The 57671-nt window shown below is 63.9% G+C and carries 50 protein-coding genes and 2 tRNA genes (2 of these 52 running past the window's edge); 19 read left to right on the top strand and 33 right to left on the bottom strand.

Translation table 11 applies throughout. The features are described 5' to 3' along the window. A protein-coding gene (iolB, locus tag BMW76_RS17555; protein WP_090867217.1) for a 5-deoxy-glucuronate isomerase crosses the window boundary here: on the top strand, positions 1 to 691 show its 3' portion. Its footprint begins 116 nt before the window's first position; 691 of the gene's 807 nt are visible here — the last part of the coding sequence; the start codon falls outside the window, past its left edge; its stop codon occupies positions 689 to 691. Between the two features lie 648 nt (positions 692 to 1339). Here the strand turns inward: iolB and BMW76_RS17550 are convergent. The 8 genes from BMW76_RS17550 to BMW76_RS17515 all read right to left on the bottom strand — a co-directional run bounded on the left by BMW76_RS17550 (position 1340) and on the right by BMW76_RS17515 (position 9439). Continuing rightward, the gene (locus tag BMW76_RS17550; RefSeq protein ID WP_090867215.1) at positions 1340 to 2053 is read right to left on the bottom strand and encodes an ABC transporter ATP-binding protein; all 714 of its coding nucleotides are present in this window, start codon (positions 2051 to 2053) and stop codon (positions 1340 to 1342) included. After that, positions 2050 to 2811 (bottom strand): ABC transporter ATP-binding protein, encoded by a 762-nt coding sequence (locus BMW76_RS17545; protein WP_090867214.1) that lies wholly within the window; start codon positions 2809 to 2811, stop codon positions 2050 to 2052. The genes BMW76_RS17550 and BMW76_RS17545 overlap by 4 nt, the downstream gene beginning before the upstream one ends. After that, on the bottom strand, positions 2808 to 4058 hold the full coding sequence (locus tag BMW76_RS17540; RefSeq protein ID WP_090867213.1) for a branched-chain amino acid ABC transporter permease: 1251 nt from the start codon (positions 4056 to 4058) through the stop codon (positions 2808 to 2810). Before BMW76_RS17540 ends, BMW76_RS17545 begins: the two co-directional genes overlap by 4 nt. Next, complete coding sequence (locus BMW76_RS17535; RefSeq protein ID WP_090867211.1) at positions 4051 to 5010, bottom strand: branched-chain amino acid ABC transporter permease; 960 nt, start codon at positions 5008 to 5010, stop codon at positions 4051 to 4053. Before BMW76_RS17535 ends, BMW76_RS17540 begins: the two co-directional genes overlap by 8 nt. A gap of 3 nt (positions 5011 to 5013) precedes the next feature. Beyond that, positions 5014 to 5484, bottom strand: a complete 471-nt coding sequence (locus BMW76_RS17530) for an acyl-CoA thioesterase (RefSeq protein ID WP_090867209.1) — start codon at positions 5482 to 5484, stop codon at positions 5014 to 5016. Positions 5485 to 5514: 30 nt separating this feature from the next. Next, entirely contained in the window at positions 5515 to 6663 is a 1149-nt protein-coding gene (locus BMW76_RS17525; protein ID WP_090867206.1) for an iron-containing alcohol dehydrogenase, read from the bottom strand. Positions 6664 to 6871: 208 nt separating this feature from the next. Beyond that, positions 6872 to 7903, bottom strand: coding sequence for a threonine aldolase family protein (locus tag BMW76_RS17520; RefSeq protein ID WP_090867204.1), 1032 nt, complete (start codon positions 7901 to 7903; stop codon positions 6872 to 6874). Positions 7904 to 8101: 198 nt separating this feature from the next. Continuing rightward, positions 8102 to 9439, bottom strand: a complete 1338-nt coding sequence (locus BMW76_RS17515; protein WP_090867201.1) for a YbfB/YjiJ family MFS transporter — start codon at positions 9437 to 9439, stop codon at positions 8102 to 8104. Between the two features lie 141 nt (positions 9440 to 9580). On the opposite strand from BMW76_RS17515, the gene BMW76_RS17510 reads away from it, so the two are divergent. After that, the gene (locus BMW76_RS17510) at positions 9581 to 10492 is read left to right on the top strand and encodes a LysR family transcriptional regulator (protein ID WP_090867199.1); all 912 of its coding nucleotides are present in this window, start codon (positions 9581 to 9583) and stop codon (positions 10490 to 10492) included. Positions 10493 to 10593: 101 nt separating this feature from the next. On the opposite strand, the gene alaS is transcribed toward BMW76_RS17510, so the two are convergent. Next, on the bottom strand, positions 10594 to 13230 hold the full coding sequence (gene alaS / locus BMW76_RS17505) for an alanine--tRNA ligase (protein ID WP_090867197.1): 2637 nt from the start codon (positions 13228 to 13230) through the stop codon (positions 10594 to 10596). A 319-nt stretch (positions 13231 to 13549) separates the two neighbouring features. On the opposite strand from alaS, the gene BMW76_RS17500 reads away from it, so the two are divergent. Then, positions 13550 to 14770, top strand: coding sequence for a CaiB/BaiF CoA transferase family protein (locus tag BMW76_RS17500; protein WP_090867195.1), 1221 nt, complete (start codon positions 13550 to 13552; stop codon positions 14768 to 14770). A 142-nt stretch (positions 14771 to 14912) separates the two neighbouring features. On the opposite strand, the gene BMW76_RS17495 is transcribed toward BMW76_RS17500, so the two are convergent. Beyond that, positions 14913 to 15464, bottom strand: a complete 552-nt coding sequence (locus BMW76_RS17495) for an RBBP9/YdeN family alpha/beta hydrolase (RefSeq protein WP_090867193.1) — start codon at positions 15462 to 15464, stop codon at positions 14913 to 14915. Positions 15465 to 15522: 58 nt separating this feature from the next. Next, a complete protein-coding gene (gene ggt, locus BMW76_RS17490) occupies positions 15523 to 17388 on the bottom strand; it encodes a gamma-glutamyltransferase (RefSeq protein ID WP_090867192.1) in 1866 nt (621 codons plus the stop codon). A 471-nt stretch (positions 17389 to 17859) separates the two neighbouring features. Here ggt and BMW76_RS17485 point away from each other — a divergent pair, with 471 nt between their 5' ends. Both BMW76_RS17485 and BMW76_RS17480 read left to right on the top strand, forming a co-directional pair. Continuing rightward, on the top strand, positions 17860 to 19581 hold the full coding sequence (locus tag BMW76_RS17485) for a glutamine--tRNA ligase/YqeY domain fusion protein (protein WP_090867190.1): 1722 nt from the start codon (positions 17860 to 17862) through the stop codon (positions 19579 to 19581). A gap of 167 nt (positions 19582 to 19748) precedes the next feature. Then, positions 19749 to 20663, top strand: a complete 915-nt coding sequence (locus tag BMW76_RS17480; protein WP_090867188.1) for a transporter substrate-binding domain-containing protein — start codon at positions 19749 to 19751, stop codon at positions 20661 to 20663. A 52-nt stretch (positions 20664 to 20715) separates the two neighbouring features. On the opposite strand, the gene BMW76_RS17475 is transcribed toward BMW76_RS17480, so the two are convergent. Further along, positions 20716 to 21174, bottom strand: a complete 459-nt coding sequence (locus tag BMW76_RS17475; protein ID WP_090867186.1) for an NUDIX hydrolase — start codon at positions 21172 to 21174, stop codon at positions 20716 to 20718. Next, positions 21171 to 21560, bottom strand: coding sequence for an RT0821/Lpp0805 family surface protein (locus tag BMW76_RS17470; protein WP_090867184.1), 390 nt, complete (start codon positions 21558 to 21560; stop codon positions 21171 to 21173). Before BMW76_RS17470 ends, BMW76_RS17475 begins: the two co-directional genes overlap by 4 nt. A 316-nt stretch (positions 21561 to 21876) precedes the next feature. Here BMW76_RS17470 and BMW76_RS17465 point away from each other — a divergent pair, with 316 nt between their 5' ends. Next, on the top strand, positions 21877 to 22107 hold the full coding sequence (locus BMW76_RS17465; RefSeq protein ID WP_090867182.1) for a hypothetical protein: 231 nt from the start codon (positions 21877 to 21879) through the stop codon (positions 22105 to 22107). Here the strand turns inward: BMW76_RS17465 and BMW76_RS17460 are convergent. Further along, a complete protein-coding gene (locus BMW76_RS17460; protein WP_090867314.1) occupies positions 22086 to 23435 on the bottom strand; it encodes a cytochrome-c peroxidase in 1350 nt (449 codons plus the stop codon). The two genes, BMW76_RS17465 and BMW76_RS17460, sit on opposite strands and share 22 nt — an antisense overlap. Positions 23436 to 23744: 309 nt before the next feature. Between BMW76_RS17460 and BMW76_RS17455 the strand changes: the two genes are divergently transcribed. After that, complete coding sequence (locus BMW76_RS17455; RefSeq protein WP_090867179.1) at positions 23745 to 25322, top strand: acid phosphatase; 1578 nt, start codon at positions 23745 to 23747, stop codon at positions 25320 to 25322. Between the two features lie 213 nt (positions 25323 to 25535). Here BMW76_RS17455 and BMW76_RS17450 read toward each other — a convergent pair. Beyond that, positions 25536 to 25610, bottom strand: a tRNA-Arg gene (locus tag BMW76_RS17450). Positions 25611 to 25840: 230 nt separating this feature from the next. Continuing rightward, positions 25841 to 26671 (bottom strand): undecaprenyl-diphosphate phosphatase, encoded by an 831-nt coding sequence (locus tag BMW76_RS17445; RefSeq protein ID WP_090867177.1) that lies wholly within the window; start codon positions 26669 to 26671, stop codon positions 25841 to 25843. A gap of 569 nt (positions 26672 to 27240) precedes the next feature. On the opposite strand from BMW76_RS17445, the gene BMW76_RS17440 reads away from it, so the two are divergent. The 5 genes from BMW76_RS17440 (at position 27241) to BMW76_RS17420 (ending at position 32052) form a co-directional block, all read left to right on the top strand. Then, entirely contained in the window at positions 27241 to 28158 is a 918-nt protein-coding gene (locus BMW76_RS17440; RefSeq protein WP_090867175.1) for an aldose epimerase family protein, read from the top strand. A gap of 139 nt (positions 28159 to 28297) precedes the next feature. Continuing rightward, positions 28298 to 29023 carry a peptidoglycan DD-metalloendopeptidase family protein gene (locus BMW76_RS17435; RefSeq protein WP_177200412.1) on the top strand — a complete coding sequence of 242 codons (726 nt, stop codon included), beginning with the start codon at positions 28298 to 28300 and terminating at the stop codon, positions 29021 to 29023. 250 nt (positions 29024 to 29273) lie between these two features. Continuing rightward, a complete protein-coding gene (locus BMW76_RS17430) occupies positions 29274 to 29603 on the top strand; it encodes a hypothetical protein (RefSeq protein WP_090867171.1) in 330 nt (109 codons plus the stop codon). A 746-nt stretch (positions 29604 to 30349) separates the two neighbouring features. Then, entirely contained in the window at positions 30350 to 30658 is a 309-nt protein-coding gene (locus tag BMW76_RS17425; protein ID WP_090867169.1) for a DUF2288 domain-containing protein, read from the top strand. After that, positions 30655 to 32052, top strand: a complete 1398-nt coding sequence (locus BMW76_RS17420) for an MATE family efflux transporter (RefSeq protein WP_090867166.1) — start codon at positions 30655 to 30657, stop codon at positions 32050 to 32052. The genes BMW76_RS17425 and BMW76_RS17420 overlap by 4 nt, the downstream gene beginning before the upstream one ends. Positions 32053 to 32106: 54 nt before the next feature. Here BMW76_RS17420 and BMW76_RS41165 read toward each other — a convergent pair whose 3' ends face one another. After that, positions 32107 to 32280, bottom strand: coding sequence for a hypothetical protein (locus BMW76_RS41165; protein ID WP_177200411.1), 174 nt, complete (start codon positions 32278 to 32280; stop codon positions 32107 to 32109). Between the two features lie 154 nt (positions 32281 to 32434). Here BMW76_RS41165 and BMW76_RS41160 point away from each other — a divergent pair, with 154 nt between their 5' ends. From BMW76_RS41160 to BMW76_RS17400, 5 genes are all read left to right on the top strand, one after another. Beyond that, positions 32435 to 32608 (top strand): hypothetical protein, encoded by a 174-nt coding sequence (locus BMW76_RS41160; RefSeq protein WP_162849234.1) that lies wholly within the window; start codon positions 32435 to 32437, stop codon positions 32606 to 32608. A gap of 332 nt (positions 32609 to 32940) precedes the next feature. Continuing rightward, positions 32941 to 33099 (top strand): DUF3309 family protein, encoded by a 159-nt coding sequence (locus BMW76_RS17415; RefSeq protein WP_090867164.1) that lies wholly within the window; start codon positions 32941 to 32943, stop codon positions 33097 to 33099. Between the two features lie 124 nt (positions 33100 to 33223). After that, positions 33224 to 33300: transfer RNA gene (locus BMW76_RS17410), tRNA-Pro, on the top strand. A gap of 242 nt (positions 33301 to 33542) precedes the next feature. Further along, positions 33543 to 34001 carry a SixA phosphatase family protein gene (locus tag BMW76_RS17405; RefSeq protein WP_090867162.1) on the top strand — a complete coding sequence of 153 codons (459 nt, stop codon included), beginning with the start codon at positions 33543 to 33545 and terminating at the stop codon, positions 33999 to 34001. A 164-nt stretch (positions 34002 to 34165) separates the two neighbouring features. After that, a complete protein-coding gene (locus BMW76_RS17400) occupies positions 34166 to 34981 on the top strand; it encodes a GNAT family N-acetyltransferase (protein ID WP_090867160.1) in 816 nt (271 codons plus the stop codon). 193 nt (positions 34982 to 35174) lie between these two features. On the opposite strand, the gene ppx is transcribed toward BMW76_RS17400, so the two are convergent. Next, complete coding sequence (ppx, locus tag BMW76_RS17395) at positions 35175 to 36764, bottom strand: exopolyphosphatase (RefSeq protein ID WP_245763259.1); 1590 nt, start codon at positions 36762 to 36764, stop codon at positions 35175 to 35177. 198 nt (positions 36765 to 36962) lie between these two features. On the opposite strand from ppx, the gene ppk1 reads away from it, so the two are divergent. Next, positions 36963 to 39026, top strand: coding sequence for a polyphosphate kinase 1 (gene ppk1 / locus BMW76_RS17390; RefSeq protein ID WP_090867156.1), 2064 nt, complete (start codon positions 36963 to 36965; stop codon positions 39024 to 39026). 102 nt (positions 39027 to 39128) lie between these two features. Here the strand turns inward: ppk1 and phoR are convergent, their stop codons facing one another. The 11 genes from phoR to BMW76_RS17330 all read right to left on the bottom strand — a co-directional run bounded on the left by phoR (position 39129) and on the right by BMW76_RS17330 (position 51430). Next, a complete protein-coding gene (gene phoR, locus BMW76_RS17385) occupies positions 39129 to 40442 on the bottom strand; it encodes a phosphate regulon sensor histidine kinase PhoR (protein WP_090867154.1) in 1314 nt (437 codons plus the stop codon). A gap of 102 nt (positions 40443 to 40544) precedes the next feature. Further along, positions 40545 to 41246: a phosphate regulon transcriptional regulator PhoB gene (gene phoB / locus BMW76_RS17380; RefSeq protein ID WP_007748110.1), complete on the bottom strand. Its 702-nt coding sequence runs from the start codon at positions 41244 to 41246 to the stop codon at positions 40545 to 40547. 72 nt (positions 41247 to 41318) lie between these two features. Beyond that, complete coding sequence (phoU, locus tag BMW76_RS17375) at positions 41319 to 42023, bottom strand: phosphate signaling complex protein PhoU (protein ID WP_090867152.1); 705 nt, start codon at positions 42021 to 42023, stop codon at positions 41319 to 41321. A 29-nt stretch (positions 42024 to 42052) separates the two neighbouring features. Further along, positions 42053 to 42901 (bottom strand): phosphate ABC transporter ATP-binding protein PstB, encoded by an 849-nt coding sequence (pstB, locus tag BMW76_RS17370; protein ID WP_087733601.1) that lies wholly within the window; start codon positions 42899 to 42901, stop codon positions 42053 to 42055. 15 nt (positions 42902 to 42916) lie between these two features. Continuing rightward, positions 42917 to 43813: a phosphate ABC transporter permease PstA gene (pstA, locus tag BMW76_RS17365; protein ID WP_090867150.1), complete on the bottom strand. Its 897-nt coding sequence runs from the start codon at positions 43811 to 43813 to the stop codon at positions 42917 to 42919. Next, positions 43810 to 44808: a phosphate ABC transporter permease PstC gene (pstC, locus tag BMW76_RS17360; protein ID WP_090867148.1), complete on the bottom strand. Its 999-nt coding sequence runs from the start codon at positions 44806 to 44808 to the stop codon at positions 43810 to 43812. Before pstC ends, pstA begins: the two co-directional genes overlap by 4 nt. 149 nt (positions 44809 to 44957) lie before the next feature. Then, on the bottom strand, positions 44958 to 45989 hold the full coding sequence (gene pstS, locus BMW76_RS17355) for a phosphate ABC transporter substrate-binding protein PstS (protein ID WP_090867312.1): 1032 nt from the start codon (positions 45987 to 45989) through the stop codon (positions 44958 to 44960). A 308-nt stretch (positions 45990 to 46297) separates the two neighbouring features. Beyond that, positions 46298 to 47656: a phosphoglucosamine mutase gene (gene glmM, locus BMW76_RS17345; protein WP_090867147.1), complete on the bottom strand. Its 1359-nt coding sequence runs from the start codon at positions 47654 to 47656 to the stop codon at positions 46298 to 46300. A gap of 29 nt (positions 47657 to 47685) precedes the next feature. Further along, positions 47686 to 48570 carry a dihydropteroate synthase gene (folP, locus tag BMW76_RS17340; protein ID WP_090867145.1) on the bottom strand — a complete coding sequence of 295 codons (885 nt, stop codon included), beginning with the start codon at positions 48568 to 48570 and terminating at the stop codon, positions 47686 to 47688. 121 nt (positions 48571 to 48691) lie between these two features. Continuing rightward, positions 48692 to 50581 carry an ATP-dependent zinc metalloprotease FtsH gene (gene ftsH, locus BMW76_RS17335; protein ID WP_090867143.1) on the bottom strand — a complete coding sequence of 630 codons (1890 nt, stop codon included), beginning with the start codon at positions 50579 to 50581 and terminating at the stop codon, positions 48692 to 48694. A gap of 186 nt (positions 50582 to 50767) precedes the next feature. Continuing rightward, positions 50768 to 51430: an RlmE family RNA methyltransferase gene (locus tag BMW76_RS17330; protein WP_090867141.1), complete on the bottom strand. Its 663-nt coding sequence runs from the start codon at positions 51428 to 51430 to the stop codon at positions 50768 to 50770. A 260-nt stretch (positions 51431 to 51690) separates the two neighbouring features. On the opposite strand from BMW76_RS17330, the gene BMW76_RS17325 reads away from it, so the two are divergent. Continuing rightward, the gene (locus BMW76_RS17325; protein WP_090867139.1) at positions 51691 to 52227 is read left to right on the top strand and encodes a YhbY family RNA-binding protein; all 537 of its coding nucleotides are present in this window, start codon (positions 51691 to 51693) and stop codon (positions 52225 to 52227) included. A gap of 158 nt (positions 52228 to 52385) precedes the next feature. Here the strand turns inward: BMW76_RS17325 and BMW76_RS17320 are convergent, their stop codons facing one another. The 4 genes from BMW76_RS17320 to carA form a co-directional block, all read right to left on the bottom strand. Beyond that, entirely contained in the window at positions 52386 to 52892 is a 507-nt protein-coding gene (locus BMW76_RS17320) for a DUF4149 domain-containing protein (RefSeq protein ID WP_090867310.1), read from the bottom strand. Positions 52893 to 52911: 19 nt separating this feature from the next. Continuing rightward, complete coding sequence (gene greA / locus BMW76_RS17315; protein ID WP_090867137.1) at positions 52912 to 53388, bottom strand: transcription elongation factor GreA; 477 nt, start codon at positions 53386 to 53388, stop codon at positions 52912 to 52914. A 153-nt stretch (positions 53389 to 53541) separates the two neighbouring features. Then, entirely contained in the window at positions 53542 to 56796 is a 3255-nt protein-coding gene (gene carB / locus BMW76_RS17310; RefSeq protein WP_090867135.1) for a carbamoyl-phosphate synthase large subunit, read from the bottom strand. 163 nt (positions 56797 to 56959) lie between these two features. Continuing rightward, on the bottom strand, positions 56960 to 57671 hold the 3' portion of the coding sequence (carA, locus tag BMW76_RS17305) for a glutamine-hydrolyzing carbamoyl-phosphate synthase small subunit (protein WP_090867133.1). Its footprint extends 443 nt past the window's final position; 712 of the gene's 1155 nt are visible here — the last part of the coding sequence; the start codon falls outside the window, past its right edge — the gene reads right to left on this strand; the stop codon is at positions 56960 to 56962.

Genomic DNA, 57671 nt, shown 5'->3' with positions numbered 1-57671 from the left:
CGTGCACGTGCTCGAAGCGTCGCGCGAAGTGTGCATCGTCGTGATGGCGGGCGCCGTCGATGTCGAAACGGATGCGCAGACATGGACGGGGCTTGGCTCGCGCGATAGCGTGTTCGAAGACAGCGCACCCGTCGCCGTCTATCTGCCGCCCAACACGCGCGCGACGATACGCGCGAACCGGCATGCCGAAGTCGGCGTCGCCAGCGCGCCCGCGAAGGGCGACTACCCTGCGCGCCTGATCGAGCCTTCGCAGATGAAGCGCTCGGTGCGCGGCAAGGGCGCGAATACGCGCTACGTGTGCGACATTCTTCCGCAGACAGAGCCAGCGGAGTCGCTGCTCATCGTCGAAGTGCGCACACCGGGAGGCCACTCGTCGAGCTATCCGCCGCACAAGCACGACACCGACAACATACCGACGGAAAGCTCGCTCGAAGAGACGTACTATCATCGGCTCAATCCGCCGCAAGGATTTGCGTTTCAGCGCGTGTATACGGACGAGCGCGATATCGACGAATCGCTCGCCGTCGAGGATCACGATGTCGTAATGGTGCCGCGCGGCTATCATCCCGTCGTGGTGCCGTATGGGTACGACTCGTACTATCTGAATGTGATGGCGGGACCGACGCGCACGTGGCACTTCAAGAACGATCCGAAGCATGAGTGGATCGTGGAGAGGGATTCGAAGGGGTGATGGTTTTGGTGTTTTTAGCGTGCCGCTGGCATCCGCGATGCGGTTTTTGTCTGCGACGGCTATTGTCTTGGTCTTTGTGGCGTGCCGCTGGCATCCGCGTATGCGCCTCGCGGCGCTAGCGTTGGCCTTGTGCGGGGCGGCAGCACCTACTCTTCTTTGCCGCGGCAAAGAAGAGTAGGCAGAAGAAAGCCGCTCACACCGCCAGTGCTCCGTATTACCCCCGGGCTCTCTACGCCCCCATCCTTCGCGCAGCTGTGTGCTGGCTTGTGTTCGTTGCCAACGCACTCCCTAAGCGCCTCACCCGCTTCACGCACATATGGCACGGCTAAGGGTATCGAACGCCTCAGCGCCGCATGTCGGTAGTGAATCAGGTTGCTGCGTCGTACAGGACACCACCCGCATTTGTAGCCGCATCGCGTAGAAGGTGTCCTGTGCGGCGCGAGGCGCGCATCTATCATCGATCACGTCTTCTCGTTCGGCGATGCGCCTTTGACGATCGACTTTGTCCGCGCGCTGCCGACAAGATCTCTGAAGGACGCTCGCCAAACGCGAGCGCGTGTGATCAACGCAATAGATCGGCCGCACGGCGTCGCATAAGGTCCTTTTGCGCAGCCATGATCGTTTGAGTCAAACAGGAAAAGTACGCGCTCAGCCCACGCCCAGCCATTCGTGCATCACATCGGGGCGATGGCGAAACAGATCGAGCGGCCCGTCGAACACAATTTCGCCATGCCCCATCACGGCGACGCGGCTCGCGAGCCGGTCGGCGATTACGAGCCGCTGCTCGATCAGCAACATCGCGACGCCGCGCTCGCGCAACAGCTTCAATGCGGCCGCAAGCTGCTCGACGACCTGGCCCGCGAGCCCTTCCGTCGGCTCGTCGATCACAACGAGATCGGGATCGCCAAGCAATGCGCGCGCAACCGACAGCATCTGCTGCTCGCCGCCCGACAGCGCGCCCGCCTTCGTCCGCGCACGTTCGCGCAACGCGGGAAACAGCGCAAAGGCATCGTCGAGCGTGACGCGCGGCGCGCGCCGCATGCCGCGCGGCTTCAGGCCGAGTTGCAGATTCTCGCGCACGGAGAGCGTCGGAAACACGTCGCGTTGCTCGGGCACGTAGCCGATGCCGAGCCGCGCGATTTCGAACGCGCGCCGTCCCGTGAGCGATCGGCCCGCGAACTCGATTACGCCCCGCGTGCGCACGAAGCCCATGATCGCCTTCGCGAGCGTCGAGCGGCCCGAGCCGTTGCGGCCCGCGAGCGCGACGGCCTCGCCCGCTTCGATATGCAGGTTCACGCCGTGCAGCACCTGACTCGCGCCATACCACGCGCACAGATCGCGCATCGCCAGCAACGCGGTCATCGCGCGTCTCCTGGCAGCGCGTGGCCGAGGTACGCGGCCTGCACGGCGGGATCGGCGCGGATCGCATCCGGCGTACCCGTCGCGATCACCTGCCCTTGCACGAGCACGCTGACGCGATCCGCGAGTCCGAACACGACGTCCATGTCATGCTCGACCATCAGCAGCGTGCGGCCCGCCGTCGCCACACGGATCAGTTCGACCGCGCGCGCTGCCTCCGCGCGGTTCATGCCCGCCGTCGGTTCGTCGAGCAGCAACGTGTGTGCGCCGCTCGCGAGCGCAAGCCCGAGATCGAGCGCGCGCTGCTCCGCGTAGCTCAGCGTGCCCGCGATCACGTCGCGCCGCGCGCCAAGCCCGACGGCATCGAGCACTTCTTCGGCGTGTGCATCGGCGGCGCGCGTGACGGTGAAGCGCTGCCACCAGCGCGCGCGGTCGCGATTCGCGATCTGCGCGGCGCAGCGCAGATTGTCGAACACGCTGAGCTTCGCGAAGAAACTCGTCGTCTGGAAACTGCGCGCGAGGCCGCGCCGGCAAATCGCTGCGGGCGCGAGACGCGTGATGTCGGCGCCGTAGAGTTCGATGCGCCCCGCGCTCGGCCGCTTTGCGCCCGCGATCAGATTGAAGAGCGTCGATTTGCCCGCGCCGTTCGGCCCGATCAGCGCATGACGTTCGTGCGGTTCGATCGACAGATCGACGCCGCGCAAAATACGAGTCGCGCCGAAGCGCTTTTCGATGCCGCGCACCGCAATCGCGGGAATCATGCGCGGACTCCTGAGCGCGCATCGGCAGGAAGCCTTCTTTCGAAGCGCTGCGCGATGTTCGTCGCGAGCCAGCCGAGTGCAGCGAGGCCCAGTACACCGATTGCCAGCCACGTGATGTCGATCGTCGAGACGAACGCTGCCTGTTCTTCGGTGCCGAAGCGTCGCGCGTAAGCCCGTTGCACGCACAGCACGAGCGCAAGCGACCACGCGCATGCGCTCGCCATTCGCAGGACGAGGGACGGCAGCGACGCGCGCCAGCCGTCGCGTGCGAAACGGGCCGCCTGGCGCTGCAGCCGTCCGGCGATGCCATCGGGCGAAGCCATCACGACGACGATGAAGAACAGCCCGAGATACAGGAGCCACGCACGTGTCGCGCTCGCGACGACGACGCTGAAAAACGTCAGCACGACAGCACCCGCGACAGGCCCGAAAAAAGCACCGCTGCCGCCGATCACCGTTGCGATCAGCACCGAGCCCGAACGCAACATGCCGACGCTTTCCGTCGACACCAGCTCGACATTGATCAGCCCCAGCGTGCCCGCGATGCCTGCAAAAAACGACGACCACACGACGACCTCGTAACGCACGCGCCTCGGAAAGCAGCCGATGGCCGCCGCGCGCACCGGGTTGTCGCGCACGGCATGCGCGAGCCGCATGAACGGCGCGCGCGACAGCGCGACCATCGCGAGCACGGACAGCGCGCACCATAGCGCAATGAGCGCATACGCTTCGCGCGCGGGGCCGAACGTGAAGCCCGGCACGGCGACACCTGCCGTGCGATCGATCGCGACGCCTGCTTCGCCGCCGAACCAGTCCGGCAACGTCCACGCGGCAGCCGCGACGAGTTCGCCGATGCCGAGCGTGATCATCGCGAACGTGGTACCTGCTCGGCGCGTCGCGACAAGTCCGTACAGCGCGCCGAACAGCGCGCCGCCAATGCCGCCCAGCAACGGCAACAGCGGCAAGGGCAAGCCGATCCGATTGAACAGATGCGCCGCAATCAGCGCGCCGATGCCCGACGATGCCGCATGCCCGAACGAAAGCAGCCCCGCGCCGCCGAGCAGCATGTTGTACGACAGCGCGAACACGATCATCGACGCGGTCTGCGCGAGCCACGCGACGAGCCAGCTCTGCGTCGACACGCAAGGCGGCACGACGAGCAGCAACCCGAGCGCGGCCCACGGCACGACGACGCGCCATCGCTGCACGCGCGGAGAAGAAGGCGGCGCATCGTGGGCGTTAAGCATCGTCTTCGCGCTGTCCGAAGAGTCCGCGCGAGCGCACAGCGAGCATCGCGACGAGCAACAGATACGGCACGAGCGGCGCAAGTTGCGCGAGCGTCAGCGCGCTCCACGCGGCGGGCAGCATGCGGTCGCCGTCGCCCGGGAGGCCAGGCAGCACGCCGAACAGATCGCCGACCGAAAGATCGCTCGCGACGGCCACGGTCTGCACGCACCCGATCACGAGCGACGCGACGAGCGCGCCACCCAGCGAACCGAGTCCGCCGATCACCACGACGACGAACACGATCGAGCCCACCGATTCGGCCATCGCCGGTTCGAGCACGAAGAGCGGCGCGCCGATCACGCCCGCCAGCGCCGCGAGCGCGGTGCCCGCCGCGAACACGCCGGTGAATACGCGCGGCACGTCGTGCCCGAGCGCTTCGACGGCATCGGGATGCGTGAGCGCCGCGCGCACGACGAGCCCCGCCTTCGACACGCGCAGCACCGCATGCAACGCGACGAGCATCGCGATGGCCACCGCCATCATGAACGCGCGATAACGCGAGAACGCAATGCCGTACGCGTCGAACAGAGGGCCATCGAGCGCTCTGGGCACGACGGCGCTCAACGCCTGCAAGCCCCACACGAGCTTCACGCCTTCGCCGATCAGATACGCCGCGCCGAAGGTCAACAGCAGTTCCGCGAGATGTCCGTGGGGCCGCACGCGCCGCAGCAGCCAGCGTTCGAGCGCCGCGCCCATCAGCCCGACGACGAACGGCGCCACGACGAGCGCCCACCAGAATCCCGCGCGCGCCGCGACGGAAAAGCCGACATACGCGCCCAGCATGTAGAAGCTCGCGTGCGCGAAGTTCAGCACGCCGAGCATGCTGAAGATCAGCGTCAGCCCCGCCGACAGCATGAACAGCAGCAGCCCGTAGCTGACGCCGTTCAGCGCATCGATGACGAACGACTGCACGCGTCAGTCCGCCTGCGCGTGATGCACGACGGGCGCGTCCGGCACGACGAGCGGTTCGAGCGCGGCGCGCAGCCTGTCGGGCAGCGCGACGGGACGACGCGTTTCGCGATCCACGTAGACGTGCACGAAATGACCTTGCGCGGCGGGCGCGTCGTCGCCTTCCCTGAAGAGACCCACTTCATAGCGCACGCTCGATGTGCCGAGGCGCACGACGCGCAGTCCCGCGTCGATGCGATCCGGAAACGCGAGCGGCGCGAAGTAGTTGCACTGCGTCTCGACTACGAGCCCGATCGTCGTGCTGTGCTCGATATCGAGCGCGCCCGCGCGGATCAGATACTCGTTCACGACGGTATCGAAGTAGCTGTAGTAGACGACGTTGTTCACGTGACCGTAGACGTCGTTGTCCATCCAGCGCGTGCCGATGGCGAGGAAGTGCGGATAGGCGGCGCGCGCCGCGGGAGCCGGTTTGTTCATGTCGTGTGCTTCAGGCGTAAAGGGGCGCGCTTACATCGACTCGGTCAGCATCCGGCGATAGTCGTCGGCTGTCGCTTCCCGCGGGTTCGTCTTGTGGCAATGATCGGCGAGCGCGCCCTTGATCACCTTGTCGAACACGCTTTCGTCGACGCCCATTTGCCTGAGACCCGTCGGCAGCCCGAGACGCGCCGTCATGTCATGCAACGCCTGTGCGAGATCGGCATTGTCCGGCAGGTTCATCACGCGCCGCATCCGCGCATAGCGTCGATTCGCGATGACCGTCTCCGCGCTTTCGTTGAAGCGCAGCACGGCGGGCAACACGACCGCGTTCAGCGTACCGTGATGCAGCGACGTGCGCCCGTTCACAGGCACGCCGCCAAGCGGATGCGACAGCGAGTGCACGCAGCCGAGTCCCTTCTGGAAGGCCATCGCGCCCTGCATCGACGCGCTCATCATATGAAGGCGCGCGTCGCGGTTCTGGCCGTCGTGCGTCGCGAGCTCGATGTTCGCCCACGCGCGCTCCAGCCCGTCGAGCGCGATGCCGTCGGCGGGCGGATTGAACGACGGTGCGAGAAACGTCTCGATGCAATGCGCGATCGCGTCCATCCCCGTCGCGGCCGTCAGCGTCGCGGGCAGGCCGAGCGTCAGGCCGGGATCGCAGATGGCCGCCTTCGGCAGCAGATGCCATGAGTGAAAGCCGAGCTTGCGCCCGTCGTTCAGAATTACGATCGCGCCACGCGCCACTTCGCTGCCCGTGCCCGCCGTGGTCGGCACTGCGATCAGCGGCGCGGCGTTGTCGGTGATCCGGTTGCTGCCGCCTTCGATGGTTGCGTATTCCGTCATCGTGCCCGGATGCGTCGCCATGATCGCGACGCCTTTCGCGAGATCGATCGACGAGCCGCCGCCGATCGCGACCAGTCCGTCGCAACCTTCGTCGCGATAACGCTGCGCGGCCGCCATCACCATCGCTTCCGTCGGGTTCGACGGCGTGTCGTCGAAGACGGGCACGTGAGAGAGCTTCAGCGCGTCGATCGCCTGCTGCGCGACGCCCGCCGCCATCACGCCCTTGTCCGTCACCACGAGCGGCCGTTTGATGCCCGAGCGCTCGCACTCGGCAGGCAACTGCGCGAGTGCGTCGTAGCCGAGATGAATGTGCGTCAGATAGTAGATGTAGGCCATGTCGATGTGTCTCCTTTGTTATCGAAGATGAAGCGGCGCTGTGTTCCAGCGAAGCCGCTGCGTGTGACTACGATCAGCGCGGCGACGGGTGCCTGCCTGTTGCCGCAATCAGCCGTTCGTCCCGTCTGCGAAGTTCGATTCGGGCTCCGGGTCGCGCTTGCATAGGGCGGGGTTCACGCGCATGCCGCGAATGCCCGACGCGCCCCGCTCACGCCGCACACAGCGCGCGGACATCGGCGGCGAAGCGCTCGACGGTCTCGGGTTGCGTGTCCCACGCGCACATCAGCCGGCAGCCGCCCGCGCCGATGAACTCGTAGAACTTCCAGCCGCTCGCGCGCATCGCCTTCGCGGCGTGCGGCGGCAATTGCGCGAACACCGCATTCGATTCCGTCGGGAACATGATGCTCACGCCCGGAATCTCCGCGAGCCGCGATTCCATCAGCTTCGCCATTGCATTCGCGTGACGCGCGTTGCGCAGCCAGACGTCGTTGTCGAGCAGGCCGAGCCACGGCGCGGAAATGAAGCGCATCTTCGACGCGAGCTGGCCTGCCTGCTTCAGGCGATACGCGAAATCGTCGGCGAGCGCGCGGTCGAAGAACACGACCGCCTCCCCGACGGGCAAGCCGTTCTTCGTCCCGCCGAAGCACAGCACGTCGACGCCCGCGCGCCACGTGATCTCGCACGGATGCACGTCGAGCGCCGCGACCGCATTCGCGAAGCGCGCGCCGTCCATGTGAACCTTCAGATGACGGCGTTTCGCAATCGCCGCGATCGCGCGGATTTCCTCGACGCTGTAGACGGTGCCCACTTCCGTCGATTGCGTGAGCGTGACCACCTTGGGCTTCGGATAGTGGATGTCGGCGCGGCGCGTGATGACGGCTTCGATCGCGTCCGGCGTGAGCTTGCCGCCGATGCCCGGCGCCGTCAGCAACTTCGAGCCGTTCGAGAAGAACTCGGGGCCGCCGCATTCGTCGGTTTCGATGTGCGCGAGTTCGTGGCAGATCACCGAGTGATACGACTGGCACAGCGACGCGAGCGCCAGCGAGTTCGCCGCCGTGCCGTTGAAGACGAAGAACACTTCGCAGTCGGTCTGGAACAGGTTGCGCAGGCGGTCGCAGACCTGCTGTGTCCATGAGTCGTCGCCGTAGGCCGGCTCGTGGCCGCTGTTGTTGGCGGCGATCAGCGCTTCGAGCGCCTCGGGGCAGATGCCGGCGTAGTTGTCCGACGCGAAATGTTGCATGGCAGGCGGCGCGCCCGGCGACAGGTGCGCGGAGATGACGGGAAAGCGGTCATTTTAGTGCGGCGTGTGCTGAATTTGTTTTTGTCGGATGGTGTCACCGCCTTCCTGTGCGCTTGCCGGCTCTCGTTTGTCTCTCGTTTGTCTCTCGTTTGTCGCTCCCTGGTGTCTCCTTTGTGTGTCCTGTCACGCCCTTTTTGCTCAGGCGCGCGACTGCCGGCGAACGAGTGCGACCACGACGAGGCCCGCCGCGCCCGCCAGCAGAGCGCCCGCCGCCAGCAACAACGCGGGCGTGAAGGAACCGGTGTGCGCAGCGATCGGCGCGGCGACGAGCGGGCCGGCGATCTGTCCAAGGCCATAAGCCGCCGTCGCGTAACCCATCAGACCCGCCGCATCGTCGCCATGCAAGCGGCGTGCTTCGCGCATCGCAAACAATGTGATCGCGGTGAACGGCAAGCCGATCAGCGCGCTGCCGAGTGCGAAACCGCCCGCCGTCGGCGACGCGATGCCTGAGACGATGCCGAGCGCCTGCAACACATAACAGCCCGCCAAAAGCGTGCGGTTGTCCCAGTGCCCGGGAAGTCGCGCGCCCGCGAGCGCGCCGACGACCAGCGCACCGCCGAACATCGGCCAGAACAGATCCGGCCATGGCGAGCCTGCCGGCAGTGCCGCGCGAGCGATCACGGGCAGAAACGTCGCCGTGATGATGTAGCCGAAGCCGGGCACGCCGTAGAGGACGATCAGCCAGAAAGCGTCGGCGCGATGCAGTTGCGCGGGGTGCGGTTGTGCCGCGTGCGGCTGCGCGGGGTGCGGCTGTGCGGCGTGCGGTTGTGCGGCGTGCGGTTGTGCGGCGTGCGCTTGTGCGGCGTGCGCTTGTGCGCGCGTTCTTGGCGCCGTATTGCGCGTGTTGTGCGATGCGACCTGCGTGCTCGGCGTCGACGCAAACGTCCGCCACACGAGCGCCGTCAGCACCGCCGACACGAGCCCGAATCCGATCCAGCCCACCGATGCGCCATATGCACCATCTGCGCCATGCGCGCCCGCCGCGCTGACGAGCAGCCCCGTCGCGGCAATGCCGACGCCCGGCCCGGTGTAGATCACACCGCCCCACGCGTTTGCGCCGAGTTCGGCGAGCCGCCGCAAGCCCCACTGCGACGCGAACACGAAGGTCCACGCGCTGACGGCGCCCGCGACGAAACGCACGGCCGCCCAGATCCAGAACTGGTCCGTGACGCCCATTGCCAGCACCAGCAGGACCGTCAGCGCAAGACCCGTCTTGACCATGCGCGCTGCATCGATACGCAATGCGGCGCAAGCGATCGCGCCGAGAAAATAGCCCGCGTAGTTCAGCGACGCGAGCCAGCCGCCATGTCTGATATCGAGCGCGCCGCCATGAAGCATCAGCGGCAGGAGCGGCGTGAAGGCAAAACGACCGACGCCGAGCGCGACGGCCAACGCCGCCATGCAGGCGAGCGCGGCGCGACGGGCGGAGTGCGGCGACGCGTGAGGCTCAAAGATACGGGTAGCGAAATCGGTCATCGATGACAGCGTGATGGCGGCCGGTCAGTGATCGGCATTGCCTGAAGTTGAGAAGAAGAGTTTTCGGCTTCCCATCGTAACTTGACCCTTCGATCTCATAAAATGAATAATACAGATAGGTTGAATCTCATGGAGAGATCAATGGATCTTGCCGCCCTGGCCATTTTCCGCGCCGTCGTGCGCGAAAACGGCGTGACACGTGCCGCGGCGAAGCTCAACCGCGTGCAGTCGAACGTGACAACGCGCATCAAGCAGCTCGAAGAACAGCTGGGCACCGAGCTTTTCATCCGCGACGGACGCCGTCTCGTGCTGACGCCGGCTGGCGAAACGCTTTTGCCCTATGCCGAACGGCTGCTCGCGCTTGCCGACGAGGCGCGGCATGCCGTCAAGGATGCGCGTCCGAGCGGACGTTTGCGGCTCGGCACGATGGAGAGCGTCGCCGCGACGCGGCTGCCCGGTCTGCTCGCGCAATACCACCAGACATGGCCGGACGTCGCGCTCGAACTGGAGACGGGCACGACGGGCAAGCTGATCGAGCGCGTGCGCGAATTCGAGGTGGATGCGGCCATCGTCTCGAGGCCGCTCGATCCCGCAGCGCTGGGCGATCTGTTCGAGATCGTGCCCGTGTATCGCGAAGAACTCGTCATGTTGAGTCCGCGCGGACACCGCCCCATTCGCGATCCCCGCGATATCGCGCTATCGACGCTGGTCGCGTTCGAACAGGGTTGCGCGTATCGGATCTACGTCGAAAACTGGTACATGCAGCATGGCATCCGTCCGGCGCGCGTGCTGGAGCTCGGGTCGTATCACGCGATCGTCGCATGCGTTGCGGCGGGCGCGGGCGTGGCTGTCGCGCCGCGCTCGGTGCTCGCGCTGCTGCCCGAATCGAACGATATCGCCGTGCATACGCCGGAAGGGCTTGGCAGCATCGATACGCTGCTGATCTGGCGGCGTGGGCATTTTTCGTCGGCATTGAATGCGTTGCGCGGGATGCTGGTCGAAAGCAGCAACGCCGACGACGCCTTGAAGACGACGATGGCGATGGCTGTCTGATACCGGGCCAGGACGCTTGACCGATCTTCTAAAAGCAAAAAGCCGCGAGTCTCATCGACTCGCGGCTTTTTATCGCTTGATGCGAATGCTGTCCGATGCGCTTACAGCTGCGCCTCGACCCAGCCCTTCACGCCAGCCAGCGCTGCGGGCAGATTGGCCGGCTCGGTGCCGCCTGCCTGCGCCATGTCGGGACGGCCGCCGCCCTTGCCGCCGATCTGCTGCGCGACGAAGTTCACCAGTTCGCCCGCCTTCACCTTCTTGCTCGCATCGGCAGTGACGCCCGCGATCAGGCTGACCTTGCCGCCTTCGACGGACGCGAGCACGATGGCCGCGCTCTTGAGCTTGTCCTTCAGCTTGTCGACGGTTTCGCGCAGCGTCTTGACGTCCGCGCCTTCCAGCGTCGCAGCCAGCACCTGCACACCCGACACGTCGATCGCCTGGCCCGCCAGTTCATCACCCTGGCTCGACGCGAGCTTCGACTTCAGCGCGCCCAGTTCTTTTTCCAGCGACTTCACCTGGTCCTGAACCTGCGTGATGCGCTGCGTGAGTTCCGCCGGCTGTGCCTTCAGTGCGGCGGCCGCGGCGTTGATGCGCGCGTCCAGTTCCTGCACGAAACGCACGGCGTTATCGCCCGTGATCGCCTCGACGCGACGGATGCCCGCCGCGACGCCGCCTTCCATCACGATCTTGAAGAAGCCGATATCGCCCGTGCGATGCACGTGCGTGCCGCCGCACAGTTCGCGTGAGAAGCCGAGATCGAGCACGCGCACTTCGTCGCCGTACTTCTCGCCGAAGAGCGCCATCGCGCCGCCCTTCACCGCTTCGTCGTACGGCATCACGCGCACGATGCCCGGCGCGTTCGCCAGCACTTCGGCGTTGACGATTTCTTCGACACGCCGGATTTCGTCGTCCGTCATCGGCGCGTTGTGCGCGAAGTCGAAGCGCGTCTTGTCCGCGTCGACGAGCGAGCCCTTCTGCTGCACATGGCCGCCGAGCACTTCGCGCAGCGCCTTGTGCATCAGGTGCGTGGCTGAGTGGTTGCGGGCCGTGCGCGCGCGGCGCACTGCGTCGATTTCCGCCTTCACGACGTCGCCGAGCTTCAGCGTGCCCTGTTCCAGCGTGCCGTGGTGGCCCACGACGTCCGCCTGCACCTTCAGCGTATCGACGACGGCGAAGCGGACGCTCGCGTTCGCGAGCACGCCCTGATCGCCGACCTGGCCGCCCGATTCCGCATAGAACGGCGTGTGGTCGAGCACGACGACCGCCTGTTGGCCCTTCGTCACTTCATTGACGGAAGAGCCGTCGACGTACAGCGCCGTCACCTTCGCGTCGTCGAAGACGATCTCTTCGTAGCCGTGGAACGTGGTCTTCGCGCCCGTATATTCGAGGCCTTGCGCCATCTTGAACTTGCCGGCCGCACGCGCCTGCTCGCGCTGGCGGGCCATCGCCTCGTCGAAAGCCGTTTCGTCGACGCTCACGCCACGTTCGCGGCACACGTCCGCCGTCAGATCGAGCGGAAAGCCGTAGGTGTCGTGCAGCTTGAACGCGACTTCGCCGTCGAGCGTCTTGCCACCGGATTTGCCAGCCGCGGCTTCCAGTTCGGCCAGCGCGCTTTCGAGAATCGACATGCCGTGCTCGATGGTCTCGAAGAAGCGCTCTTCTTCCTGGCGCAGCACGTCCGTCACGCGCTGCTCGGCGTCCTTCAGTTCGGGATACGCGCCGCCCATCTGCTCGACGAGGTCCGCGACCAGCTTGTGGAAGAACGAGCCCTTGCGGCCCAGCTTGTAGCCGTGGCGGATCGCGCGGCGCACGATACGGCGCAGCACGTAGCCGCGGCCTTCGTTGCCCGGGATCACGCCGTCGACGATCAGGAACGAGCACGCGCGGATGTGATCGGCGATCACCTTCAGAGAGTTGTTCGACAGATCGGCGATGCCCGTTTCGCGCGCGGCGGCCTTGATCAGCGCCTGGAACAGGTCAATCTCATAGTTGCTGTGCACGTGCTGCAGCACGGCCGCGATACGCTCCAGACCCATGCCCGTGTCCACGCATTGCTTGGGCAGCGGCGTCATGTTGCCCTGCGCGTCGCGGTTGAACTGCATGAACACGAGGTTCCAGATTTCGATGTAGCGGTCGCCGTCTTCTTCCGGCGATCCCGGCGGGCCGCCCCACACATCCGGGCCGTGGTCATAGAAGATTTCGGAGCAAGGGCCGCACGGGCCCGTGTCGGCCATCTGCCAGAAGTTGTCCGATGCGTAGCGCGCGCCCTTGTTGTCGCCGATGCGGATGATGCGCTCGGTCGGCACGCCGACTTCCTTCGCCCACATGTCGTACGCTTCGTCGTCTTCCTTGTAGACGGTGACCCAGAGCTTTTCCTTCGGCAGCTTGTAGACGCCCGTCAGCAGCTCCCACGCGTAGTGGATCGCGTCGCGCTTGAAATAGTCGCCGAACGAGAAGTTGCCCAGCATTTCGAAGAACGTGTGGTGACGCGCGGTGTAGCCGACGTTTTCCAGATCGTTGTGCTTGCCGCCCGCGCGCACGCTGCGCTGCGCCGTCGTGGCCCGCGAGTACGGACGCGATTCGGCGCCGAGAAACACATCTTTGAACTGCACCATGCCCGAATTGGTGAAGAGCAGCGTCGGGTCGTTGCCGGGCACGAGGCTCGACGAGCGGACGATCGTATGGCCCTTCGATTCGAAGAACTTGAGGAATTTCTCGCGGATTTCGGCGGCTTTCATAGCGTGCTTTGGGGACGGTCCTGACTTGAGCCGACGGCTGCGGAAGACTTACCGACCGTCGCAATAGATTGTTTCCTGAACGGTCGATTATACGGGATCGGCGCACCTGCGCGACGCCGCGGCGCGCCTTGCGCCCGGCATTGGCCATCCGGCCAGGATTTCGACACGGAAGTGCCCGGAGCGGGCCCGGGCGGTCACTTGTCCTATGCCGTCAGGCTGAATGGGCGAGGGGCGTCCGATCGCTTAAGATGCACCACATCGATCGAATCGGGCGGCGCCCGTGCGGCGCGCCTCATCACATGGGAGACAGAGACACAACATGGGCGCACTCAGTCATATCCGCGTGCTGGACCTTACCCGCGTGCTCGCAGGTCCGTGGTGCGCGCAAACCCTCGCCGACTTCGGCGCCGACGTGATCAAGGTCGAGCGGCCGGGAGCCGGCGACGACACGCGCCACTGGGGGCCGCCGTACCTGAAGACGCCAGACGGCGCGGACACGCGCGAGGCGGCCTATTACCTCGCGGCGAACCGCAACAAACGCTCGGTAACGATCGACATCTCGACGCCGGAAGGGCAAAAGATCGTTCGCGAGCTGGCGGCGCAAAGCGATGTCGTGCTCGAAAACTACAAGGTCGGGCAATTGAAAAAATACGGGCTCGACTACGAGTCGCTGAAGGCCGTAAAACCGGACATCATCTACTGTTCGGTGACGGGCTTCGGACAGACGGGTCCGTACGCGCAGCGCGCGGGTTATGACTTCATCATCCAGGGCATCGGCGGCTTCATGAGCATCACGGGCGAGCGCGACGGCCAGCCGGGCGGCGGCCCGCAAAAAGCAGGCGTCGCCATCGCGGACCTGATGACGGGCATGTACTCGAGCGTCGCGGTGCTGACGGCGCTTGCGCATCGCGAGCGAACGGGCGAAGGCCAGTACATCGACATGGCGCTGCTCGATGTGCAGGTCGCGATGCTTGCCAACATGAACTCGAATTTCCTTGCGAGCGGCAATCCGCCCGTGCGCTGGGGCAACGCGCATCAAAACATCGTCCCCTATCAGACGTTCCAGACGAGCGATAGCTGGATCATCGTGGCGGTCGGCAACGACGGGCAGTTCCGCAAGTTCGTCGAAGTGGGCAATCGCGCCGATCTCGCCGATGACGACCGCTTTTCGACAAACCCCGCGCGCGTGCGCAATCGCGAGGTTCTGGTGCCGATCCTCGCGGAGATGGTCCGCACGCGCAGCAAGCACGAATGGATCGACGCGCTCGAAGCGGCGGGTGTGCCGTGCGGCCCGATCAACGATCTGGGCGAGGTGTTCGAGAACGAGCAGGTGGTTGCGCGCGGGATGCAGGTGCAACTGGCGCATCCGTCGGGCGGCACGGTGAAGCTGGTGCGCAATCCGATCCGGATGAGCGCGACGCCGCCCGAGGCGCAAGCCCATCCGCCGACACTTGGCGAGCATACGGAGGCCATCCTGCGCGACGTGCTCGGCTATGACGATGCGCGCATCGAGGCGCTGCGGGATCAGTCGGTGATCTGAGGGCGCGCTTGGCGCGCCGGAAGATGGCGCGGCACACGCATGCCGCCGCGGCGCCGCGCCTCAAGCGATCGACGCACTGGCGCAACGCGTCATGCGATCGCCGCATTCGACGCGGATTGGTGCAAAGCCTACGGTATCGATGTCAAGCCATCGACGCGAGCCAGCGCTGCCCTTCTTCCCAATCGCCGAGCCCGCTGTCGGCATTGATGTGGCCGCGCGGGCCGATGCTCTCCCAGCGGCTGCCCCATACCGCCGCACAAGCCTGCGAGAACGGCACGCCACCGTACGGATCATCGGTGCTGGCGACGACGATCGATCTGAACGGAAGCCTGGCCTGCGGCACGGCACCGAAGCCGCTTGCATCGGCGGGAAATTCAGGCCCCGACGGATCGGGCACCGCGACGAGCAGCGCGCCCGCCACTTTCGCCAGCGCATCGTTCGACGCATGGTGCGCCGCCCAGAACGCGACCGTCAGGCAACCGAGGCTATGCGCGGCGAAGAGAACGGGCCCCTTCGACGAAGCCACCGTCGCGTCGAGCGTCTCGCACCACGCGCCGCAAACGGGATGGTCCCAGTCGCGCATCGGCACGCGGACAAAATTCGGATACCGCGCTTCCCAGCGGGTCTGCCAATGTCCGTCGCCGGAATTCATATAACCCGGCAACACGATCACGTTCTGCTGCTCCAGCGCCATTGCTTTCCCCGTTCTTTGGATCGTTATCAAAAAGGCAGGCGGCAGTGCGCCGCCAGCGCTATTGAATCACACGGCCCACGCCCGCGCTGCGCGGATCGGCGGCCGGCTGCGGCGTCGTGCCGTCGATGCGGATCATCTGCACGTCGCCGTTGAACGTCTGACCCTGCAGCGTGTAGCCGCGCGCCTTCAACTGCTCAGCGAGATCGCCGTCGATCGGGTGATACGGCTCGTAGTAGATCGTCTTCTGCGGCAGCAGCTGATGGTGAAAGCGCATCGCGGCGAGCGCATCGGCGGGCGGCATATTGAAGTCGTACAGGTTCGTCATCACCTGGAAGATCGTCGTGAAGATTCGCGACGCGCCCGGCGTGCCGATCACGAGCGACACCTTGCCGTCCTTCAGCAGGATGGTCGGCGTCATTGACGACAGCGGCCGGCGGTTCGGCGCGATCGTGTTGACGTCGCCGCTCGTCACGCCTGACTGGTTCGGCACGCCCGCCTTCGCTTCGAAGTCGTCCATCTCGTCGTTCAGCACGAAGCCGCCGCCGTCCACCACGACGCCCGAGCCGAACGGCCCGTTCAGCGTGTACGTGTTCGAGACGGCGTTGCCCCACTTGTCGACGACGGAGAAGTGCGTCGTCTGCGCCTTCTCCGGCATCGAGTCGCCGAGTCCGGGCTTGACGGGCGCGGCGCCCAGCACCTCGTCTGGCGTGATGTCTTCGACGCGCTTCGCGAGATAAGCGTCGTCGATCAGCCTGTCGACGGGCACGCGATACGAATCCGGGTCGCCCATGTACTGCTGGCGATCGGCGAATGCGCGGTCTTCGATCTGCGCGATCAGATGGATGTACGGCTCCGAGTTGAGTGCGAGCCCGTCGAACTGCGGCTTCAGGTCCGCCTTCATCTTCAGCATCTGGATCAGCCCGAGGCCGCCGGAGCTGGGCGGCGGCGCGGTGACGATCCGGTAGCCGTTCCAGTCGGCCGCGAGCGGCTGACGCCAGACGGCCTTGTACTGCACGAGGTCCGTCTTCGTGATCAGGCCGTGTCCGTACATCTGCTTCGCGATCAGGTCGGCCGTCTGTCCTTCGTAGAATTCGCGGCCGCCGTCGGAAGCGATCCGCGACAGCGTCTGCGCGAGCTCGGGCTGGCGGAACACGACGCCCGTTTTCAGGTTCGAGAAGTACGCGTCGAAATTGGTCTTGCCGGCGAAACCCTTCGCAGCAAGATCGCGGCGCTGCTGCAGCCACGCATCGACGGTGAAGCCGTCGGTCGCGTACTTGATCGCGGGCGCGAGCACCTGCTTCCACTTCAGCTTGCCGAAGCGCTTCTGCGCCTCCCACATGCCGGCGACGGTGCCGGGCACGGCCACCGCGCGATGCCCGACGAGGCTCAGGCCCGGAATCACGTTGCCCTTCTCGTCCAGATACATGTCGCGCGTCGCGCGCTGCGGCGCTGTCTCGCGGTAGTCGAGAAAGTACGGCTTGCCGTCGACGTACAGCGTCATGAACCCGCCGCCGCCGAGATTGCCCGCGTCCGGATACGTGACGGCGAGCGTGAACGCGATCGCGACGGCCGCATCGACGGCATTGCCGCCCGCCGCGAGAATCTGCTGCGCGGTGTCGGCGGCATAGCGATCGGGCACGGCGACGGCCGACGCGTCGAGCACCGCCTTCGGTTGCGGCGTCTTCGCATCGGCGACGGGCGCGGCGACGAAGCCAGCGGTCAGCACGGCTGTCAGCGACAGGGCCGTCGCGACACTCGCCGCACGCGCGAGGAGTGCGGAGCGCCGGATCACGTTCGCGCAGGTGTCGGCACAGCTCCGGGCGTCAGCAACGGCGTGGCTAGAGGCGCGGCTAAAGGCACGGTTATGGCCGCGGTCATCGGCATCAAAATGCGCGCGAAATGCGCGCAGCGTCGGAAGAGACATCCGAGAAACTCCGGGATCGGTGGATCTGTCGCACGCATGCGCAACGGCGGAGGCTTTTCAAGCCTCGAGGCGAGGACAGATCGCGTCATGCGGCTGGACCAGCCGCCGCGTCACCCGGGCGAAGCATGCCCGGGCCCAGGACAGAATAACGGAAACGCGGCGCCGGCCAGAAAGACGTCGCCTGGCGCGAAGGCCACGCGGCTCAACTCGTATCGCGCGGCCGCACACAATGGCGCGCGTCGCATGCTAAGCGCCCGCCGCCTGTGGCGCCAACGCGATTTACCTCCTGTTACAGCGCCCGTTGCGCCCCTAAAAACGCCAATTTCGCGCCAATTTCGCGCCGATCTCGCGCCGATGTGGACCGCGCGCCGCACCACGCAAGCCTAAAGACTGTCGTCGAATGTGTCGTCAGGTAGAATTGACAGACCAACGGACGCATATAGTGTCCACGACCGACTTTCTCCTTCTCGCATGAACAACGAACGCAAAGACGCCGAGCGCAACGACGCGCCGGTTTCCAACTTCATCCGCAACATCATCGACGACGACAACCGCTCCGGAAAGTGGGGCCAGCGGGTGGAAACGCGCTTCCCACCAGAGCCGAACGGCTATCTGCACATCGGCCATGCGAAGAGCATCTGCCTGAACTTCGGCATTGCGCAGAGCTACGGCGGCGTCTGCCATCTGCGCTTCGACGATACCAACCCCGAAAAGGAAAGCTTCGAGTACGTCGAATCGATCATCGACGCCGTGAAGTGGCTCGGCTTCGAATGGAACAAGGAAGGCAACGAGCACCTCTACTTCGCGAGCGACTACTACGACAAGCTCTACGCGTTCGCCGAACTGCTGATCACGCGCGGCAAGGCGTATGTCGATAGCCAGACGGCGGAAGAGATGCGCCTGAACCGCGGCTCCGCGACGGAAGTCGGCAAGCCGTCGCCGTACCGCGAGCGCAGCGTCGAAGAGAACCTCGACCTGTTCCGCCGCATGAAGGCGGGCGAGTTCAAGGAAGGCGAGCATGTGCTGCGCGCGAAGATCGACATGTCGTCGCCGAACTTCAACATGCGCGACCCGGTGATCTATCGCATTCGCTTCGCGCATCACTACCGGACGGGCGACACGTGGTGCGTGTACCCGATGTACGACTACACGCACTGCATCTCGGACGCGCTCGAAAACATCACGCATTCGCTGTGCACGCTCGAGTTCGAAGACCACCGGCCGCTGTACGACTGGATCCTCAACGAGCTCGCCGACGCCGGTATCTTCGCGCGCCCGCTGCCGCAGCAAATCGAGTTTTCGCGTCTGAACCTCACGTACGCGATCACGAGCAAGCGCAAGCTGCTGCAACTCGTCAACGAAGGTCATGTCGACGGCTGGGACGACCCGCGCATGCCGACCATCGTCGGCGTGCGCCGGCGCGGCTTCACGCCGGACAGCATCAAGCTGTTCTGCGAGCGCATCGGCATCACGAAGGTCGATTCGTGGATCGACATGAGCGTGTTCGAAGGCGCGCTGCGCGACGATCTCGACGACAAGGCGCCGCGCGCGACCTGCGTGCTCGATCCGCTCAAGCTGATCATCGACAACTATCCGGAAGGCCAGACGGAAGCCTGCAGCGCCCCCGTTCATCCGCATCATCCGGATCGCGGCGTGCGCACATTCCCGTTCTCGCGCGAGCTGTGGATCGAGCGCGAGGACTTCAACGAAGCGGCGCCGAAGGGCTACTTCCGCCTGTTCCCGGGTAATCGGGTGCGGCTGAAGTACGGCTATGTCGTCGAATGCACGGGCGCGGACAAGGACGAGCACGGCAACGTGATCGCCGTGCACTGCAACTACTTCCCGGACAGCCGCTCGGGCACGGAAGGCGCGAACAACTACAAGGTCAAGGGCAACATTCACTGGATAAGCGCAAGCGAGGCCGTGCCCGTCGAAGTGCGCGTCTACGATCGCCTCTTCAAGGAAGCACAGCCCGACGCGGGCGGACGCGATTTCCTCGAAGCGCTCAACCCGGATTCGAAGCGGATCGTCAATGCGTACGTCGAGCCGGGTCTGCGCGACGTTGAACCCGAGCAGCGCTACCAGTTCGAGCGTCACGGCTACTTCGTCGCGGACCGCCACGACACGAAACCGGGCAAACCCGTATTCAATCGCATCGTCAGTCTGCGCGACAGTTGGGGAAAGCCGGCGTAAGCCATATGTCTGGCGCCCGTCGCGTGTGTCGATGATCCGGCACTGTCCGGCATGCAGCGCCTGATGCGTCTAAGGCGCACGCATGCTGGCAAGCTGACGCCGCGCACGACGACACGCGGTGGCCGTCACGTTGCAGCCGGGTGATCGCCGCCGGCCCAGGGGGAACGATGAAGGTTGCAATCAAGAAAAAACTGGCGACGATCGGGACCGTGGCCGCCGTGGCGCTGGTGTCGCTCGCACCGCCCGCGCGCGCCGACGAACTCACAGGCACGCTCAAGAAAATTCACGACGACGGCACGATTGTGCTTGGCGTGCGCGAAGCGTCGATCCCGTTCTCCTATGCGAACGGCAACCGCACGATCGGCTACTCGCAGACGATCGCGCTCGCCATCGTCGACGAAATCAGGAAGACGCTCGGCATGCCGAACCTGCGCGTGCGCGAAGTCACGATCACGTCGGCAAACCGCTTTCTGATGCTGGTCAACAATCAGATCGACCTCGAGTGCGGCTCGACCACGCACACGCGCGAGCGCGAAAACGTCGCCGCGTTTTCGAACAGCTTCTTCCAGTACGCGGTACGGATGATCGCGCGCAGAAATGCGGGTATCACCGATTTCGCCGATCTCGCGGGCAAGCCCGTCGTCACGACGGCGGGCACCTCGGACGAACGTCTCGTGCGCCAGCTGAACAGTGACAAGCAGTTGAACATGCGCATCGCGAGCGTGAAGGATCATTCGGATGCGTTCGCCGCCGTGAAGGCCGACCGCGCGGTTGCGTTCGTGATGGACGAACCGATCCTCTATGGCTTTCGCGCGACCGACCCGCGCCCCGACGACTTCGTCGTGACGGGCACGCCGCTCGGCTACGAAAGTTACGCATGCATGTTCCGCAAGGGCGACGAGCCGTTTCGCGAACTGGTGAACCGCGTGATCGCGAAGATGCAGACGTCGGGCGAGGCCGAGCGCCTCTACAACGTCTGGTTCACGCAGCCGATTCCGCCGCACGGCATCAATCTCAACTATCCGCTGTCGGCGGAAATGCGCACGCTGTTCGCGCATCCGAACGACAAGGCACTCGACTGACGCGCTCTTGCGTGAAATGACGAGCGGGCGTTACGACGCGCTTACGGCGCGGTCATGCCGTGTCGAGTGTCCGGTGCAGTTCGGCAAGCGATAGCGTCGTCTGAAAAAGCCGCGTGAGACTGCGGCTCGCGTAGTGCTCGACTTCATCGGGCGCGCACCAGCGGAACGCGTCCATCTCGGGAATCATCGTGCCGTCGAAGCGGCGCGGAAACATCGACGTGCACGTGCAGCGCGTCAGGTCGAGTTCGTCGGCGCGGGCGCGCGCGGCGAACAGATGCAGATCCTTGTCGCGCCGGTAGACGAACAGGCCAAGATCCTTCAGGCGCCCGGCCGCCACGACGATGCCCGTCTCCTCCTCCAGTTCGCGCAGCGCGGCGGCGTGCGGCGCTTCGCCCTCGTCGCCTTGGCCTTTCGGAATGTCCCAGTGACTGGTGTCGGTGGCGTGCGCCAGCAGCACCCGACCGTCCGGGTCGAGCAGCACGACGCCACAGGAAACAGTGCGCGCGCTCAATGCTTCTTCTGCAGCACCCACGAGCCGCTGCCTTCACGGCAGTACTGCGGGTTGAGGTTCATCGACTGCCCTTTCGCGCTCAGCACGACGCGCAGCGAACGGCAGGTGCGGTCGCCCGTCTTCGACGTGGCGTCGGGTGTGATCTGCGCATCGATCTTCGTGCTATTGCGCAGGCCGTCGTTGTTCCAGGCGGCCGTTTCGCTGTCCTGCTTCTTGTTGAGCGCGTCGATGGCGGCCGCTCTCAGGGAGTCGATATCGGCCTGCTTCATGTACGACATCGGCGTGTCGTTCAGAAAACCAAGATTGGCAGCGTGCGCGCCGACTGCGCTCGCGAGCAGCAGCCCGCCCAGGGTGAATCGAAACGCGGCTCGGGTTCGCATCGACATGAAGAGTCTCCGGAGAAATCAGGTTCGGCAGGATTGGCGGCCATGCCTATCGGCGCGCGATCTGGACCTCAAAAGCATAGCACGCGAATAGCACGCCGCCGACGCGCATGCTACGTGCGGACGGCTGCCAGCTTGATCCGAGCGAGCGTCGCACGCAAGCGATAACGAGATGGCGTTATCGGCGTCGCGCCTATGCCGGTCAACGTCTTGAACGGAATTTTAGGACACGTCTCATAGGCGCTAGAGCAGGCGATCCCTAACATGAGCCGCGTCAAATCCCGCAGCCGTTTCCGCTTACGCGTCGAGACTCACGCTCATGGACCTCTTGTTCGCTCTCCAGTTTTTTGCCGCGATGCTGACGCTGATCTGCGTCGCGCTCGGCATCATCGTGATGCGCATCGACCCCGCGCCGATGCCGACCGTCGTGCGCATCCACGGCATGCGCCGCAGCAAGTGGCCGTGCGTGGTGACGCGAGCGGGCCTCGTGTGTCTGCTCGCGTCGTTTGCCCTGCTGGTCGGCGGCTGCTACTTGCTGCTGACGAGATGAGCGTCGGCGCGCTGCTCGGGCGCGTCGGACTGATAGCCGTCCGTCAGCGTCTTAAGAAACGCGACCACGTCCTTGATCTCTGACTCATCCATTGCCGGCTTGTCGCCCGGCTTTCGGTCAAACGGCGGATCGGTATTCAGATTCGCCCAGTACTTCTTCGGCAGATCGTCGAACTTCTGCACCTTCCCCTTCACGACCGGATAGAACTTTTCCGGATTCGTATCGCGCTGCGCGTAAAAGCGGACGACGTCTTCGAGCGAGTGATAAATCCCGTTGTGGAAGAACGTTTTGCGCAACGCGACGTTGCGCAGCGTCGGCGTACGGAAGATTCCGCAGTACTCGTCGCGTCCCTTCAGATCCGCACGCTCGGGACCGCACGCGCCCAGATCGTAGAAACGCGAATCGCGGTTCGCCGGCAGCGCGCGATTGCGCGGCACGCCGATCGCGATCAGGCCGAAATCGGTGAACGCGGGCGGCGCGCCGTCGAGTGCGCGCTGGCTCAGGTGACAGCTCGCGCAATTGCCCTTCTTTTCGTCGTTGAAGATCTGCAGGCCGTGCATTTCTGCCTTGGTCAGCTGCGCCTTGCCCGCGAGGTATGCGTCGTACTTGCTCGAATACGGGTAGAACAGTTCCGGCGTCTGCTCGAAGACTTCGAGCGCCTGAAGCACGGCCTTGAACGTCGCGTCGTCGCTGTCGAAGACGTGTTGGCCGAACGCGTCGCGGAACTGCGCCGCATACGGCGCGGCCTTCACAGCCGCCGCCACTTTCTGCGGATTGCTGCCCATTTCGAACGACGACGTCAGCGGAAAGCGCGCCTGCGCATGCGCACTGTTCACGCGGCCGTCCCACATCAGGCCGCCCGTCGGCCCGGCATCGACGCTCTCGTCGCCTTCGTCGTCCGAATCGTGGTAGTGCTCGGTGAACGCCGGCACGTTCTGCAGATACTTGATGTTCGGCGCCGCGCGCAAACCCTGCTGGCGCATGTCGTGGCCGCCCAGTTGCACGGAGAGCGCATTCGGCGGACCGAACGCATGCTGCGGGCTATGACATGACGCGCATGCAAGCTTGCCCGAGCCGGACAGCGACGGATCAAAGAATAGCTGCTTGCCGACAGCCGTCATTTTCCTCACGGACTCGAACACCTGGGCGCGCGTCTGGCCGCCTGCGGGCACGGCAGCAACACCGTCCGCCGATGACACTTTCTGCGCCCGCGAGCCGCTCGCGTTTGCTGCGGCTGTTGCTGCCGCTGTTCCTGCCTTTGTCGACCCGGCCGCGCCGTCCTCCGATGTGCCGCGCGCATCGCACGCCGACAGCATCACCGTCAGCATCGCGGACAGACACGCCACGCTGATCCATCTGGCGCACCGTGCGCCTTCCTTCGACGACCCGCCTTTTCGAACCCCCGTCACATCGCGCCACATGGTCTTGTTACCTGCTCGTTAAACCGGACGCGAAGAGGGTATTTCACGGACATGTCGCGTAAATGACATAAAGCCGACGACGCATAGAAAACCCCAAGCAAAACAGAAGTTATATGTAAGAGGTTAATCGTTCTGTCAAAAACGCTTGCGACACTCTCGCCGCCGGCCATCCGACAAGGACTCGCCGCCGGTCCCCCTACGCGAGAGAGAGAAACCATGAACAAAAAATTGATCTGCGCGACGCCTATTGCGCTCGCCGCAGCTGTCGGTCTGTACGCATGTGGTGGTAATTCGGATTCCACACCGACGCTTTCGTCGGTCAAGAACGTCGTGGTCATCTACGCGGAAAACCGCAGCTTCGACAACCTCTACGGTAATTTCCCCGGCGCCAACGGTCTGCAGAACGTGACGGCCGCGAACTCGCGCCAGCTCGACCGCGACGGCTCCGTGCTCGCGACATTGCCGCAGGTCTGGGGCGGCTTGACGATCGCGGGCGTGACGCCCGTCATCACGCAGGCGATGACGGCAAACCTGCCGAATGCGCCGTTCGCGATCGACGATCCGAACGGCTTCAACGTGCCGCTCAACGTCACGACGCGCGACCTGTATCACCGCTTCTACGAGAACCAGATGCAGATCCACGGCGGCAAGAACGACATGTTCGCCGCGTGGGCCGATTCGGGCGGACTCGTGATGGGCCACTACACGCCCAACGCCGACAAGCTGCCGCTCTACAAGCTCGCGCAGCAATACACGCTCGCCGACAACTTCTTCATGGGCGCGTTCGGCGGCTCGTTCCTCAATCACCAGTGGCTGGTCTGCGCGTGCACGCCGTTCTATGCGAACGCGAACACGAGCCCGGCCAAAGGCTCGATCTCGACAGTCAATGCCGACGGCGTGAGCCTGACGCTCGCGGCGACGTCCGCTGCATCGGCGCTGACCGGCAAGCCGACGTTCGTCAACTCGGGCAATCTCACGCCGGATTTCTACGCGATCAACACGATGCAGCCGCCGTATCAGCCGAGCGGCAACAAGCCGGCGGCCGGCGGCGACGCGACGCTCGCCGATCCCTCCGCCGCGACGACGCTGCCGCCGCAGACCGCCCAGCACATCGGCGATCTGCTGAACAACGCGGGCGTCTCGTGGGCGTGGTACAGCGGCGCATGGAGCCAGGCGCTGAGCGCGGCGCAAAGCGGCACGTCGGGCGTGATCTACGGCGCGAACAACAGCGCGCCCAACTTCCAGCCGCATCACCAGCCGTTCAACTACTTCACAGATCTCGCGCCGGGCACCGACAACCGCGCGAAGCACCTGCTCGACGGCGGCGTGAACGGTGCGGAGTTCATCAAGGCCATCGATGCCGGCACGCTGCCGCAAGTGACGTTCTACAAGCCGCAGGGCAACCTGAACGAGCACGCGGGCTACACCGACGTCGCGCAAGGCGACCAGCACATCGCCGATGTGATCGCGCATCTGCAGAAGAGCCCGCAGTGGAACAACATGGTCGTGGTCGTCACGTACGACGAGAACGGCGGCTTCTGGGACCACGTCGCGCCGCCGAAGGGCGACCGCTGGGGTCCGGGCTCGCGGATTCCCGCGATCATCGTGTCGCCGTATGCGAAGAAGGGCTTCGTCGATCATACGCAGTACGATACGACGTCGATCCTGCGCTTCATCACGCACCGCTTCAATCTGCCGACTCTGCCGGGTCTGACGGCGCGCGACAACGCGCTCGTCGCCAGCGGCGGCCAGGCGATGGGCGACCTGACGAACGCGCTCGACATCAAGAAGTAATCACGCAGGCAGGTCCGTCACCGGTAACGGGCACGCAACAGTCGCGCACTCTTCCACGTTCGGTGCGCAACGCTTCGGGGCAGCTTCGGCTGCCCTTTTTTATGGGCGCTCGCCGCGCTCGCGATGGACGCTGAGCGTGAAAAAGACGTGAAGTTGGGAGCGTTAGGAGCGTTAGGAGAAACGAGAGCTGCGCCGGACGGCGCAAGGACTGGATGGCCCCCCCACGAGGAATCGAACCTCGATTTCAGGTTTAGAAGACCCGTGTTCTATCCGTTGAACTATGGGGAGGCGAAACCGGAATTTTAACCTGGCCAACGACGGCAGGTTGAGCGCCAGACGCGCTGACGATGCCTCGCGCGCCGCAAACGCGATCATATGCATCGAGTGACACGCGTTGACAAATGAGCTTCGACACGCTGAACGTCGCGCACACGACGCGTCGCCAGCAAACAAAAAGGCCCGGCGTCGACGCCGGGCCCGCGATTATAACCGATCGACTTCAGCCGATTGTGCCGCCGTCAGACGGGCTGCGGATGGGTCATGAACCAGCCGAGAAACGCCACGCCCGCGATCACGCAGTACACGCCGAACGACGCCAGCCGCCCGCGCCCTTCGAAATAGCGCATCAGGAAGCGCACGCTCAGATACGCGGCGAAGGCCGTCAGCACGCCGCCGAGCAACGCGTCGGCGAGCTGGCCCGGCGCATGGAACAGCTTCGGCAGTTCGAGCACGCCCGCCGCGAAAATGATCGGCGTGCCGAGCAGGAAGGAGAATTCGGCCGCCTTCTCAGCGGTGAGTCCGGCGCCGTTACCGGCGATCATCGTGAGGCCGCTGCGCGAAAAGCCCGGAATCAGCGCTCCGATCTGCGCGAGGCCGACCAGAAACGCCTGCTTGAAGGTCAGCTTCTCGGGCGGACGATGCGCGCGTGCGCGTTGCAGGCGGTCGCCGAGCCACAGCAGGACGCCGTTGACGATCAGCGCGATCGCCACGATCCGCAGATCGTGGAAGACAAGTTCGAGCCGCTTTTCGAGCACGAGACCCACCAAACCCGCTGGAATCGTCCCGATGATGAGCGCCCACATCATATGGCCTTCGTCATTGCGGCGGCCCGACAGCGACGCGAAAAAGCCGCCGAAAAGGGCAATCCAGCGCTCACGGAAGTACCACAGCAGCGCGAACGCGGTGCCGAGATGCAGCGCGACGAGAAACGGCAGCAATTGAGGCGCATGCTTGTCGATATGCATGCCGAAGACAGCGGGAACGAGCAGCGTGTGACCAAGACTGCTCACCGGAAACAGTTCCGTGACGCCCTGCAGCACGCTCAAAAAGATCAAAAACGACAGGCTCACTCGTCGGTCCTTTTGAAAGGTTGGGAGGAAAAAACAGCACACCGGAGCAGGCTGTCCGGTGTACGAAGGCGGGTCCGATTATGCAGGCGCGACCTGGTCGCGCCAAGGACAAAAGTTCGGCTTTACGCGAACTTCGCCGCGCCGCAACAATTTCGAAAGGCTGATTACGGCGATGAAAGCAAAAAGGCCCGCCTTGATGGCGGGCCCGTGTGCGGAGGCTGCGTGGACCGTCGGTTCGTGCCGACGGCTCAACGTGGAATCTCGTCGCCCCGTTTCAGCGTGTAAATTTATAGAAGAAATAAATCGTACTGCCCGTGAACATGCCGAACAGTGCCACGCTCATTGCCATTGCGAGATCCATCGCCCCTCCCGAAAACCGAGTGTTCGCAATTGACGGCTACCCGTCGTCGTACACATTATTGATTGCGCCGACTGTGCGGTAACACCCGCAATTTCCCCAGAAGGGTTTCCCCGTAGCCCAAAGGGGCGCAAAATCGGCGTTCGCCGCGCCGCTGCGTCGGAACCGTGCACGCCGACTCCTTCTCAACCGCTTTCTATTGCCCATTGCCATGCCCCAATTCCAGCAACAGGACATCATCGAGATCGCCAGGGACGGTTCCCTGCTCCGCTTCGCGCCGCAGGCAGGCGGCCGCCTGCTGTCGTGGGACATCGACGGCCAGTCGGTGATCTTCTGGCCCGAGCGCGCGGACTGGAGCCAGCCCGCGCGCGTCCGCGGCGGCAATCCGCTGCTCTTTCCGTTTCTCGGACGGCATTTCGTCGACAGCCAGATCGGCCGCTGGAAAGACGCGCAAGGCACCGTGCGCGATCTGCCCATGCACGGCTTCGCGCGCGATCTGCCGTTCGAGGCGATCGTCGACGACACCGCCCGCTCGATCAGCATGACGCTGACCGACAGCGATGCGACGCGCACGGGCTATCCGTTCAGCTTCCGTTTCGAAACGAAGTACACGCTCGTCGACGCGCACACGCTCGACGTCGATTTCGTCACCACCAACACGGGCGCCGCCGGCAGCGAGCCGCTGCCTTACTACGCCGGCCATCATTTCTACTTCACGCTGCCGCACACGCAGCGCGGCGAAACGGTGCTCGAACTGCCGCGTACGGTGCGCCGGCATCAGGAGCCGGACGGCTCGCTCAGCGCGGGCGAAGCGGGCCAGCCGGATTACCGGCTCGACGATCCGGGCATTCTCGATCGTTTCCATTGCCTCGACGGCGCGCCCGACCACCTCGTGCGCGTAGTCGCACTCGGCCTGAGCCGCAGCATCACGATCGATCTGCAACGCCCCGGCTCGGTGCCCTGGTTCGCTGTCACGACGTGGACCGAAAAGCCCGAATCGGATTTCTTCTGCGTCGAACCGTGGCTGGGTCTGCCCGATGCGATCCACAATCATCAGGGCCTGCGCTGGCTCGAGCCGGGCGACGCGGAAACGGCGTCGCTGCGTATCGTCGTTAGCACGCTGCCCTGAGCGCGGCGCGCCGCGCGTGGCCCGTTCTTCGCTGCGCTGCGGCCGAAAACGCGGCACGCCTTGCAAACCCGTTAGAATTGAGCGTTTTTGCATCTACCGCGTGATCGGGATCGCGCGCGGCGGCGTCTTGCGAGGTCCAATGTTGACAACAAGAATCCGACGGCTGGTCTGCGTGTCGATGATCGCAGCACTGGCCGCATGCGGCTCGGCCCCCGTGGGTCCGGGCTACTATCGCGTCGAACGGGGCGACACGCTGTACAAGATCGCGCGCAGCAACCGCACGTCGGTACAGAGCATCGCACGCTGGAACAACCTGTCGAACCCCGACTCGCTCGAAGTCGGCCAGGTGCTGCGCGTCGCGCCGCCGCCGGGAACGGCAACGGCGAGCACGAGCCCGGCGGGTTCGGCAAAGAGCAGTGGCAGCGCGGCGGCTTCGTCGGGCTCGTCACCGTCATCGACGCGCGGCGCCGCCGCCGAGGCGCCTTCGACACCGGCGTCGTCGATCTCGCTGATCTGGCCGACGAGCGGCAATGTGATCCGCAGCTTCGACGGAACGAACTCGAAGGGCATCGACATCGCGAACGTCGCGGGCACGCCCGTGTTCGCCGCGGCGGGCGGCACGGTGGTCTATGCGAGCAATGGTCTACGCGGCTACGGCAACCTGCTGATCATCAAGCACAACGCCGACTATCTGACGGCGTACGCGCACAATCGCACGCTGCTCGTGAAGGAAGGCGAGACGGTGCAGCAAGGCCAGAAGGTCGCCGAGATGGGCGACTCCGACAACGACCGCGTGATGCTGCATTTCGAGCTGCGCTACGACGGCCGCTCGATCGACCCGACGCGCTCGCTGCCGCCGCGCTGAGCATGCTGCATGCTTGCTCGCGATGCCGCGCATGAGGCGTCGCGTGCAGCATGCGGCTCAGATTCGACACAGGCCGCAGGCGAGAGCCACGGGCTACAGGCCACGGCAAAGACGCGCAACCGCGCGTGACGCGCAAGGAACCCGACGACCGTCGCGCGGCTCCATCAGTCAGCCAGGCACGCGGGCACATTCGTTGCCCCGCGCGCCGGCACCGCGCGAATGCGCGCAACGATACAGAGAGGACATTTCGATGAAAAACGCCCTTGTGGCAATTCGTGCAGCGGCGGCCAGCGCCGCGATCGTCGCGCTGGCCGGCCTCGCGGGCTGCGCCAGTTCCGGCTCGACGACGCTCACCTATCTGCCGAACGGCGACACCGGCTTCGCGATCAACTGCAGCGGCAGCGACGCGAGCCAGAACTGGGGCGAGTGCTACAAGCGAGCCGGCGAAACATGCGGCGCGTATGGCTACGACGTGATCTCGAAGGACGTCGACAACGGCGCGACGGCGGGCGGCTCGCTCGGCGGCGTGCTCGGCGCGAACGTGAAGAACCGTTCGATGGTGGTTCGCTGCAAGCGGTAACGGCTCGTGCGTCAGCCGTCGTTATTGTCGTCTGATGTTTATCGCGTATGGCAAAAAAAGGCCCGGCGCAAAGGCCGGGCAAACGGGGGTTCGGCGCATATCGGCAAAGGACCGGTTCACCATGCGCCGAAACGAAATCTAGCAACGCGCCTATAGCCACGCAATCGATTAATTGTGCGAATAGTGTGAGTCGGCGCACGGTTTGGACTCGAACTGAATGACGCGGCACTCAGTTTGGAAACCGAATCAACTCAGTTCCTTTGGTCGGATGGTTAGTCCGCACAATAGCCGATTGCCCGCAAACCCGCGCACAGCGGGCCTTTCAGAAGTTCATAAAAATAGCGTGAGCGAATCGGCTGACACTCACGCATTGAGCAGATTCACGCATTTCACTTCGATGAAGACACACAGGAAACTTGGTGCGCCAACGCACCCTTCCGCTGCAATTCCTTGCGGGATTTTTGTCAGATTTATCGAATGAAGATCGAGCGTCATTAGACCATTCGCGACGTTCACGGAGCGGTATTAAAGCGCAAACGTCCGGCGATTAATCGGCTTATTGATTTCGTGGTTCATCGTGGTTCGTGCATCGCGGAACTGGCTTCGATATTGCACTGCGCTTCATGACGGCAAAGAAGGCCGCGCGGCCAAAAGGCCGATCGTCGCCTATGGTTTATAGTTACGCCCGCCCGTGTCGGCGCTCGCCGCCCGCACCTCCAGTCACATCATGCTGCTCAACGATCGCCATGACTTCCTCCGATACGCCACAAAGCCCGCTCTACCAGAAACTACTCGGTGAAACCGCGAAGATCGGCTGGACGGAACTCGAACGCTTCTTTGCGCGCGGCATGTTGTTGCGCGTCGCGCGCGATCTCGATCTCGTGAGCGTCGCCGAGGCGATCGCCAGCGACGATACGACTCAGGTCACGCAATGGCTGTCGGCGGGCCTCGTCGAGCGTGTGCAGTCGGAGACGGCCGCCGACTTCGCCGCGCGCGATCCGGACCTGTGGGCCGTCGTCGTCTCACCGTGGGTCTGCGTGCAGGAGCGCGGTTGAACGATCGCGCGAACGATCGCGCCGAAGAACCGGCCGCGCGGGACGCTCCGCTGGCATCCGCCGTGCCCGTGCGCTGGCATCGGCGCGTGCTGACGCTCGCGTTTCCGATCGTCCTCGCCAATCTGACCCAGCCGATTCTCGGCGCCGTCGATACCGCCGTCGCCGGGCATCTGGACAGCGCGTCGTATCTCGGCGGCGTGGCCTTGGGCGGGCTCTTCTTCAACTTCGTGTTCTGGGGATTCGGCTTTCTGCGCATGGGCACGACGGGGCTCGTCGCGCAGTCGTTGGGCGCCGACGATCAGGCCGCCCTGCGCATGAACATCGTGCGCGCGCTGCTGCTCGCGTTCGCGATCGGCGCGGTCGTGCTGGCCTTGCAGGTGCCGCTGATCGACTTCGCAGTGCGCGCGATCGGCGGCAGCGATGAAGTGCAGCGCCATGCGCGCACCTACTGTCATGCGCGCATCTGGGCCGCGCCGCTCGCGCTCGCGAACTATGTCGTGCTCGGCTGGCTGCTCGGCACGCAACGCGTACGCGTCGCGCTCGCCACGCAGGTGTTCATCAACGCCGTGAACATCGTTGCCGTGCTGCTGTACGTGTATGCGTTCCATTGGGGCGTCGCGGGCATCGGCGCGGCGACCGCAACGGCCGACGCGCTCGGCTTCGCGTTCGGCGCCGTGCTGCTGTGGCAGATGCGTCCGCGCGGCCTGCCGCCTCTCGAGCGCGCGGCGCTGCTCGATCGCGACGCGTTGACGCGCATGGTCGCGATCAACCGCGATATCTTCGTGCGCACGATGTGCCTGCTCGGCACGTTCGGCTGGTTCGCGCATCTCGGCGCGCGGCAAGGCGACGCGACGCTCGCCGCGAATGCGCTGCTGCTCAACTTTCAGACCTTCAAGGCGTATGGGCTCGACGGTTTCGCGCACGCGGCCGAGGCACTCGTCGGCGCGGCGATCGGCGCGCGCAATCGCGATGCGTTCCGCCATGCTGTCAAGACGACGATGCTCTGGTCGGCGCTCGGCGCGCTGTGCTTCGTGAGCGTCTACTGGGCGGCGGGAACATGGATCGTCGAAGGACTCACCGATCAGCCCGCCGTGCGCGCGACGGCGGAAGCCTTCCTGCCATGGACGGCGCTTTCGCCCGTCGTTTCGGTGTGGGGCTTTCTGCTCGACGGCGTGTTCATCGGCGCGACGCGCACGCGCGATCTGATGACGTCGATGATCGTGTCGCTGGGCGTGTTTCTCGCGGCGTCATGGGCGCTTGTCGGCCCGTATGGCAATCATGGCCTCTGGGCTGCGCTGCTGCTCTTCATGGCCGCTCGCGGCCTCACGCTGGCACGCTTGCTGCCGCGTCTCGCGCGCGACGTCGGGCCGCACGCATCAGGCCGTCACGGCTGAGCCGAGCGGCGTTTGCCTTGTGTCGAAGTAAATCGCTTAGGCGAAACGCGCGCTTCATTTCGGCGCGACGGGCGCGTCGATCATCGCGGGCGGGCGAGCGTCGGTCGGCACGCCGTGATAGTCCGCCGGGTCCTTCGGCGGCACGCGATGACGAACGGTCGTATCGTCGGCACACGCCGACAGGATGAATAGCGAAAACAGCGAGGCGGCCAGCAGGAAGCGCTTCATGAGCGGATGTGAGCATCGACGAATGACATTGGGGCCACGAGTCTACCCGCAAAGCACATTGTGCGTCGCGTAAGCCGTCTTTATCCGCGCTGCACCGACTGGCGGCAGTTGTTCTACTATGTAGCCATGGTTGCAGTCGCCCAAGGAGACAGCCATGGATGCCGAATCGATCGCAGGCCTGATCGGACTCGCTGTGGGATTGCTGGTGCTCGTCGCACTGTCGGTTTTCGAATCGCGCACCTATCGCCGCGAACATCACGGCGAAGGGATGATGCACCACTGGCTCGCTGAGCATCACGTGTTCGACAAGATGCGCCGCAGACACTGAATGCCATGCGCCGCGCGTGCGGCGCGCGTTTTTTGTTCGCCTGAATTTTCGCCGGGCGCGTGCGTCGGTGTGACGGGCGCACGTCGGCTGCAAGCGCGTATCCGCGCTTGCCGGGCGCGGCGTTTATGCGCGTTCAACGCGCGCTTTCCCCTCGCGTTCCGCCCTTTCCCTCCGTCTTCTCCGCTACTAGCCGGGCATATGCCTTGCTGATTTGTAAGCCGTGAAACGCGCATCCGGCGCGTTCGACAATCGGCCCGACGGTCGCGCGTGGTCATGTTGCTCTCGCGCGCGTCGAGCGGTCTCCGCGGCCCGGCCATATAAGGAGAGACAACATGACCCTCGGAACCATTCTGTTGATCGTGGTGATCCTGCTCTTGATCGGCGCACTGCCAAGCTGGCCCTATAGTCGCGGATGGGGCTACCGTCCGACAGGCATTGTCGGCGTGGTGCTGATCGTCGTCATCGTGCTGCTGTTGATGGGGCAGATATGACCGCAACGCGATGTGACGTGGTCGGTCACCATACCGGTCGCCTGGTCTGCGATGCTCTGCGTCGGCTGGTTGCAGCCGAGATTGACGGCGGATCATCTATACGGATACAATCTCTGGCTCGCGTCGGAGCGTAGCGCAGCCTGGTAGCGCATCTGATTTGGGATCAGAGGGTCGAAGGTTCGAATCCTTTCGCTCCGACCACCAATAAAGCTGTCGATGAAACCCGTGTCACCTTTGGTGGCACGGGTTTTTTCGTTTCAGCGGTCTTCTGCGCGCGACATTCGAAGCGGCCAGGTATCCGGCGCACACCCGCGGCCCACACCCGCGGCCCGCCCCCAACCACCGGCATTCCCGAGCACGCGCGTCGACAAAACAAAACTCCCCTCACCGCGCGTTGTCCATACTGTCGATATCAGCCGATACGAGCCCCTGGAGACATCGCAATGAACCTGATCCTCTGGCGTCACGCCGAAGCCGAAGACGTCGCGTCGAGCGACCTCGCCCGCCAGCTGACGGCACGCGGCCGCAAGCAGTCGCAGGCGTCCGCGAAATGGCTGCGCGCGCGTCTCTCCGACGATGCCGTCATCCTCGCGAGTCCCGCCACGCGCACGGTGCAGACAGCCGAATCGCTGACGGACCAGTACCGCGTCGTGCGCGAAATCGCGCCGGACGCCAGCGCCACCGATGTCCTCACGGCCGCCGGCTGGCCCGACGGCATCGCGCCGACAGTCGTGGTCGTCGGCCATCAGCCGACGCTCGGCCATGTCGCCGCGCGCCTGCTCGCCGACAGCGGCGCGAGCTGGTCGATGAAGAAATCGGCGATCTGGTGGATCGAAAGCCGCAACCGCGGCAATGGCGAACAGGCAGCTCTGCGCGCGGTGATCAGCCCCGATTTTCTCTGACCCGCGCCGCGTGGCGGAAAAACAGCGGATGACCGTCGAAGGCGCCGCGAAAGCGTCGGCCTTACGACGCGTCATCGAATCGTCATAACATTGCCACGTGAGCGTCACCGGGCATTACTACATTGGCGTCGAAGCGAATTTCACATTTTCGACCAGGAACGCCAATGCGAGAACTGCCGACGCCAACCCTGCCCTTCGCATCGATCCTCGAGCCGCGGCGCCGCCTGCCGCGCACGGAAGAAACGGTCACTGCCCAGCATCGTCTGCAGGTGTCGTGGGCGCGCACCGACGAGGAGCTTCGTGAAGCGCAGCGTCTGCGTTACCGCGTCTTCGCCGAGGAAATGGGCGCGCGCCTGTCCGGTCCCGCCGGCCTCGACGTCGATTCGTTCGACGCTTACTGCGATCACCTGATTGTCCGCGATCTCGACACGCTCAAGGTCGTCGGCACATACCGCGTGCTGCCGCCGCACCAGGCGGCGCGCATCGGCCGTCTGTACGCCGAGGGCGAATTCGACATCTCGCGCCTCACGCACCTGCGCTCGAAGATGGTCGAAGTGGGCCGCTCGTGCGTGCATCCCGACTATCGCAGCGGCTCGGTGATCATGTCGCTGTGGGCGGGGCTCGGCTCGTACATGCAGCACAACGGCTACGAGACGATGCTCGGCTGCGCGAGCGTCGCGATGGCCGACGGCGGCCACTACGCGGCGAACCTGTACGCGTCGCTGCAAGACGACGTGCTGACCGCGCCGGAATATCGCGCGTTCCCGCACACGCCGCTGCCCGTCGACGAACTGCAGACGGGCGCAAAGGTCGCGCCGCCGCCGCTCGTCAAAGGCTATCTGCGCCTTGGCGCGAAGATCTGCGGCGCGCCGGCCTGGGACCCCGACTTCAACACGGCCGACTTCCTGACGCTGTTCCGTCTGTCGGAGATCAATGCGCGCTACGCTCGCCACTTCCTCGGCGACGCGCTGCCGCGTTAAGCGTCTTCGCGAGCGCATTGCGCGGTTCGTGCCGCGCGATGCGCACTACGCGGCCATCGCACGATGTTCGCAGCATCGAAGCGATACTTCGAAGCGAAAACAAAAAGCCCGCATCGACGGGCTTCCCTCTTTGCAGCATGAGTGCGATGCACACACGCAACTTCCACATCGAATGCGCGTGCCGCCTGAGCGATCACTCGTCCGTATAGACGACGCGATACGGCGTGCGAATCTTCTCCCACTCCGCCGCTTCCTGGATCAGGCTGTAGTCGGTCAGCGGATTGTTCGCGACCCATGAATTCGGAAGGCGCACTTCGTAGCCGCCGTTCGCTTGCGCGACGTGTATTTCCGGCAAGCCGGCGTCGGCGCGGCGACGGCAAAACAGCGCCGCGAGCCGCAGACAGAACAGCAGCTTCCATTCGAGATCGCGCGTCTGCGCGAGCTTGCCGAGCTTGCCCGCATGACCGACGACGAGCGCCGCGAGGCGTGCCTGATCCGTGCGCGAAAAGCCCGGCATGTCCGCGTTGCTCGCGATGTACGCCGAGTGCTTGTGATACGCGCTGTGCGAAATCGACAGCCCGATTTCATGCAATGCGGCGGCCCAGCCGAGAAACATCCGGTTCTCTTCGCGTACTTCCGCGTCGGGCTCGTCGAGCTGATCGTAGAAGTTCACGGCGAGTTCGCCGATACGGCTCGCCTGCGCGCGATCGATGCCGTAGCGCCGCATGAAGCCTTCGACCGTGATCGTGCGCATGTCCTGATGCTGCGAGCGGCCGAGCAGGTCATACAGCACGCCCAGACGCAATGCGCCGTCCGTCGTATCCACGTAGTCGACGCCGAGTTCGTCGAACACGGCGATCATGATCGAGAGGCCGCCCGCCAGCACGGGCACGCGATCCGGCTTCAGCGCGACGAGCTTGAGACGGTTGACGTTCTCCGCCTTGATCAACGCGCGCTTCAGACGTTCGAGGCCGCCGCGCGATATGCCGTGCGTGATGCCCGGATCGTTGAAGCCGTTCGCTTCGACGAGCTCGGCGAGCGCCCGCGCCGTGCCCGACGAACCGATGCCCTGGTCCCAGCCCGTCGTCTTGTAGTCCGCCGAGATGATCTGGATTTCACGCGAGGCCGCAAGCTCGGCTTGACGCATCGTGTATTCGTCGACGTTGCCCGACGGGAAGAACTGCCGGCTATGGCTCACGCAGCCGATATACAGGCTCTCCATTTTGATCGGCGTGTAGTGCGAACCGATGATGAATTCCGTCGAGCCGCCGCCGATGTCGACGACGAGCCGCTTGCCCGCGCTCGCCGGCACCGAATGCGCGGCGCCCGCGTAGATCAGGCGCGCTTCCTCGCGGCCTGCAATCACTTCGATGGGAAAACCGAGCGCTGCTTCCGCTTCGCCGAGAAATTCCTGCGCATTCTTCGCGACGCGCAGCGTGTTGGTCGCGACGGCACGAACATGATCGGGATGGAAATCGCGCAGACGCTCGCCGAAGCGCTTGAGCGCATCCCAGCCACGCACCTGCGAAGCACGGTCCAGCATTTTCTCGCGCGACAATCCGGCTCCGAGCCGCACCGGTTCGCGCAGCGCGTCCACCTGGTAGATCTGGCTGCCCGCATCGGTTTCTTCGACGCGGCCCACGATCAGGCGGAAGCTGTTCGAGCCGAGATCGACGGCGGCGAGTAGTGGCGGAGTATTGACCATCGGGAAGGGGGACCTCATGCGCGCAGATGCTGCGCCCCGGGCGGGCACATTCGTCACCGCGTTGTTCAAAGTCGCCATTTTAAGCGTACTGGACATCGCGCTGTCACCTCCGCCATTGTCGTGCGCTATCGTCACATATACTTACGTCATATTTACGACACGCGGAGTCAAAAGCGTAAAATTACGAAAAACCTCAATTCACGCACCTGTCATCATACTGTGAGAATTTCCGAGCGTCCTTTCGAGTCACCTCCCGATCTCTCATTCTCACCGCCGATGTCCAACCGCTACCCTCTTTTGAATCGCGAGCTGGGCATTCTGGGGTTCAACGAGCGTGTGCTCGCTCAGGCTGCGGACCCGGCTGTACCTCTCCTCGAGCGCTTGCGCTTCATCTGCATCACCAGCAGCAACCTTGATGAATTCTTCGAAGTCCGCATGGCGGGCCTTCAGGAACAGATGCGCGACAACCCCGGCGCGCTGTCGCCTGACGGCATGTCGCTGCAGCATGTGTACGATCTCGTCGTCGAGCGCGCGCAGAAGCTGGTGCATCGTCAGTACACGATGCTGCAGGACACCGTGCTGCCCGCGCTCGAAGACGAAGGCATCTACTTTCACGGCACGGAAGCATGGAACGAAGCGCAGACGCAATGGGCGCGCGACTACTTCTTCGATGAACTGCTGCCCGTCCTGACGCCGATCGGCCTCGACCCTGCGCACCCTTTTCCGCGCGTGCTGAACAAGAGCCTGAACTTCGTCGTCGAGCTGGAAGGCAAGGACGCGTTCGGCCGCCAGGCCGTGATGGGCATCGTGCAGGCGCCGCGCGCGCTGCCGCGCCTCGTGCGCATGCCGCAGGAACTGTCCGGCTATCCGCATGGCTTCGTGCTCCTCAGCTCGCTGCTGCAACGCTTTGTCGGCGAGCTGTTTCCGAATCTCGTCGTGCGCAGCTGCAACCAGTTCCGCATCACGCGCAACAGCGAACTGTTCGTCGACGAAGACGAAATCACGAACCTGCGCGTCGCGCTGCAGGGCGAACTGCCTGCGCGCCATCTGGGCAATGCGGTGCGGCTCGAAGTATCGGCGGAAACGCCCGCGCATCTCGTGCGGCGTCTGCTCGACGAAAGCGGCCTGTCGCAGAAGGACTGCTATTACGTCGATGGCCCCGTGAATCTCGTGCGTCTGATGCAATTACCAGAGAAGGTCGACCGGCCCGATCTGAAGTTCGTCCCGCACATTCCCGCCACGCCGCCGCAGATCGCCAACAGCGCAAGTCTCTTCGACGTGATCGATCAGGACGACGTGCTGCTGCATCATCCGTACGAGAGTTTCCAGCCGGTGCTCGAATTGCTGCTGCAGGCCGCGAAGGACCCGAACGTCGTCGCGATCAAGCAGACCATCTATCGCACGGGCACCGATTCGCCGCTGATGGACGCGTTGATGCAGGCCGCGCGCAACGGCAAGGAAGTGACGGTGGTCGTCGAGCTGCTCGCGCGCTTCGACGAAGAGACGAATATCAACTGGGCGTCGCAGCTCGAAGCCGTCGGCGCGCATGTCGTCTACGGCGTGGTCGGCCACAAGTGTCACGCGAAGATGATGTTGATCGTGCGGCGCGTGTCGGAAGGCGGCAAGTCGATTCTGAAGCGCTACGCGCATCTGGGCACGGGCAACTATCATCCGCGCACGGCACGGCTCTATACCGACTTCGGGCTGATGACGGCCGACCAGCAGATCTGCGAAGACGTGCACCACGTGTTCCAGCAACTGACGGGCATCGGCGGCGAGCTGCCGCTGCACGAGTTGTGGCAGTCGCCGTTCACGCTGCATCCGAGGCTCGTCGACGCGATTCGCGCCGAGGCCGAGCATGCGCGAGCCGGCAAACGCGCGCGCATCGTCGCGAAGATGAATGCGCTGCTGGAGCCGACCGTCATCGCGGAACTGTACGAGGCCTCACAGGCGGGCGTGAAGATCGATCTGATCGTGCGCGGCGTGTGCTCGTTGCAGCCGGGCGTCGAAGGGCTGTCGGAGAACATCACGGTGCGCTCGATCGTCGGCCGCTTTCTCGAGCATCACCGCATCTTCTACTTCCACGACGACGGCCGCGAACAGGTCTATCTGTCGAGCGCCGACTGGATGGACCGCAACTTCTTCCGCCGCGTCGAAGTCGCATTCCCGGTCAACAACCGGCGCCTGAAGCGCCGCGTGATCGCGGAAGGCCTGTCGGCATTCCTCGGCGACAACCAGGCCGCGTGGCTGATGCAGAGCGACGGGCACTATCGCCGGCGCCGTCCGGGCAAGTCGTCGCGCAATGCACAGATGAGTCTCCTGGCGAAGTTCTGTTCGTAAGCGCCGCGTTCCGCGATCAGGCGAACATGCAAAAAGGCCCGCTTTCAAAAGCGGGCTTTTTCGTTTCAACGGGCGTGTCGCGCCTGAACGTTCTGCTGAGTCTCAGGCGGCCGTCGTATGCAGCAGCGCTGTGCGCACGGCCGGAAAGCGCACCGTGAACGTGCTGCCACGCCCTTCTTCGCTTTTCACTTCGAGTTGCGCATCGTGCCGTTGCAGCACGTGCTTGACGATCGCGAGCCCGAGGCCCGTACCGCCCGTGTCGCGCGAACGGCTGCGATCGACGCGATAGAAGCGCTCCGTCAAACGCGGAATATCCGCTGCGGGAATGCCGAGGCCGCTGTCGGCCACGACGAACGTCGCCTGTCCGCCCTGCGCACGCCAGCTCACGTTGATCGAGCCGCCATCGGGCGTGTAGCGGATCGCGTTTGTGACGAGGTTGCCGAACGCGCTGAGAATTTCAGTCTCGACGCCCGTGACCGTGAGCGCTTCGTCGGCATCGAACGCGATCCGGTGACGTCCCGCCGACAGGCTTTCCGCATCTTCCTGCAAATGCCTGACCACCGCGCGCATATCGACCATCTGGCTGCTCGGCGGCTTGTTGTCGCCTTCGAGCGTCGCGAGCACGAGCAGATCGCTGACGATGTGTTGCATCCGCTGCGCCTGCTGCATCATCAGGTCGAGGTAGCGCGCGCGTTCTTCGTCGTCGAGCGGAATATCGCGCATCGTTTCGAGAAAACCGGCGAGCACCGTCAGCGGCGTCTTCAGTTCGTGCGACACGTTGGCAACGAAATCGCGGCGCATCGCGTCGGTGCGCTCGAGTTCGGTGATGTCTTGCGACAGCACGAGCTTGCGGTTCTCGCCATACGGGAACACCTGCACGGACAGCACGTTCTGCCGCTTGTCGCCCATGCCGCGCATGATCAGCATCTCGTCGTATTGATGCGAGTTCAGGTAGCGGACAAAGTCGGGATGACGCACGAGATGCGTGATGTGCTGACGCAAGTCACGCTTGGCGTCGAGGCCGAAGTGCTGCTCGGAGATCGCGTTGCACCACTCGATCTGATCGTGATCGTCGAGCATCGCGACGCCGTTCGGCGATGCCTGGATGGCCTGAATGAAGCGCGAGTGCTGCTGCTCGACCTGACGCACCTGCGCGTGCCAGCGCTTCGCGAGCTTATGCAGCCGGTAGTAGATTTCGCCCCAGATGCCTGGCGCGCTCGGCACTTCGCCGTAGACGGGCGCATCGAGCAGCCGCCATAGACGCTGCTTGTGGAACGTGCTGAAGATGCCCTGCGCGAGCAGCGCGATCACGGCGAGGCTCAGCGCTACCTTCGTGTTGACGAATATGCCGACTGCCACGCAGAGAACAGCGAGGAGCACGAGCGATACCAGGGAGCGCGCCCAGATGATGTTCATGTGTTCCTGCGACGTTAGAGACCAGACCTTGAGACATCAGAGACAACAAAGCGCGCTGCAATGAGGCTTCGCAGCGCGCTTCGTGTTACCGGCCAGTGTACCTTATGCGCTCTTGGCCAGACGATAGCCGCTGCCGCGCACCGTCTCGATCATCGCATCGCAACCTGCGGGCTTGAGGGCCGCGCGCAGCCGCTTGATATGCACGTCGACCGTGCGCTCTTCGACGAACACGTGATCGCCCCACACCTGGTCGAGCAATTGCGTGCGGCTGTGCACGCGCTCCGGATGCGTCATGAAGAAATGCAGCAGGCGGAATTCCGTCGGACCGAGATCGAGCTTGATCTCGTTGCCTTCCGCATGCGCCGCGACGCGGTGCGTCGCCGGGTCGAGCTTCAGGCCGTTGATCGCGACGACGTCTTCCGTCAGCTGCGGCGCGCGACGGCGCAGCACCGCCTTGATCCGCGCCATCAGTTCCTTAGGCGAAAACGGCTTCGTGACGTAATCGTCGGCGCCGATCTCGAGGCCGAGCACCTTGTCCTGCTCGTCGCCGCGCGCGGTCAGCATGATGATCGGGATGTGCTTCGTGCGCTCGTTGTTGCGCAGGTCGCGCGCGAACGCGATGCCCGATTTGCCCGGCAGCATCCAGTCGAGCAGCACGAGGTCGGGAAGCACATCGCTGATCAGGTTCTGCGCCTGTTCGGCGTTGTACGCACGAATCGGACAATGGCCCGCATGTTGCAAGTTGACCGAGATCAGCTCGGAAATCGCGGGTTCATCTTCGATAACGAGAATACTGCTGGGCATCGGCGCCTCTTGATAAACGTAATGCTATGGGAACAGTTTGCCGGATTCGATCGACTGCCTATCAAGGGCACATCAGCTGAGCGCTTCGCGCTCGAGCGCGTCGCGGCCCTTGTGCCGCACGTCAGTGCCCTTCACGACATAGATGATGAATTCGGCGATGTTCTTCGCGTGGTCGCCGATCCGCTCGATCGCCTTCGCGATGAAGAGGAAATCGAGGCCCACGGAAATCAGCCGCGGATCTTCCGTCATGTACGAAATCAGCTTGCGGACGAAACCGCGGAATTCCTCGTCGATCGCCTTGTCGTCGCGCACGATCTGCGCGGCGGCCACGGTGTCGAGGCGCGCGAACGCGTCGAGCGCGCGGCGCAGGATGCTCACGGCCATCTCGCCCGACAGCTTGATTTCGGCGATGTTGATCGTGCGCGCCGCGCCGTCTTCCGCAAGGCGCTTCGTGCGCTTCGCGATCTTTTCGGCTTCGTCGCCGGCGCGCTCGAGATTCGTGATCGTCTTCGAGATCGCCATCAGCAGACGCAGGTCGCGTGCCGCCGGCTGACGGCGCGCGATGATGTTGCTGCACTCTTCGTCGATCTCGACTTCCATCGTGTTCAGGCGGTCTTCGGCTGCGATCACCTGATCGGCGATGCCCGTGTCGAATTCGTTCAACGCATTCATCGCGGCGACGATCTGCGCCTCGACGAGGCCGCCCATTTCGAGCACCTTCGAGGAGACCAGATTCAGGTCGGCATCGAACTGGCTGGACAGGTGTTTATCCGTCATGTCGTACTCCCTAAGCTCGCGCCGTGCGCTTAGCCGAAGCGGCCCGTGATGTAGTCTTCCGTTTCCTTGCGGACGGGCTTGATGAAGATCTTCTCGGTGTCGCCGAATTCGATCAGCTCGCCGAGATACATATAAGCAGTGTAGTCCGAGCAACGCGCGGCCTGCTGCATGTTGTGCGTGACGATCACCACCGTATAGTCGCTCTTCAGTTCGGCGATCAGCTCTTCGATGCGGCCCGTCGAAATCGGGTCGAGCGCCGAGCACGGTTCGTCGAGCAGCAGCACTTCAGGACGAATCGCAATGCCGCGCGCAATGCACAGGCGCTGCTGCTGGCCGCCCGACAGGCCGTAGCCGCTCTGGCCGAGCTTGTCCTTCACTTCGTTCCACAGCGCCGCTTTCGTCAGCGCCCACTCGACGCGATCGTCCATCTCCGAGCGCGACAGCGTTTCGAACATCTTCACGCCGAATGCGATGTTGTCGTAGATCGACATCGGGAACGGCGTCGGCTTCTGGAACACCATGCCGATGCGCGCGCGCAAGAGCGAGATGTCGCGCTTCGACGTGAGCAGGTTTTCGCCGTCCATCAGGATTTCGCCTTCGGCGCGCTGCTCCGGATAGAGCGCGTACATCTTGTTGAACGTGCGCAGCAGCGTGGACTTGCCGCAGCCCGACGGGCCGATGAACGCCGTCACCTTGCCTTCGGGAATCTGCAGGTTGATGTTCTTCAGCGCGTGATACTTGCCGTAGAAGAAGTTCAGATTATTGACTTCGATTTTCGGTTGCGCGGGCGCTGCCGCATGGCCGCTCTGGGCCGGGTCGAAACCAGCGGGTGACGCCGGGCGCTCGATGGGATTCAGGTGACTTTCTGCCATGTTCATCGGATCGCTCCGCCCTTACTTTTTCGAAAAGATCGTACGCGCGAGGATGTTGAGTCCCAACACCCCGAGCGTGATCAGGAATACGCCAGCCCACGCGAGCGACTGCCATTGCGCGAACGGGCTCATCGCGAACTTGAAGATCGTGACCGGCAGGTTAGCAACCGGCTGATTCATGTCCACAGAGAAGAACTGATTCGACAGCGCCGTGAAGAGCAGCGGCGCCGTTTCGCCGGCGATACGCGCAACGGCGAGCAGCACGCCCGTGACGATGCCCGCCACCGATGCCTTCAGCGTGATCGACAGCACCATCTTCCACTTCGGCGTTCCAAGCGCGAAGGCCGCTTCACGCAGCGCGTTCGGCACGAGCTTCAGCATGTTCTCGGTCGTGCGGATCACGATGGGAATCTGCAGCAGCGCGAGCGAGATCACGCCCGCCCAGCCGCTGAAATGGCCCATCTTCGCGACGACGAGCGCATACACGAACAGACCGACGACGATCGACGGCGCCGACAGCAGAATGTCGTTGATGAAGCGAGTGATGCTCGCGAGCCAGCCCTTCTGGCCGTATTCGGCGAGATACACGCCCGCCATGATGCCGATCGGCGTGCCGACGAACGTCGCGAGCACGACGAGCAGCAGGCTGCCGACGATCGCGTTCGCGAGACCGCCGCCGTCCGTATTCGGCGGAGGCGTCGATTGCGTGAAGAGTTCGACGGACAGGCCGCCGACGCCCAGGCGCAGCGTCGTATAAAGAATCCACACGAGCCAGATGATGCCGAACGCCATCGCCGCGAGCGACAGCGTCAGCGCGACCACATTGGTCGCCTTGCGGCGTCTTTGCAGCTTGTTGCGCATCGCTTCGAGCACTGCGCTGTCGTTGCTGCCCGGCATGTTCAACGAGGACTGGGTCATTTCGCGCCCTCCCCTTTCTCGAGGCGAAGCAGCATGATTTTCGAAATCGCCAGCACGATGAAGGTAATCACAAACAGGATCAGGCCGAGTTCCATCAGCGCCGCCGTATGGAGCCCTGGGCTCGCTTCCGCGAATTCGTTCGCGAGTGCCGACGTGATGCTGTTACCCGGCGAAAACAGCGAGACGTTGTCGAGCAGGTTCGTATTGCCGATCACGAACGTGACGGCCATCGTCTCGCCGAGCGCGCGGCCGAGGCCGAGCATCACGCCGCCGATCACACCCGTCTTCGTGAACGGCAGGACGATCTTCCACATCACTTCCCACGTCGTGCAGCCGATGCCGTATGCCGACTCCTTCAGCAGCACGGGCGTGACTTCGAACACGTCGCGCATCACGGAGGCGATGTACGGAATGACCATGATCGCGAGAATCACGCCCGCGCACAGGATGCCGATGCCGATCGGCGCGCCTTTGAAGAGGGCCCCGATGACAGGCATGCCCGAAAGCAGCGAGCCGAGCGGTTTTTCAAACCACGTCGCGAAGATCGGTGCAAAGACGAGCAGACCCCACATGCCATAGACGATCGACGGAATCGCGGCGAGCAGCTCGATCGCGATGCCGAGCGGCCGGCGCAGCCAGGCAGGCGACAGTTCAGTCAGAAAGAGCGCAATGCCGAAGCTCACAGGCACTGCGATGATGAGCGCGATGATCGACGTCGCGATCGTGCCGTAGATGGGCACCAGCGCACCGAACTGCTCCGAAGGTGGATCCCAGTCTGCCGTCCACAGGAAGGCGAGACCGAATTTCTGGATCGTCGGCATCGAAGCGACGATCAGCGACACGATAATGCCGCCGAGCAGCAGTAGTGTGACGATGGCGGAAAGCCGTGCGAGGCCGCCGAAAATAATGTCGCCGGCACGGCTGGGCGCCTTTTGCGCCGTGCTGCCGGGCGGAGTCGACCGGGCCGCGTCAGAAGAGAGAGGGAGGTCGGACATGGGAGCTGTAAGCCTGTTTCCGCGTTTCCGGTTGCCGCATGGCGTATGCCAGACGGCCAGTACTACGGCCGCCGGGCTCCATCGAAGCCGGGCGGCCGGCCGCGCGCAGCGTGCACATGCGCGCGGTAGATGCTGCTACTGGGTAAGGATTACTCGGCGAGCGTCTTGCCCGATGCGTCCTTGACCTTTGCCTTCCATTGCGTCTTGATTTCCGACACAACCGATTCCGGCAGCGAGATATAGTCCAGATCGTTCGCAGCCTGGCCGCCGTTCTTGAACGCCCAGTCGAAGAACTTCAGCGTTTCCGCGCCTTGCGGACCCTTTTCCTGCGTCGTGTGCAGCAGCACGAACGTCGCGCCGACGATCGGCCATGCGTTCTTGCCCGGCTCGTTCGTCAGGATCTGATAGAACGACTTCGACCACTCGGCGCCTGCTGCCGCTGCCTTGAACGTTTCCGTCTTCGGCTCGACCACTGTGCCCGCCGAGTTCTTCATGTCGACGTAGATCATGTGGTTCTGCTTCGCATACGCCCACTCGACGTAGCCGATTGCGCCCGGCAGACGCTGCACGAATGCCGCGACGCCGTCATTGCCCTTGCCGCCCGTGCCCGTCGGCCAGTTGACCGTCGTCCCTTCGCCGACCTTCGACTTCCACTCGGTGTTGACCTTCGACAGGTAGTTCGTCCAGATGAAGCTCGTGCCCGAGCCGTCAGCGCGACGGACCACGGCGATGTCCGTATCCGGCAGCTTCGCCTTCGGGTTCAGCGCGGCGATAGCCGGGTCGTTCCACTTCTTGATCTTGCCGAGGTAGATGTCGCCGAGCACTTCGCCCGACAGCGTGATTTCGCCAGCCTTCACGCCCGGAATGTTGACCACGGGCACCACGCCGCCGACGACCGTCGGGAACTGGAACAGGCCGTCCTTCGTCAGTTCGTCGTCCTTCAGCGGAGCGTCTGAGCCTGCGAAGTCGACCGTCTTCGCGACGATCTGCTTGATGCCGCCCGACGAGCCGATGCCCTGATAGTTGACCTTGCCGCCGCCCGTCTTCTGATAAGCGTCAGCCCACTTCGTGTAGATCGGTGCTGCAAAGGTGCTGCCCGCGCCAGTGATGTCGGCGGCTTGCGCTGCGATCGCGAACAGAGCGCCAGCCATGCCAGCGAACGCGGTTTGCATCAGTTTCATGTTTTCTCCGGTGGGTATGAGCGTGTGACACGACACCGCGAAGAATAGTGGCCGATTATGACGGTAATGTGACTCTTCGTGACTTTCCCGTGACAGTCTTATTACTTACGTGAAAGGCGTTATGGCAGGGTTTCCACTGTCGAAACGGATGCGTCGCGAATAGGCGGTTTCAGGCTCGAAATTGGCGTACGCCAACGTTTGCGTATGCGACGCATAAATCGCCCTGCCGCCCCGCGTTTTGCCGGCGGGCGGACGCAAAAAAGGGCGGCATGTGGCCGCCCTTCCGGTTGAAATGCTGTTGCCTTGAATCAGGTCGTCGCCTGCTTCACCACTTCGGCGATCGTTTCGGCGTGGTACAAGGCATCTTTTTCGTGCGCGGCCTCGACCATCACACGCAGCACGGGCTCGGTACCCGACGCACGGATCAGCACGCGGCCGCTGCCGTCGAGCGCGCCCTCCGCTGCGCTAATCGCGCGGCGAATCGTTTCGCTGCCCTTCCAGTCTGCACCCGGCTGCATGCGCACATTGATCAGCTTCTGCGGGAAGAGCGTAACGCCTTCCAGCAGCTGCTCGAGCGAACGGCCACTGCGCTGCATCGCGGCCAGCACGAGCAGCGCGGATACGATGCCATCGCCCGTCGAATGCCGATCCAGCGACAGAATGTGACCAGAGCCTTCCGCGCCCAGTTCCCAGTGATGCTCGCGCAGCTTCTCCAGCACGTAGCGGTCGCCCACGGCGGCGCGAACGAACTGCACGCCCGCCTTCTTGAGCGCCACTTCGACGGCCATGTTGGTCATCAGCGTGCCGACGGCCCCTTCGACCTTGCCTTGTGTCGCGATCCGGTCCTTCACCAGCACGTACAGCAGTTCGTCGCCGTTGTAGAGGCGGCCGTTCGCGTCGACTATCTGCACGCGGTCCGCGTCGCCGTCGAGCGCAACGCCGATATCCGCCTTGTTCGCACGCACCGCGCGCACGAGCGCGTCGGGCGCGGTCGCGCCGACGCCGTCGTTGATGTTGAAGCCATTCGGCGAGACGCCGATCGTGACTACATCGGCGCCGAGTTCATGGAACACGTGCGGCGCGACGTCGTACGCGGCGCCATGCGCGCAGTCGATTACCAGCTTCATGCCGCGCAGATCGAACGCCTGCGGGAACGTGCTCTTGCAGAACTCGATGTAGCGGCCAGCCGCATCGTCGAGACGCCGCGCCTTGCCAAGACGCTCGGACGGCGCGCATTCGAGCGGCTTGTCCAGCTGCTCTTCGATCAGCGACTCGACTTCATCCGGCAGCTTGTTGCCATCGGCGGAGAAGAACTTGATGCCGTTGTCGTAGTACGGATTGTGCGATGCGCTGATCACGACGCCCGCCGCCAGACGCAACGCGCGCGTGAGATACGCGATGCCGGGCGTCGGCATCGGCCCGGCCAGCATCACGTCGACGCCCGCCGCTGCGAAGCCCGACTCCAACGCGGCTTCGAGCATGTAGCCCGAGACGCGCGTGTCCTTGCCGATCAGCACCGTGGGACGCGTGCCCGTTTTCGCCCACCTGTCGGCGCCCGCGAGCACCTTGCCGGCCGCATAGCCGAGCCGCAACACGAAGTCCGGCGTGATCGGCGCGTCGCCGACCTTGCCTCGTATGCCATCCGTTCCGAAATATCGACGTCCCATAGTGTTCTGTTCCTTCCCTAGCGTGGAGATCAGGCACGTCGCGCCGCGTCGCGCGTCGCTGCCCAAACTTTCAGTGCATCTACCGTCTGCGCGACATCATGCACGCGGATGATCGCGGCGCCCCGTTCGGCTGCGCACACGGCGGCAGCGACGCTCGCCGCCATCCGCTCCGGCGCGGGCCGGTTCACGACCGCTCCGAGCATCGACTTGCGCGACATGCCGGCCAGAATGGGCAGCGGCATGCCGACGATCGGCGCGATCTGCGGCAGATGCGCAAGCAGCGCGTAATTATGATCGACCGTCTTCCCAAATCCGAATCCTGGATCAACGCTGATGCGATTTTTCGCAACGCCAGCGTCCAGGATAGTCTTGACACGCTCGTCGAGGAACGCACGGATATCGGCCACGACGTTGTTGTAGACGGGCTCCTTCGCCTGCATCGTTTGCGGGTCGCCGAGCATGTGCATCACGCACAGACCACACTGACTGTCGCGGACAGCGTCGATCGCGCCGGGCATCCGAAAGCCCCAGATATCATTGATCAGATCAGCACCTGCAGCCAGCGCATGGCGCATCACTTCGGGCTTATAGGTATCGACGGAGAGCGGAACGTTCGCGTCGCGCAACTGCTCGACGAGCGGGATCACGCGCTCCAGTTCCTCGTCGAGCGGTACAGGCGGCGCCCCAGGGCGCGTCGACTCGCCGCCGACGTCGATGATATCGGCGCCGTCGAGCAGCATGCACTCCGCCTGGCGCAGCGCCTCACCGCGCAGCACGTATCGGCCGCCGTCAGAAAAGGAATCAGGTGTGACGTTCAGGATGCCCATCACGAGCGGGCGTTCGAACGACAGCGTGAATCGGCCGCATTGAAGCGGTTCGGGGATCGGAAAAAGCGGGGAATCGGCGTTTGACACGAGACGTACTACGAAGAAGTTAGTGGGGATCGCGACAAAACCGCGCTGCGCGTAGCAGCATTAGAAATGAAAACGGGCCGGTGTGCAGCACACCGGCCCGTATAAACGACTCAACCCGTCATCAAGCAGGAGCGGTCGCGCTGCCCGGCTTCACTTCCGCGCCCGGGCTGCTGCCACCCGACGATGCATCGCCGGGAGACGGCGTGCTCTTCGGCGAGCGCGGCGGACGGCCCGCCATGATGTCGTTGATCTGATCGGCGTCGATCGTTTCCCATTCCATCAGCGCGGCGGTCATCGCTTCGACCTTGTCGCGGTTCTCTTCCAGCAAACGCTTCGCGAGGTTGTACTGCTCGTCGAGCACGCGACGGATTTCCGAATCGACCTTCTGTTGCGTCGCCTCCGAAATCGAACGCGTGAAGCCGCGGCCGAACGGCGACTGGTCGTTCTCGTCGTCGACATAGACCATCGGTCCAAGCGCGTCGGTCATGCCGAAACGGGCGACCATCGCGCGCGCCGTGGACGTCGCCTTGTTGAAGTCGTCCGATGCGCCCGTGCTGATCAGGTTCAGGAACAGTTCTTCCGCAACGCGACCGCCGAACAGAATGGCGAGACGATCCAGCAGATAATCCTTCGAATACGTTTCGTTGTCGTGCTCCGGCAACTGCCACGTCACGCCCAGCGCACGGCCGCGCGGAATGATCGTGACCTTGTGCACGGGGTCGGCCTTCGGCAGCAGCTTTGCGATCACTGCGTGGCCCGACTCGTGGTAAGCCGTCGCGCGCTTCGCGTCTTCACGGATCACCGCCGACTTGCGCTCCGGACCCATGAAGATCTTGTCCTTCGCGTCTTCGAAGTCCTGCATTTCGACGATACGCTTGCCGCGACGCGCGGCGAACAGCGCCGCTTCGTTCACGAGGTTCGCGAGGTCGGCGCCCGAGAAGCCCGGCGTGCCGCGCGCGATTACCGCTGCGTCGACATCGTTCGCAATCGGCACCTTGCGCAGGTGCACCTTCATGATGTGCTCGCGGCCACGGATATCGGGCAGACCAACATACACCTGGCGGTCGAAACGGCCCGGACGCAGCAGCGCCTTGTCCAGCACATCGGAACGGTTCGTCGCAGCAATCACGATTACACCCGAGTTCGCCTCGAAGCCATCCATTTCGACGAGCATCTGGTTCAGCGTCTGTTCGCGTTCGTCATTGCCGCCGCCCATGCCGGCGCCGCGATGACGGCCCACCGCGTCGATTTCGTCGATGAACACGATGCAGGGTGCGTGCTTCTTCGCCTGCTCGAACATGTCGCGCACGCGGGCCGCGCCCACGCCGACGAACATTTCGACGAAGTCCGAACCCGAAATGCTGAAGAACGGCACCTTTGCTTCACCGGCGATGGCGCGCGCCAGCAGCGTCTTACCCGTTCCCGGCGGGCCGACCAGCAGCACGCCGCGCGGGATGCGGCCGCCCAGCTTCTGGAACTTCTGCGGGTCGCGCAGGAAGTCGACCAGTTCAGAGACTTCTTCCTTGGCCTCGTCGCAGCCAGCGACATCTGAGAAGTTGATCGCGTTGTTGTTCTCATCGATGAGACGCGCCCGGGATTTACCGAACGAGAAGGCACCGCCTTTCCCGCCTCCCTGCATCTGCCTCATCATGTAGAACCAGAACCCGATGATCAGGATCGTCGGCCCGAGGTAATACAGCGCGGACACCAGCGCGTTCGGCTCGTCATCGGCCTTGCCGCTGACCTGCACGCCATACTTCATCAGGTCGCCGACCATCCAGATGTCGCCCGGCGACACGATCTGATATTTCTGACCGTCCGCTGGCGTCACCGTGAGGTTGCGCCCCTGGACGATCACGCTCTTGACCTTGCCGCTTTTCGCGTCGTCCATGAACTGCGAATAAGAAACGCCTTCCTGGACACGGGGCTTGTCGAACTGCTTGAACACCGTAAACAGCACCAGTGCGATTACCAGCCACACTGCTGCTTTCGAAAACATGTTGTTGTTCAAAGCACCACTCCTTCACTCATAGACAAGCGCCTACATTTGCCTTGCGGCACCACTCAGGCATTCTAATCCCTTCCGGGGACCCCTGCCATAAGCATTCACTACCGCATAAATAGCGTACCGCGCAATCTCAGCGCTCTTATTTTCCGGCGTACCGGAATGCGGGCTCACATATCACTGGACCCTTTTTCAACGTGGCCGTTTCAGATGCTTGCCCAAAATAAACGTCTCGGACGACTTGTCCCGGGATGCTTTCGGCTTGCGCGCGCCCACCGTCTTAAACTGGTGCTTGAACTTTTCGACAATCTGGCTATAACCGCTGCCGTGAAAGCATTTGACTAAAAGGGCACCATCGGGTTTCAGGTGGTTTTGGGCGAATTCCAGTGCGAGGTCGCATACATGCTCGATTCGCGCTGCGTCCGCCACCGCCACTCCGGACAGGTTGGGCGCCATATCCGAAATTACAAGATCAACCGCGCGATCTCCGACGAATTCCTCCAATTGCTGGAGGACATCGTCCTCGCGGAAGTCGCCCTGGATGAAGTGCACGTCGGCGATCGGCTCCATCGGCAGCAGATCGAGCGCGATGATTGTGCCGTCGATCCCGCCTTCGCGTTGCGCGTCGCGGTGCTTGCCCTGCGCAAGCTTGTTGCGCACGTACTGGCTCCAGCTGCCGGGCGCCGCGCCCAGATCGACGATGATCTGGCCGGGGCGGATCAGCTTGTCCTGCTCGTCGATTTCCTTCAGCTTATAGGCTGCGCGGGCGCGATAACCCTCCCGCTGCGCCATTTTTACGTACGGATCGTTGATGTGGTCGTGCAGCCACGACTGGTTGAAGCGGTTTTTTGCCATTAAACGTTGAACTCTTGCTACGTGATGCTGCGCTTTTAGCGGATAATACGCGTTTAATTTGCGCGGCTGCGGCCTAGCCGTCTTCCGCGCTCGTGATTCTGCTTGCGGTCCGCGCTGCCGTCCTGTTCATGCTGACGCCAGCGCCGTGTTCATCGCAGTTATCTGCGCAGTTTTCTTTTTCTCGCGCGCGCCTCGCTGAATTGCGGACCGACGGGTCCGAGCCGCAGGCGATGCCATTTTAGTCGAGTCTTCAACTTTCCATGCCAGCCCTCAAAGTTTCTTCCGAACAACGCGCCGAATTGCGCTCCCAGGCTCACGCACTCAAGCCGGTCGTGATCGTCGGCGCCGAAGGGCTGACCGACGCTGTGCTGGCCGAAATCAAGGTCAATCTGAAGGCGCACCAGCTGATCAAGATCCGCGTATTCGGCGACGAACGCGAAGAGCGCGTCGCAATTTACGAAGAGATCTGCGATCAGCTGAATGCGGCACCCATCCAGCATATCGGCAAGCTGCTCGTGATCTGGAAGCCCGAATCGACGCGGGCCGAACGAGCACCTGCTGCAAAATCGAAGCGCGCCGCGCTGCCGAGCGCGCGTGAGGCCATCTCGGAAGAGCCGGCGAAGAAAGGCGCCGCGCCGCGCGTCGTCAAGGTCATCAAGGCGACCGACAACCCGATGCGCCGTCCGAAGCCGCAAAAAGTACTCGTGCGCGGCAACGAGCGCGTGACGGCTGGCGGCAACATCAAGAAAGCGAAGAAACGCCAGACGAGCGCAAAGCGCATGCATCAGACGAAGTAAATCTGGAGTGGAGTGGCGCGGCGATCCGAATCGTCACTTGGACTGTGCTATTCGACCCGCGATTGCAGGCCGTCGCCTCATGCGGCGATCGGCCGCGCTCCGTGGGGGACTTGCGAACGTCAATCAGCCTTGCGGGCCAAGTTCGCCTGCTGAGCAGCTTACCCAGCCGTCCTGCCCGCGACGCGCCCCGCGCCCTGCTCCGCCACGAGATTCGAGCCCGCCGGCAATTTCCACGCGAGCACGATGCCCAACAGACTTTCGATCAGATAGAACACGCTCGACACGCCGTGCAGCATGCCGAAACGGCTTGCATAAACGGAGTGGCCGACGTCCGTGCCTGCTTCCTGCGCAGCGATGCGCAGCGCATTCATAAACGGCTGCAGCGCGAAGTAACCAACCAGCACGCAGACCAGCATGCCGGCGATCAGCCAGCGCAGACGCCGATACGCATCGCCGCCGCGCCGGATCAGCACATTGCACAGCGCGAGCAGCAATACGCCGCATACCACGCCGATCACGCCTTCGATCCGGAACAGCTGCGCCGCGACCGCGCCCGCCGTCATCCGGTCGAGCGACGTGAACAGCACGGGCGCCACCGCATAGCCGATCGTCAGCAAACTGCCGACCCAAATGACGGTGAGCAGCCTGAACAGACGATGCGGCATCGAAGACACGACAGCAGCCTCAGACGTAGCGGACCGCGATGATTTCGTACTCGCGCACGCCGCCCGGCGCCTGCACCGCCGCGACATCGCCCTCCGACTTGCCGATCAGCGCGCGCGCAATCGGCGAGCTGACGGAGATGAGGCCGTGCTCGAGATCGGCTTCGTCGTCGCCGACGATCTGATAAGTCACCTCATTGCCCGAATCCAGATCTTCCAGATCGACCGTGGCGGCAAACACGACGCGGCCATCGGCCTCGAGCGCGGCGGGATCGATGATTTGCGCCGCTGCCAGCTTCGATTCGATTTCAGCGATACGGCCTTCGATAAAGCCCTGCTTTTCTTTCGCAGCGTCGTACTCGGCGTTTTCCGACAAGTCACCTTGGGCGCGCGCTTCCGCAATCGAACTGATGACGGCGGGACGTTCGACCGACTTGAGGCGCTGCAACTCGTCGCGCAGCTGATCTGCGCCGCGCTTCGTCAATGGAATAGTGCTCATAAACAGCTCTTGTGGCAAAAAACAGCCATAAAAAAAATCACCGCGGTTAAGTGCATCCCATACCGGCGCTGGAGCGTGGCGCAAAGCCCGATCTGGCACCTCAGGGACGCCGCTTAACCGCGGCACTTACGTCTTGGACAGAACTCTGAAGCCTTAGTTTAGGCGAGCATGGAGTCCTTGTAAATCATAGACTTCCAGGTCCTTCAGATACCGCAGGCCTTCGACGGCCGCGCGCGCGCCCGACATTGTCGTGTAGTAAGTGACCTTGTTCGCCTGAGCGCTCATGCGAATCGAACGCGAATCGGCGATCGCGGCGCGCGTTTCGTCGACGGTCGTGAAGACGAGCGCGATCTCGCCGTTCTTGATCATGTCGACGATGTGCGGACGGCCGTCCTTCACCTTGTTCACGACGCGCACGGGCACGCCCGCCGCTTCGATCGCCGCCGCCGTACCCTTCGTCGCGACGAGCGGATAGCCCAGCTCATGCAGCATGCGAGCGACCTCGACGGCCTTCGGCTTGTCGGCGTCCATCACGGTCAACAGCACCGTGCCCGATTCCGGCAGACGCGAACCCGCCGCGAGCTGCGACTTGAAGAGCGCTTCGCCAAACGTGCGGCCGACGCCCATTACTTCGCCCGTCGAGCGCATTTCAGGTCCGAGCACGGGGTCCACGGTCGGGAATTTGACGAACGGGAACACCGCTTCCTTCACGCTGAAATACGGCGGCTCGACTTCCTTCGTAACGCCCTGCTGCGCAAGCCTCTGGCCGACCATCGCGCGCGCCGCGATCTTCGCGAGCGGCAGGCTCGTCGCCTTCGACACGTACGGCACCGTACGCGACGCACGCGGGTTCACTTCGAGCACGTAGATGATGTCCTGCTTCGAGCCGTCCGCTTGTGCGACCTGCTGGATCGCGAACTGCACGTTCATCAGGCCGACCACATTCAGCGCCTTCGCCATCGCGCCCGTCTGGCGCTTCAGCTCGTCAACCGTTTCTTTCGACAGCGAATAGGGCGGCAGCGAGCACGCCGAGTCGCCCGAGTGCACACCCGCTTGCTCGATGTGCTCCATCACGCCGCCGATGAACACCGTGTCGCCGTCCGAAATGCAGTCGACATCGCATTCGATCGCATCGTTCAGGAAGCGGTCGAGCAGCACGGGCGAATCGTTCGATACCTTCACGGCCTCGCGCATGTAGCGCTCGAGATCGCGCGGCTCGTGGACGATCTCCATCGCGCGGCCGCCGAGCACGTACGACGGACGCACGACGAGCGGATAGCCGATTTCGTCGGCGAGCTTCAGCGCTTCGTCTTCCGCGCGCGCGGTGCGATTGGGCGGCTGACGCAGATTCAGGTCGTGCAGCAGCTTCTGGAAACGCTCGCGGTCTTCCGCGGCATCGATCATGTCGGGCGACGTGCCGACGATGGGTACACCGTTCGCTTCGAGATCGAGCGCGAGCTTCAGCGGCGTCTGGCCACCGTACTGGACGATCACGCCGAGCGGCTTTTCCTTGTCGACGATTTCGAGCACGTCTTCGAGCGTCAGCGGCTCGAAGTACAGACGGTCCGACGTGTCATAGTCGGTCGAAACGGTCTCGGGGTTGCAGTTGACCATGATCGTTTCGTAACCGTCTTCGCGCATCGCGAGCGCGGCGTGCACGCAGCAGTAGTCGAACTCGATGCCCTGGCCGATCCGGTTCGGGCCACCGCCCAGCACCATGATCTTCTTGTTGTTCGTCGGATTCGCTTCGCACTCTTCCTCGTAGGTCGAGTACATGTACGCGGTCTTCGTCGCGAACTCGGCCGCGCAGGTGTCCACGCGCTTGTACACCGGGCGCACGTTCAGCTCGACGCGGCGCTTGCGCACGTCGTCGCCCGTCGCGCCGAGCAATTTGCCAAGGCGGCGATCAGAAAAACCGCTCTGCTTTAGATAGCGCAACTCTTCCTTCGACAGGCTCGCGAGCGTGCGGCCTTCGAGCGCCTTTTCCTTGCGGACGATTTCTTCGATCTGCGCGAGGAACCACGGATCGATCGACGTTTCCTCGAACACTTCCTGTTGCGTGAGACCCAGACGGAACGCATCGCCGACATACCAGATGCGATCCGGACCGGCTTCGCCGATCTCGCGGATCACTTCGTCGCGGCTCGTGGTCTTTTCGTCGAGGCCGTCGACGCCGACTTCGAGGCCGCGCAACGCCTTCTGGAACGATTCCTGGAACGTGCGGCCAATCGCCATCACTTCGCCGACCGACTTCATCTGCGTGGTCAGACGTGGATCGGCTTCGCGGAACTTCTCGAACGCGAAGCGCGGAATTTTCGTGACGACATAGTCGATGGTCGGCTCGAACGAAGCCGGCGTCTGTCCGCCCGTGATTTCGTTCTTGAGTTCATCGAGCGTGTAGCCGACGGCGAGCTTCGCTGCGACCTTCGCGATCGGGAAGCCCGTCGCCTTCGATGCCAGCGCCGACGAACGCGACACGCGCGGATTCATTTCGATGACGATCATCCGGCCGTCTTTCGGATTGATCGAGAACTGCACGTTCGAGCCGCCCGTGTCCACGCCGATCTCGCGCAGCACCGCGAGCGACGCGTTACGCAGGATCTGATATTCCTTGTCGGTGAGCGTCTGCGCCGGCGCGACGGTGATCGAGTCGCCCGTGTGGATGCCCATCGGATCGAGGTTCTCGATCGAGCACACGATGATGCAGTTGTCCTTCTTGTCGCGGACCACTTCCATCTCGTACTCTTTCCAGCCGAGCAGCGATTCTTCGATCAGCAGCTCGCGCGTCGGCGACAGATCCAAGCCGCGTTTGCAGATCTCTTCGAATTCCTCGCGGTTGTACGCGATGCCGCCGCCCGAACCGCCCAGCGTGAACGACGGACGAATGACGATGGGATAGCCGCTGCCGCCCGTGAACGCGGCGATCTCCGCGTGCACCTGCATCGCCTCTTCCATCGAATGCGCGATGCCCGACTTCGCCGAGCCGAGGCCGATCTTCGTCATCGCTTCCTTGAACTTCTGGCGGTCTTCGGCCTTGTCGATCGCTTCCGGCGACGCGCCGATCAGCTCGACGTTGTACTTCTCCAGCACGCCGTGATGATGCAGATCGAGTGCGCAGTTGAGCGCCGTTTGGCCGCCCATCGTCGGCAGGATCGCGTCCGGGCGCTCCTTCGCGATGATGCGCTCGACCACTTCCCACGTGATCGGCTCGATGTACGTGACGTCGGCCGTGTTCGGGTCGGTCATGATCGTCGCCGGATTGCTGTTGACGAGAATGACCTTGTAGCCTTCCTCACGCAGCGCCTTGCACGCCTGCGCGCCCGAGTAATCGAACTCGCACGCCTGGCCGATGATGATCGGACCCGCGCCGATGATGAGGATGCTCTTGATGTCTGTCCGCTTGGGCATAACGCTCTCGCTAATGTATTCCTGAGTTCTTTCCGTTGGCGCGCCGGCGGTGTGTCGTTCGGACCTGGCCCAAATGGGCCAGCCGTTCGGCGTCGCGGGGCGCGCTCTTTTCTATCTTCTATCGCTGTTCGCGAGCGGCTGCTGCCGGCGCTGCTCTCGACGCTTACGCCGCCGCCGACTTCTTGCCCTTCTGCTGGTCCATCAACGCAGTGAAGCGATCGAAGAGATATGCGATATCGTGCGGACCGGGCGACGCTTCCGGGTGGCCCTGGAAGCAGAACGCCGGCTTGTCCGTCAGCGCGAAGCCTTGCAGCGTGCCGTCGAACAGCGATACGTGCGTGACCTTTGCGTTGGCGGGCAGCGTATTGGCGTCGACTGCGAAGCCGTGGTTCTGCGACGTGATCACGACGCGGCCGTCGTCGAGATCCTTCACCGGATGGTTCGCGCCGTGGTGGCCCGTCTTCATCTTCATCGTCTTCGCGCCGACAGCGAGACCCATGATCTGATGGCCGAGGCAGATGCCGAACGTCGGAATGCCGCGCTCGATGAACTCGCGGGTTGCGGCGATTGCGTAATCGCACGGCTCCGGGTCGCCAGGGCCATTCGACAGGAAGATGCCGTCCGGATTCAGCGCGAGCGCATCGGCTGCCGTTGCTTGCGCCGGCAGCACCGTGACGTGGCAGCCGCGTTCTGCGAGCATCCGCAGGATGTTGTACTTCACGCCGTAGTCGAACGCGACAACGCGATAGCGCGGCGTGTTCTGCATGCCGTAGCCGCTGCCGAGACGCCATTCCGTCTGCTTCCACTCGTACGGCTTTTGCGTCGACACGACCTTCGCGAGGTCCATGCCCGCGAGGCCCGGGAATGAGCGAGCG

It is taken from the genome of Paraburkholderia diazotrophica, from assembly GCF_900108945.1.
Classification (GTDB): Bacteria; Pseudomonadota; Gammaproteobacteria; order Burkholderiales; family Burkholderiaceae; genus Paraburkholderia; species Paraburkholderia diazotrophica.
The sequence above is the reverse complement of the archived record's forward strand: the minus strand, read 5'-3'. Positions and strand labels throughout refer to the sequence as shown.

Bases quoted from the DNA above. Each gene is read 5' to 3' on its own strand.
- BMW76_RS17550 (WP_090867215.1), bottom strand. From the start codon at position 2,053: ATGACCGCGTTGCTGGCGATGCGCGATCTGTGCGCGTGGTATGGCGCG.
- BMW76_RS17545 (WP_090867214.1), bottom strand. From the start codon at position 2,811: ATGATTCCCGCGATTGCGGTGCGCGGCATCGAAAAGCGCTTCGGCGCG.
- BMW76_RS17540 (WP_090867213.1), bottom strand. From the start codon at position 4,058: ATGCTTAACGCCCACGATGCGCCGCCTTCTTCTCCGCGCGTGCAGCGA.
- BMW76_RS17530 (WP_090867209.1), bottom strand. From the start codon at position 5,484: ATGAACAAACCGGCTCCCGCGGCGCGCGCCGCCTATCCGCACTTCCTC.
- BMW76_RS17525 (WP_090867206.1), bottom strand. From the start codon at position 6,663: ATGGCCTACATCTACTATCTGACGCACATTCATCTCGGCTACGACGCA.
- BMW76_RS17520 (WP_090867204.1), bottom strand. From the start codon at position 7,903: ATGCAACATTTCGCGTCGGACAACTACGCCGGCATCTGCCCCGAGGCG.
- BMW76_RS17515 (WP_090867201.1), bottom strand. From the start codon at position 9,439: ATGACCGATTTCGCTACCCGTATCTTTGAGCCTCACGCGTCGCCGCAC.
- BMW76_RS17510 (WP_090867199.1), top strand. From the start codon at position 9,581: ATGGATCTTGCCGCCCTGGCCATTTTCCGCGCCGTCGTGCGCGAAAAC.
- alaS (WP_090867197.1), bottom strand. From the start codon at position 13,230: ATGAAAGCCGCCGAAATCCGCGAGAAATTCCTCAAGTTCTTCGAATCG.
- BMW76_RS17500 (WP_090867195.1), top strand. From the start codon at position 13,550: ATGGGCGCACTCAGTCATATCCGCGTGCTGGACCTTACCCGCGTGCTC.
- BMW76_RS17495 (WP_090867193.1), bottom strand. From the start codon at position 15,464: ATGGCGCTGGAGCAGCAGAACGTGATCGTGTTGCCGGGTTATATGAAT.
- ggt (WP_090867192.1), bottom strand. From the start codon at position 17,388: ATGTCTCTTCCGACGCTGCGCGCATTTCGCGCGCATTTTGATGCCGAT.
- BMW76_RS17485 (WP_090867190.1), top strand. From the start codon at position 17,860: ATGAACAACGAACGCAAAGACGCCGAGCGCAACGACGCGCCGGTTTCC.
- BMW76_RS17480 (WP_090867188.1), top strand. From the start codon at position 19,749: ATGAAGGTTGCAATCAAGAAAAAACTGGCGACGATCGGGACCGTGGCC.
- BMW76_RS17470 (WP_090867184.1), bottom strand. From the start codon at position 21,560: ATGTCGATGCGAACCCGAGCCGCGTTTCGATTCACCCTGGGCGGGCTG.
- BMW76_RS17465 (WP_090867182.1), top strand. From the start codon at position 21,877: ATGGACCTCTTGTTCGCTCTCCAGTTTTTTGCCGCGATGCTGACGCTG.
- BMW76_RS17460 (WP_090867314.1), bottom strand. From the start codon at position 23,435: ATGCTGACGGTGATGCTGTCGGCGTGCGATGCGCGCGGCACATCGGAG.
- BMW76_RS17455 (WP_090867179.1), top strand. From the start codon at position 23,745: ATGAACAAAAAATTGATCTGCGCGACGCCTATTGCGCTCGCCGCAGCT.
- BMW76_RS17440 (WP_090867175.1), top strand. From the start codon at position 27,241: ATGCCCCAATTCCAGCAACAGGACATCATCGAGATCGCCAGGGACGGT.
- BMW76_RS17435 (WP_177200412.1), top strand. From the start codon at position 28,298: ATGTTGACAACAAGAATCCGACGGCTGGTCTGCGTGTCGATGATCGCA.
- BMW76_RS17430 (WP_090867171.1), top strand. From the start codon at position 29,274: ATGAAAAACGCCCTTGTGGCAATTCGTGCAGCGGCGGCCAGCGCCGCG.
- BMW76_RS17425 (WP_090867169.1), top strand. From the start codon at position 30,350: ATGACTTCCTCCGATACGCCACAAAGCCCGCTCTACCAGAAACTACTC.
- BMW76_RS41165 (WP_177200411.1), bottom strand. From the start codon at position 32,280: ATGAAGCGCTTCCTGCTGGCCGCCTCGCTGTTTTCGCTATTCATCCTG.
- BMW76_RS41160 (WP_162849234.1), top strand. From the start codon at position 32,435: ATGGATGCCGAATCGATCGCAGGCCTGATCGGACTCGCTGTGGGATTG.
- BMW76_RS17415 (WP_090867164.1), top strand. From the start codon at position 32,941: ATGACCCTCGGAACCATTCTGTTGATCGTGGTGATCCTGCTCTTGATC.
- BMW76_RS17405 (WP_090867162.1), top strand. From the start codon at position 33,543: ATGAACCTGATCCTCTGGCGTCACGCCGAAGCCGAAGACGTCGCGTCG.
- BMW76_RS17400 (WP_090867160.1), top strand. From the start codon at position 34,166: ATGCGAGAACTGCCGACGCCAACCCTGCCCTTCGCATCGATCCTCGAG.
- ppx (WP_245763259.1), bottom strand. From the start codon at position 36,764: ATGGCGACTTTGAACAACGCGGTGACGAATGTGCCCGCCCGGGGCGCA.
- ppk1 (WP_090867156.1), top strand. From the start codon at position 36,963: ATGTCCAACCGCTACCCTCTTTTGAATCGCGAGCTGGGCATTCTGGGG.
- phoR (WP_090867154.1), bottom strand. From the start codon at position 40,442: ATGAACATCATCTGGGCGCGCTCCCTGGTATCGCTCGTGCTCCTCGCT.
- phoB (WP_007748110.1), bottom strand. From the start codon at position 41,246: ATGCCCAGCAGTATTCTCGTTATCGAAGATGAACCCGCGATTTCCGAG.
- phoU (WP_090867152.1), bottom strand. From the start codon at position 42,023: ATGACGGATAAACACCTGTCCAGCCAGTTCGATGCCGACCTGAATCTG.
- pstB (WP_087733601.1), bottom strand. From the start codon at position 42,901: ATGAACATGGCAGAAAGTCACCTGAATCCCATCGAGCGCCCGGCGTCA.
- pstA (WP_090867150.1), bottom strand. From the start codon at position 43,813: ATGACCCAGTCCTCGTTGAACATGCCGGGCAGCAACGACAGCGCAGTG.
- pstC (WP_090867148.1), bottom strand. From the start codon at position 44,808: ATGTCCGACCTCCCTCTCTCTTCTGACGCGGCCCGGTCGACTCCGCCC.
- pstS (WP_090867312.1), bottom strand. From the start codon at position 45,989: ATGAAACTGATGCAAACCGCGTTCGCTGGCATGGCTGGCGCTCTGTTC.
- glmM (WP_090867147.1), bottom strand. From the start codon at position 47,656: ATGGGACGTCGATATTTCGGAACGGATGGCATACGAGGCAAGGTCGGC.
- BMW76_RS17330 (WP_090867141.1), bottom strand. From the start codon at position 51,430: ATGGCAAAAAACCGCTTCAACCAGTCGTGGCTGCACGACCACATCAAC.
- BMW76_RS17325 (WP_090867139.1), top strand. From the start codon at position 51,691: ATGCCAGCCCTCAAAGTTTCTTCCGAACAACGCGCCGAATTGCGCTCC.
- BMW76_RS17320 (WP_090867310.1), bottom strand. From the start codon at position 52,892: ATGCCGCATCGTCTGTTCAGGCTGCTCACCGTCATTTGGGTCGGCAGT.
- greA (WP_090867137.1), bottom strand. From the start codon at position 53,388: ATGAGCACTATTCCATTGACGAAGCGCGGCGCAGATCAGCTGCGCGAC.
- carB (WP_090867135.1), bottom strand. From the start codon at position 56,796: ATGCCCAAGCGGACAGACATCAAGAGCATCCTCATCATCGGCGCGGGT.